We start from the raw sequence: 57,671 nt of genomic DNA, 5'->3' as shown, positions 1-57,671 counted from the left end.
ATTTATCGATTGTAAAAACACTTTTAACCAAAGCCAAAGAAGCAGGAATTACAGCAGTAATCGCATCTGATCAAGCGGTGATTATGACAGCTCGTACGATGGGAATGGAAGTACATATTTCTACCCAATTAAACGTTACAAATATCGAAACCGTAAAATTCTACGCGATGTTTGCCGATACGATTGTATTGTCTCGCGAGTTGAGTTTACGCCAAGTAAAGAAAATCACAGATGACATCGAAAAAGAGCAAATCAAAGGGCCAAGCGGCAATTTAGTAGAAATCGAAATTTTTGGTCACGGTGCTTTGTGCATGGCAGTTTCAGGAAAATGTTATTTGAGTTTACATTCGCATAATTCCTCAGCAAATCGTGGTGCGTGTAAACAAAATTGTCGTAAAAAATATACGGTTATAGACCAAGAAAGTGGTTTTGAAATCGAAATTGATAACGAATACATGATGTCTCCAAAAGATTTATGTACGTTAGATTTTCTTGACCAAGTAATCGATTCGGGAATCAAAGTGTTAAAAATTGAAGGACGAGGAAGAGCAGCAGATTATGTAGCAACCGTTATCAAAACGTATCGCGAAGCTATTGATTCATACTACGAAGGAACGTTTACCAAAGAAAAAATCAATATTTGGATGGAAGCTTTGGCAACCGTTTACAATCGTGGTTTTTGGAGTGGTTATTATTTAGGACAAAAATTAGGCGAATGGTCAGACAACCCAGGTTCTAATGCGACTCAAAAGAAAGTATATGTTGGAAAAGGAATGCATTATTTCCCAAAATCAAGCATAGCCGAATTCAAAATAGAAGCTTACGACATTAAAAAAGGAGATAAGATTTTAATTACAGGTCCGTCAACCGGTGCGCAAGAATTAATTTTAGAAGATTTCTTTGTAAATGATGTTAACTCAGAAAAAGCAACCAAAGGCGATAGTTGTACTTTAAAAGTGCCTTTCCGTATTCGTTTATCAGACAAAATGTATAAAATTGTAGAAAACTAAATGGTTATTGTTACGCTTCAAAGAGACAAATGCATTGGTTGCAATTATTGTGTAGAAATGGCACCTGCACAATTTCAAATGTCAAAAAAGGATGGCAAATCAGTACTGATAAAGTCAACCAACACAAAAGGATTTCACACACTAAAATCATCAGATTATGCTATTTTAGAAAATTGTGAATTAGCTGAAAAGGCTTGTCCTGTTCATATTATTACCGTGAAAGAAACATAATATTATGTTTTGCAATACTATAAATTTACCTATTTCGTTTTATAATGAGATAGGTTTTTTGATTTTGTGCAACTTCAAAAGATTCAATTTGAAAGTTTCCATAAAAAATCAATATCTTTACGCTCAAAAACGTTTTGAAACGTAGTCCGTTTTGGACAATCACTATATATCTAAATTATGGCATGTACAAACTGTTCAACCACTGATGGTGGTGCACCAAAAGGGTGTAATAATAATGGGACTTGTGGCACCGATAGCTGCAACAAACTTTCTGTTTTTGATTGGCTTTCAAATATGACACTGCCAGGAGGTCAAGCGCCTTTTGATGCTGTTGAGATTAGATTTAAAAATGGAAGAAAAGAATTTTTTAGAAATACCGAAAAACTAACGTTATCTATAGGAGATATTGTAGCTACAGAAGCTTCTCCTGGACACGATATCGGTATTATTACTTTGACAGGCGAATTGGTTAAAATTCAAATGAAAAAGAAAAATGAAAATCCAGATAAAGAATTAGCTAAAATATATCGAAAAGCGTCTCAAAAAGATATTGATATTTGGACAGAAGCTCGAAATAAAGAGGAAATTGTTAGAATGCGCGCCAGAGAAATCGCAATTAACTTAAAGTTAGAAATGAAAATTTCCGATGTGGAATTTCAAGGTGATGGTTCAAAAGCAACGTTTTATTATACAGCAAATGACAGAGTTGATTTTCGCCAATTAATCAAGGAATTTGCCCAAGAATTTAAAATCAGAATCGAAATGAAGCAAGTAGGTTTTCGTCAAGAAGCTGCTCGTTTAGGAGGAATAGGTTCTTGTGGTAGAGAATTATGTTGCTCAACTTGGTTAACCGATTTTAGAAGCGTGAATACTTCGGCGGCACGTTATCAACAGTTGTCGTTAAATCCACAAAAATTAGCAGGGCAATGCGGAAAGTTAAAATGCTGTTTAAACTATGAATTAGACACCTATTTAGACGTATTGAAAGATATGCCCGACATGGAAACCAAATTGTATACAGAAAAAGGTGATGCTTATTGTCAGAAAATTGATATTTTCAAAGAAATTATGTGGTTTTCTTATGCCAATGCTCCAGCACAATGGATGGTTTTACCTGCAGCAAAAGTAAAAGAAATTATTGAAGTTAATAAGAAAAAAGAACGTGTAGCAGCATTGGAAGATTATGTAGTGGAAACGGTTCAAGAAGTTGAGAAAAAATTTGAAAATGTTGTAGGTCAAGACAGTTTAACACGTTTTGATCAACCTAAGAAAAAGTCAAATAATAGAAATAAAAAGAAGAAACCTACAAACTTTAAAAATGCACCTAAAAAAGACTAATTTCATTGGTTTAATGCTGATTGCCGTGCTTTTTATCTCATGTGATAAAAAACAATTTTTCAGCGAGTATAAAGAATTGGATGGTACTTGGAAAAAGTCAGATACTTTGCGTTTTACATTTGAACAAAATGATACTGTAAATCCATATCATTTGTTTTTGAATGTGAGGAACAACAACGATTATCCGTTCAACAACATGTATTTGATTGTTTCAATGAAAGAACCTGGAAAAAAACCAACAATCAAAGTTGATACATTAGAATATCAAATGGCAAATCCGGATGGAACATTAATGGGAGAAGGATTTTCTGACGTTAAAGAAAGTAAATTGTGGTATTTAGAAAATTACGTTTTTAATAGAATAGGCAAATATAATGTTGAGGTAGTTCAAGCGGTGAGAGAAACAGGAAAAGTTGATGGTGTTGCCGATTTAAAAGGAATTACAGAACTAGGATTACGAATTGAAAAAACAAAATAACATGGCGACTAAAAAAACAGTTTCAAATGATTATTCTGAATATACTAGAAAGTTTTGGCAACTTTTTAAGTATGGATTTTTAGGAATTATTTTTTTATTCCTTTTTGCTTCATGGGGATTTTTTGGAAAAATGCCTTCGTTCGATGATTTAGAAAATCCGGATTCAAATGTAGCAACTGAAATTATTTCTGCAGATGGAGTAGTTATAGGAAAGTTTTATAAAGAAAACAGAACTCCTGTTAAATACCATGAATTACCACAATATCTTGTAAAAGCTTTGGTAGCAACTGAAGATGAACGTTTTTATGAGCATTCTGGAATTGATGCAAAAGGAACTTTGCGTGCTGTAGTAAAACTAGGAAGAGATGGTGGAGCAAGTACATTGACGCAACAATTAGCAAAAAATTTATTCCACGGCGAAGGTTCAAAATTTATTTTGTTTCGTGTAATTCAAAAAGTAAAAGAATGGATTATTGCCATTCGTTTGGAAAGACAATATACTAAACAAGAGATTATTGCATTGTACTTAAATCAGGTAGATTTTGTAAATGGAGCTGTTGGAATTCGATCTGCGGCAAAAATCTATATGAATAAAGAGCCTAAAGATTTAACTATTGAAGAATCAGCTTTATTTGTAGGGATGTTAAAAAACCCATCTTTGTATAATCCAAACAGAAAGAAAAGAGCAAAATTGGTTCTAGATAGAAGAAATACTGTGCTACAGCAGATGGCTAAAAATAATGTAATTACAGAATCTCAAAGAGAACAATTAAGAAAAATTCCAATAAAATTAGATTTTAGACCTGAAAGCCATTCAGAGGGTAGCGCAACGTATTTTAGAGAATACCTAAGAGATTACATGAGAAAATGGGTAAAAGACCATTTAAAACCTGATGGGACAGAATATGATTTGTATAGAGATGGTTTAAAAATTTACACGACTATTGATTCTAAAATGCAGCAATATGCTGAAGAAGCAGTACAAGAGCATTTAAAAAATTTGCAAAAGGAATTTTTTAAGGGAATGAAAGACAAAGAAAACGCACCCTTTGTTGACATTACTCCTGAGCAAACCAATCAAATTATGATGCAAGCCATGAAAAACTCTGAACGATGGAGAAAAATGGACTTGAATGGTAAATCAGAAGAAGAAATTATTAAATCTTTTGATGTCGCTGCAAAAATGAAAATCTTTACTTATGAAGGTGAAAAAGACACCATCATGAAACCAAAAGACTCGATCATTTACTACAAACACATGCTGCAAACAGGTATGATGGCTATGGAGCCAAGAAGTGGTCATATCAAAGCTTGGGTTGGAGGTGTTAATTATAAATATTTTCAATACGATCACGTTGGGCAGGGTGCAAGACAAGTTGGTTCTACTTTTAAACCTTTTGTTTATGCAACTGCAATTGAGCAATTAGCTATGTCGCCTTGTGATTCAATTATTGACAGTTATTTCACTATGCCAAAAGGCAAATGGGGAATAGATGCTGATTGGTCACCAAAAAATTCTGATGGAAATTATAGAGGAACTATTACTTTACAAAAAGCATTAGCAAACTCTATCAACACAGTTTCAGCTAAATTGATAGATAGAGTTGGCCCACAAGCCGTAGTGGATATGGCAAAAGAATTAGGGGTAACTTCAAAAATTCCTGTTCAGCCATCAATTGCATTAGGAGCGGTTGATATTACTGTAGAGGAAATGGTAGGAGCAATGAGTACATTTGCAAATCAAGGAGTATATGTAAAACCCACTTTTATCATCAAAATTGAGGACAAAAATGGAGTTGTAATTGATCAACCAATTCCTTATCAAAAGGATGTAGTAAATAAAGATGTTGCTTATACCGTTATCAAATTAATGGAAGGTGTAAAAGAATCAGGAACTGGAGCGCGATTGAAATATGGTGGTGGTGGTTTTATTCAGTATGATTATAGTTTTGCTAATCCAGTTGCTGGGAAAACAGGAACTTCTCAAAATAATTCTGACGGTTGGTTTATTGGTATGGTGCCTAATTTAGCCACAGGAGTTTGGGTAGGAAATGAAGATAGAGCAGCACATTTTAGATCCACTCATATGGGTCAAGGTGCTACGACAGCATTACCTATTTGGGGAATTTTCATGAAAAAATGTTACGATGATAGTGATTTAGATATATCAAGAGAACCATTTGAAAGACCCGATAATTTAGCTATAAAAGTAGATTGCTGGACACCAAAAAAAGTCGTTGATACAACAGCAGTTCCTACAGATGAACCAAGTATGGATGAGTTCGAAGGATTATAAAAACAACAATAACGCTATATGATTTCAAGAAAAGTAAATAACGTAAAAGAAGCATTAGAAGGAATTCAAGATGGACAAACTATCATGTTGGGTGGTTTTGGTCTTTGTGGCATTCCTGAAAATAGTATTGCTGAATTAGTAAATAAAAATGTAACCAATTTAACTTGTATTTCAAATAATGCAGGTGTAGATGATTTCGGATTGGGATTATTATTACAAAAACGCCAAATCAAAAAAATGATTTCTTCTTACGTGGGAGAAAATGCAGAATTCGAACGCCAAATGCTTTCAGGAGAATTAGAAGTTGAGCTAACACCTCAAGGAACTTTAGCAGAAAAATGCCGTGCTGCACAAGCAGGAATTCCAGCATTTTTTACACCAGCAGGTTTTGGAACAGAAGTTGCTGAAGGAAAAGAAACGCGTGAATTCAACGGAAAAATGCACGTAATGGAATTGGCTTATAAAGCCGATTTTTCTATCGTAAAAGCATGGAAAGGTGACGAAGCTGGAAATCTTATTTTCAAAGGAACGGCTCGTAATTTCAACGCTTGTATGGCAGGTGCTGCAAAAATCACGATTGCTGAGGTTGAAGAATTAGTACCAGCAGGAACTTTAAATCCTAACGAAATTCACATTCCAGGAATTATGGTCAACCGTATTTTCCAAGGAGAGAAATTTGAGAAAAGAATTGAGCAAAGAACTGTTAGACAAAGAAGTTAATCATGGCATTAGATAAAAATCAAATCGCAAAAAGAATAGCACAAGAAGTAAAAGACGGTTACTATGTAAACTTAGGAATCGGAATTCCAACTTTAGTTGCCAATTATGTTCGCACAGATATTTCAGTAGAATTTCAATCAGAAAATGGAGTTTTAGGTATGGGACCTTTCCCTTTTGAAGGAGAAGAAGATGCGGATATCATCAACGCAGGAAAACAAACCATAACAACTTTACCAGGAGCAAGTTTTTTCGACTCAGCATTTAGTTTTGGAATGATTCGTGCTCAAAAAGTAGATTTAACTATTTTAGGAGCGATGGAAGTTTCTGAAAACGGAGATATTGCCAACTGGAAAATCCCAGGAAAGATGGTAAAAGGAATGGGCGGCGCCATGGATTTAGTAGCTTCTGCAGAAAATATTATCGTTGCTATGATGCACGTAAATAAAGCAGGAGAATCGAAAATCTTGAAAAAATGTACGCTTCCTTTAACTGGTGTTGGTTGTGTGAAAAAAGTCGTTACTGAATTAGCGGTTTTAGAAATCACTCCAAAAGGATTCAAATTGTTAGAACGCGCACCAGGTGTTTCAGTTGAAGATGTAATAAAAGCAACAGAAGCCGATTTAATCATTGAAGGAGATATTCCTGAAATGAAAATCGATTAATAAATGAGTTTATAATTTTAAACCTGACAGGTTTCCAAAACTTGTCAGGTTTTTATATATTTTAAAGAAAATGAGCTTACCAAAAGTAATTTTAAAATCAGGTAAAGAAAAATCAATTCAACGTCGTCATCCTTGGATTTTTAGTGGTGCGGTTTATGGCGTAAGTCGTGAAATAAACGATGGCGAAATGGTTGATGTAGTCGATTCGAAAAACAATCATTTAGGAACTGGATATTTTAGTGATAAAGGAAGTATCGTAGTTCGTATTTTGACTTTCGGAGAGGAAACTTTTTCTGAGAACTTTTGGAAGGACAAACTACAATCGGCTTGGTATTTACGTACGCAAATATTGGATTTTGAAGTTACCAATGCTTTTCGTGTGATTCATGGAGAAGGCGATGGAATTTCGGGATTAATTATTGATTATTACGATAAAAATTGGGTTATTCAAGCGCATTCTACTGGCGTTTTTCTTCAAATGGAGCAAATCGCGGAAGCCATAAAATCAAATTTTACAGACTATTGCGAAACCATTTATTGCAAAAGCTCAGGAACTTTACCAAATACAGGAACTGATTATTTCTTATTCGGAAACAAAGTTGAAGCAGTTGCAAAAGAGAACAACATTTTGTTTTCTGTAAATTGGGTAGAAGGACAAAAAACAGGTTTCTTTTTAGACCAACGCGAAAACCGAAAACTTTTAGGCGAATTCTCAAAAGGCAAAAAAGTATTAAATACGTTTTGTTATACTGGTGGATTTTCCATTTATGCCATGAGTGCTGGTGCAGAATTAGTAACTTCGGTCGATATTTCTCAAAAAGCTGTGGACTTAGCAGAGAGTAATATGGAATTAAATTTTCCAAACGCTAATCACAAAGCAGTAGCTGACGATGTGTTCAATTTCATGAAAGAGCACACACAACAATACGATGTTATTGTTTTAGACCCGCCCGCTTTCGCGAAAAGCATCAAAAGCAAACATACCGCAACGCAAGCCTACAAACGTTTAAACATTGCAGGTTTAAAAGCCTTAGCTCCTAACGGAATTTTATTCACTTTCTCTTGCTCACAAGTTATTGATGATGTTTTGTTTTACAACACCGTTGCAGCCGCCGCTATAGAAACCGGAAGAAACATCCGAGTTTTACACAAATTAGAACAAGGTCCAGATCACCCAACGAATATTTATCACCCAGAAGGTCATTATTTAAAAGGTTTGGTTTTGTTTGTGGAGTAGATTTGAAAGTGTTCAGTTTTTCTCGCATAGTTTGTCATTCCGGAGGAATCTCATAGAATCAGTTTAAAACTTTTACTTATGATTAGATTTTTTAGCATCTTCTTTTTTACTCTTTTTTTGTTTAGTTGTAAACAAAAAACAGAATTAGTGCAAGCTGAAATAAAGTCTTTTGGTTTGAAGATAGATTTCAGACTTTATAATGACAGCACATACATTATGAAAAGAATTTATGAATTTGATTCAATTAAAAATGAAACTTTAGAGGGAAACTTTAAGTTGCAGAATGACTCCCTTGTTTGTTATGGTGATTTTAATTTCAATGGTTTTATAAAAAATAATTTTATTGAATCTAACCAAGAGTATGAAAAATATGAAATCATAAAGTCAAAAATTAAGTCGAATTCAAAAATTGATTTTAAAAGATTTCCAACATATACAACTTTTACATTTGATAAATCAAAAGAGTATAATCGTTTTAACGAAACTGCTATTCCTTATGAATTAACAGAAAATGATTTACTTAAAATCGATTCTATTTTACCTATTTGTATGAATAAAACAGAAAATTTTGAAGGTAAACAAAATGCCGATGATTATTCAAAACAATGTATAGCAACAAAAAACAGGAAAGGTGAAATAGAAGTTTGGGTTAATTGTGCATGTGATGGTATGTCAAAAGATTCATTCAAATATTTTATAGGTACAGTTCATGATGGTGGACCTTGTTTTTTTAAATTGAAAATAAATTTAACCAAAATTGAATGTTTTGATGTTTTTGTCAACGGGTCTTAAATAAAAAACCTGTAAGTCTTTCAACTCACAGGTTTCTTTTTTCTTGCTTCTTTTCTCTTTTTCTAAAACTAAAGATTCATAAAGAAATCATTTCCTTTATCATCGGTAATAATAAACGCAGGGAAATCTTTTACTTCAATTTTTCTCACCGCTTCCATTCCTAATTCTGGAAAATCTACTACTTCAACCGATAAGATGTTTTCTTTGGCTAAAATCGCAGCAGGGCCACCAATCGAACCTAAATAGAATCCGCCATGTTTTTTACAAGCATTCATTACGTCTTTGCTTCGGTTTCCTTTGGCTAACATAATCATGCTTCCACCAGCGGCTTGGAATTCGTCTACATAAACATCCATTCTTCCTGCGGTAGTTGGTCCAAAACTTCCTGAAGGCATTCCGTCTGGAGTTTTTGCTGGACCTGCATAATATACTGGGTGATTTTTGAAATACTCTGGCATTGGTTTTCCAGCGTCTAGCAATTCTTTGATTTTGGCATGAGCGATATCACGAGCTACAATCAAAGTTCCGTTTAATTTCAAACGAGTTTTAATTGGATATTTCGATAATTCTGCTAAAATTTCAGCCATTGGTTTGTTCAAATCAATTTCTACTGCTGGCTCTAAATGAGGCGCTGTTTCAGGTAAAAATTGCGCTGGATTGGTTTCCAATTGCTCTAAGAAAATTCCGTCTTTTGTGATTTTTCCTTTGATATTTCTATCTGCCGAACAAGAAACTCCCATTCCCACCGGACAAGAAGCTGCGTGACGAGGTAAACGAATCACACGAACGTCATGTGTTAAATATTTTCCACCAAATTGTGCTCCAATTTGACTTTCTTGACAAATGATTTGCACTCTTTTTTCCCATTCTAAATCGCGAAACGCTTGACCTGACATATTTCCAGAAGTTGGTAAATGGTCATAATATCCAGCTGATGCTTTTTTAACTGCTGCTAAATTCGCTTCCGCAGAAGTTCCACCAATTACAATAGCCAAATGATAAGGAGGACAAGCTGCTGTTCCTAAATCCATAATGCGCTCACGAACAAATTCGTCTAACGATTTTTCATTCAACAACGATTTTGTTTTTTGATATAAAAACGTTTTGTTGGCCGAACCACCACCTTTTGTTAAAAATAAGAATTCATACGAATTTCCTTTTTTCGCATAAATGTCGATTTGTGCAGGTAAGTTAGAGCCCGAGTTTTTCTCTTCAAACATCGAAATCGGAACAATTTGCGAGTAACGAAGATTTTTATTTTGGTACGTATTGTAAATTCCTTTTGACAACCATTCGCCATCATCAACTCCTGTATAAACGTTTTCACCTTTTTTAGCAACTACGATCGCAGTTCCGGTATCTTGGCAAGAAGGCAATTGACCTTCTACAGCTACAGCAGCGTTTTGCAATAAATTATAAGCAACAAAACGATCGTTGTCTGTCGCTTCAGGATCTTCGATAATGTTTCTTAATTTTTGTAAATGTGCCGAACGCAACATAAACGAAACGTCGTCCATCGCTTCTTGAGCTAGTAATTCTAATCCTTTTGGGTCAACCACTAAGATTTCTCTATCGCCAAGTTGCTCAACTTTTACGTAATCGGAAGTTAATTTTTTGTAGTGTGTATCGTCTTTTAAAATAGGATACGGGTCTTGATATAAAAAGTCCATTATGTGTATGTTTTGAAAGGTAAAGTTACGTAATGTTAATAGAATTTCGAAATTAACTATTTCTATATTTTATTATTGTTTGTGAAATTCTTCAAAACTCTTTTTTTCGCGTTTATATACTTTTTCTTTTGGAGTGATTTGATTTACTTTCCAAGTATTGTTTTTTAATGAAAAAGTTAAAGAATCTAAATACTCCACTATACCCATATCTTCTTTAGTTGAATCATTTTCATCAGGTGAAAAGTTGGTTCTTCTTGAAGTTATATAGTTTTTATTTGTTGGAAAGAATTCAACATAAGAACCCCAACCACTATCACTAAATTCCATAAATTGATATAGTAATTGAACGTTATTATTATTGGTATAAAATAAAAATCCATTCTGCTGATAGGCACAAGCAGGATATCCAATGTGGATTGTTTTTAAAGAAGGATTTAAACTATCTAAGTAAATTCCAAAAAATTCTGAATTTTCATCAAAGCCATTAATTTGAATTGTTTCTGAACCAATTTTTGATTTATTATTCCAAAAATCTAATTTCATTTCAACATTACAAATACTATCTTCATTAAACTTCTTTTCTAAAAGATTGACAACAACAAAATCACTTTTGTTATTTTCAAAATCAAAGAAAATAGTATCTAAAACTTCTTTGTTAGTTTCTTTAATTATCTTGTTTTCTTTTGCGATATTGTTTTTTGTAGAAACAATTTCCTCATTTTTACATGAAATAAAAATAAAAAGGGTTAAAATTATTATTCTCATCTAGCTTCATTTTAAAAAAACCAACTCGCCACAAAAATCGCTGTAATCACACAAATCAAATCTACTAAAAGCATCATTCCTAATGTATAGCGTGTGTTTTTCACGTTGATACTTCCAAAATAAACCGCAATTACATAAAAAGTAGTTTCGGCACTGCATTGGAAAATACAACTTAATCTTCCGGTTAAGGAATCTGGACCAAATTGTTTCATCGCATCAATCATAAAACCACGAGAACCACCAGAACTAAAAGGACGCAACATCGCCACAGGAAGTGAATCGGTAATTTCTTTGGCTACTCCAAGATGAGCAAATAAAAAAGAAATTCCGTTGGCGATAATTTCAAATAAACCACTATTTCTAAACAACGAAATCGCAACTAACATTCCCATTACGTATGGGAAAATTGTAACTCCAGTTTTTAATCCGTTATTGGCTCCTGCTACAAACGTATCGAAAATCGTTGTTTTTTGTTCTACGAATTTCTTTTCTTGAACGAAAGAAAATATCAAAGTTCCGCCAATTATTAAGATTAACAATAAGCCCGAAAGGTTTGAAGTAAAGTAATTTTTTCCAATTAAATCTAAACTGTTAACGTAGAATAATAATCCCACAATTGCTCCGATAACTCCCATTAAAACTGCTAATAAAGAAGCGCTTTTAAAATTAACACGTTGTTTAATTCCAACTAAAATGAAAGCGGCAATAGTTCCAACAAAAGACGTAATAATACATGGTAACATTACATCAGCAGGATTTGCAGCGTGTTCGGCAGCTCGATAACCAATGATTGACGTTGGAATTAATGTTAAACCAGCAGCATGCAAACACATGAACATGATTTGGGCATCACTCGCTCGGTCTTTGTCTTCGTTGAGTTCTTGTAAACTTTGCATGGCTTTCAATCCGAAAGGCGTTGCAGCTGAATCCAATCCTAAGAAGTTAGCAGAAAAATTCAATGTCATGTATGAAATCGATTCGTGGTTTTTAGGAATCGAAGGAAAAACTTTTGCAAATAATGGACTTAATTTCTTAGCCAATCTTTCCGAAGCTCCTGAAATGATAAGTAATTCCATAATTCCACAAAAGAAAGCTAAGTAAGCAATCAATGGCAGAATCAAATCAAACAAACTGCTTTTGGTCATAGGAAGTAGACCATCTGCTTTTTGTTTTCCGCTGTAGATTTTTACAGTTTGATTGTTGTAAACATAGGTAGTGTCTGCATCCTTTTCATTTTTGTTGATAATGAATGTTTTGTCTTCCGCTTTTTGGACACTATCTTGTACAAATTTTGGAACTTCTTTTAAATATTTTTCACCAATTAAAAAAGGTTCGCCTTGTTTACCATTCAGCACATAATCAATAGAATAATATTGCGATGAAAACAATCCGAATACAATAAAAAAGATAGATGATATAAATATTACCAGCCAAAATCTGCTTAAAACCATGTGTTATATTTTTTGTAAATGTAGTAAATCAAATTCAAGTACAATTTGAAAATTCGTGTTCAATTTATACATGAATAATTTCATCTTCAACCAGTAAATCTTCTCGTCTTAATCTTAAGAAAATTTGAGCTACTGCAATAACATCTTTTTCACAATAGGTGATAATTCGGTCGATGTCGTTTTCCACATAAAAAACGTGAGCTACTTCGCTACCGTCGATATCGTCTTTTGGAGAAGGAATTCCGAGCACTTTTGTAAGTAATTTTAAAGAAGTAAAATGTTTATAATCGCCAAATTTCCATAATTCTAAGGTGTCTAAATGCGGTACTTCCCAAGGTTTTTTACCGAATAAATTTAGTTTGTTAGGTAAAGCAATTCCGTTGATAATCATGCGTCGGGCTATGAATGGAATATCAAATTCTTTGGCATTATGACCGCATAAAACGTGTTGTGCTCCGTTGAAATGAGTATTTAATAGATTGGAAAAATCATTCAAAATTTTCTTCTCTTCACCCCAGAAACTAGTTACTCTAAAATTTCTAATATCGCCTTTATTGACAAAATAACCCACAGAAATAGTAATGATTTTCCCAAACTCTGCCCAAATTCCAGCACGTTCATAAAAATCTTCTGCCGAAACTTCGTCTTTGCGTTGGTATTGTGTTTTGTGTTCCCATAAATAACGTGTTTCTTCGTCTAAAATGCCATAATTTTGGTGTTCAGGAACGGTTTCAATATCTAAAAACAGAATGTTGTTTAAGTTAATTTTTTCAATCATTTTTGTATGGTTTATAGTTAATTTAGTTTCAAGTTAATCTATTTTCTTTTTTCTTGCATCTTTTTTCTTTTTCCCAACATTTCATAGGCTTCTTCAACATAAACATATAAATCTTCACTATGTGGATCATATGAAGTTTGTACACCTTTTAAATGTCCTAAACGCACAATTATTAAGCTGTCTTCTGGAATTACAATTACAAATTGCCCCAAATGACCACGCATGTAATATAAGTGTTTGCCTAAAAAGTTGTGCATCCACCAACCATAGCCATAATGAGGCGCTGCTTCAAAGCGAGGAGTGATGCATTTTTTCACAAAAGCACTATCTAATAATTGTTGACCATTCCATTTTCCGTTATTCAAATATAGCTTTCCAAAGCGGGCAAAATCTCTTGCATTACTAGCGATACAACAATAGGCTTTTTCAATTCCGTCAGGTGCTTCATCTAATTGCCAGAGCGCTTCATTTTCGGCACCCATAGGTTGCCAAAAGTTTTTTGAAACATAATCTGATAAATATTCTCCTGTTGCTTTTTCAATACACATGGCCAATAACTGAGTAGCACCACTTAGATATTTGAACGATTGCCCAGGTTTTTCGTTGATGTTCAATCCAAGGATTACTTTGTCTAAATCATTGTCAAAATAAGCACGGGTTACAATTGAAAATGGGCTATAATATTTTTCGTCCCAATTTAATCCTGAAGCCATTGAAGATAAATCGCCTACGGTTACTTCTTTTGCAAATTTTCCTTTTAATTCGGGAAAAAAGTCAATTACTTTTTGGTCTAAACTTTTTATTTTTCCTTCCATAATGGCTTTTCCTAATGCCATTGTAACCACGCTTTTTGCCATCGAAAAAGAATTGGTTTTAGAGTTTTTATCAAAACCATCAAAATAGCTTTCATGCCAAATACTATCATTTTTAATAATTAAATAGGCAATAGTTTTGAGCTCTTTGTGTGCTTTTTGTAAATTTTGTGTAGCAGGAACAGAGTTGTAATCGGAAGCAATTGCCCAAGGTTGCGCAGTACCTTTTTTGATTTCGCGATTGGGAAATTCTTTATAATCTTCTAAAAAAGCTGTGGTATAACCTTTGAAATAAATTGTTTTTACGGCACGAAGCAAATAATCTACATCAAAAATATACATCAAAACAATAATAGCAGCAAAAACAATTGCGAACCATTTTAGGAATTTTAGCAGGAATTTCATTTACTAATTTTATAAGATAGTTTTTATAAAAGTAGGAAAAAGTTAGAATGAATTTAAAAAAACTAAAACAAACTTTCTTGTTTCACCGGATTTTCATGTTCCAACAACCATTTTTTGCGCCACAAGCCTCCAGCATATCCAGTTAAAGAACCATCAGAACCAATAACACGATGGCACGGAACTACAATCCAAAGCGGATTTTTTCCATTAGCCGAAGCCACTGCTCGAATTGCTTTTACATCACCTAATTTTTTCGAAAGATCTAAATATGAACAAGTTTTACCGAAAGGAATGTTCAACAATTCTTGCCAAACTTTTTGCTGAAAATCAGTTCCAGAAGGATTAAGTTTAAAAGAAAAATCAGTTCTTTTTCCTTCAAAATATTCTTGTAGTTGTGTAACAGCTTCTTTTAATGCTTTAGGCGTTTTAGATGAAATTTCGATTTCTTCATTCATCACATGAATTTTTGAAATGCCGTTTTGATCACCACAAATTTCAGCAAATCCTAAAGGGGTATTTATAATTACTGTTTCCATAGAGTAAATATAAAAAAAACCACCTGAAATACAGATGGTTTTTTTAAGATGTAAAAAAGTTGAATTATAATTATGATTTAATTTCTACTTTCTTATCAGTTGCTGGTGCAGCAGTGTCAATTACTTTTCCTTTAAAAGATAAAGTTTTAACGTTTTCAACACCACCTTCATTTGTCATTACAGTAACTGATTTTTGAAAAGGCGCTACAGAAGCAGCGTTAAATGTTGCAGCAACCATACCTTTTTCTCCTGGTTTAATAGGTGTTTTAGTATAGTTTGCAGCTGTACAACCACAAGCTGGTTTTACATTTGTAATTAAGATTGTTTCTTTTGTATTGTTTGTGAAAGTAAATTCATAAGTTGCAGGAACTCCTTTTGGAATATCTCCAAAATCATGAATTTCTTTATCCCATTTAATTGCAGATTGTTTTGGTGCAGCCGCAGGTGTTACAGTTGCAGCAACTGGAGCTTGAGTAGCTTTTGCTGTTTCGATTTTAGCATCTTTAACTTGAGCAAATGAAGCACTTGCAAGAAATAATGCAACGATTGATAATTTAATTGATTTCATACCTTATTATATTTTAGTTATTTTAATTTTGTGTTACAAAGCTATGCAAACAAAAAAAAGTAGTTGTTAATCAGATTCAAATGATTGTTAACAAGTTGTTAATGGTTGTTTTTTGCCATTCAATTTTTGTAATATCGGGGTCAATATGAAATTTAATAGACTAAATACAGTAATCTTTATTGGGTTTTTAGCCATTGTAGGTGTTATTATCATGCAGTTGTTTTTACTCAATCAAGCGTATATTTTTGAAAAAAGAGATACAGAAGACAAAATCCATTTTGCGTTGCAAGATGTGGTGGAAAAAATCTATCGAGATAATAAATCGGAATTACCAGTTGCTAATCCTATAAAAAAGGTAAGTGAAAACTATTTTATTGTAAATGTAAATGATGTTTTTGAAAACAGAATTTTAGAACATTATTTAAAAACAGAATTTGATAAAGTAAAGTTAGAATTAGATTTTGAATATGCTATTTATGATTGTAGTTCAGAATCTATGGTATATGGAAATTATATTTCGATAGACGGAACTCCGTCAAAGGTTTGTGAAGATTGTTTTTCTAAAAACACAGATTTAACCTATTATTTTGCTATTCGTTTCCCACATTTAAAACAAAGTTATTTTACAAGTTTGAGCCAATATTGGGTGTTTACAGCGGTTTTATTTTTAGTGCTTATTATTTATGTGTATTCTGTTTTTTTAATGTTACAACAAAAAAGATATACAGAATTGCAAAAGGATTTCATCAACAATATGACGCATGAATTTAAAACACCTTTAGCATCAATATTAATTGCATCAAATTATGCCAACACTCAAAATGAAATAAAAGACAATCCAAAGTTGTCAAAATACATGCAAATTATTATCAATCAAAGTAATAAACTAAATCAGCATATAGAAAAGATTTTATATGTGGCTAAAACAGATAGTAATCAAATTGTGCTTGAAAAAACTAAGGTTGATGTTAATTCAGTTTTAGAATTAGTTAAAGAAAATATTTTACTAAAGCATCAAAAAAGCATCCAAATAGATATTTTATTAGAAAAAAAATATTTTGTTATGGCCGATGAATTTCATTTTTATAATCTAATTTATAATGTGATAGATAATTCGGTTAAATATGCTGAAAACGAAGCAAGCATTCAAATTAAATCGAACGAAACAAATAAAGGTTTGTTTTTAAATTTTTCAGATGATGGCGTTGGTATTCCAGAAAAAGATTTGCCGTTTGTTTTTGATAAATTTTATAGAGTTGCACGTCAAGACAATAAAGATATTGAAGGGTTTGGAATAGGGTTGTCTTATGTTAAACGTGTTTGTGAATGGCACAAATGGAATGTTTCAGTTAAAAACAATGACGACAAAGGAATTACAGTTTCAATTCAAATAAACAAAAACGATTATGAGTAAAAAACGAATTTTATATGTAGAAGACGATGAAACTTTAGCGTTTTTAACAGCTGATAATTTAGAGCAACATTTTGAAGTTTCACATTGTAATAATGGCAAGGAAGCTTTTCAATTATTTTGTAGTACACCATTTGATTTGTGTGTTTTAGACATTATGTTGCCCGACATGGATGGTTTTGAAATTGCAACAGAAATTAGAAAACGTAATCAAGAAATACCAATTATTTTTCTATCAGCAAAAACCATGAAAGAAGACAGAATAAAAGGTTTAAAACTTGGTGCTGATGACTATTTAGTAAAACCATATTCTATAGAAGAATTGATTTTAAAAATAGAAATATTCCTTAATCGAAGCCAAAAATCAACAGATAAACCGGCTTTAAAAAATTATACATTTGGTAGTTTTCATTTTGAACCAGAAAATTATTTATTAAAAAATGACACTCAAAAAATAACACTGACGGAGCGTGAAGCCTCGTTATTGCAATTGTTTTTAGATAATCCTAATACGGTTTTAAAAAGAGAAAAAATTTTAATAGCACTTTGGGGAAGTGACGATTATTTTTTAGGCAGAAGTTTAGATGTTTTTATCTCAAGATTACGAAAAATTATAAAAGAAGAAACCCACGTAAGAATTGAAAACATTCCTCGCGTGGGCTTTAAGTTAGTGGTAGAATAAAAATTATTCTATACTCATCATATACGTTTCAAGAGCTTTTCGATCTTCTTCTGACATGGCTTTTGTAATTACAAAATTAGCTTTCATAATCTCATATTGAGAAGGATCAACTAATGGTTCTCCTTCGCCATTAATAAAAGAAGCAATACTAGCATTTTTTTCTTTATAGGTTTTTGCAATGTCTTTAATTGCAGGACCTACAGTTTTTGCATCAGCTTTATGGCAGGTTGCACAAGTTCCTTTTCCTTCAAAAAGTTCTTGTCCTTTTGCTAATAATGGGTCACTAGCAGTTTCAGGTTGAGCCGCTGTAGTTTCAGTTGTTTCATCAACAGTGTTGCCCATTGCGTCAGTTTCTTTTTTGTCTCCACAATTAGACACCGAAATTGCTAAAGCAAAAGCAGCTAAGGATTTTAGTACGAGTTTCATTTTGATAAAATTTAGAAATATCGATAAAATTACAATATCACAAGCATATAGAATGTGATAAATGTCACACAAGAAAAATGTCTATTTTAACAATTTAACAATATCCTTTGCAAAATAGCTAGCGATAATATCTGCGCCTGCTCTTTTAATAGCAGTGGTTTGTTCTAACATTACTGCATCGTGGTCTAGCCAACCTCTTTCAGAAGCGGCTTTTATCATCGCATATTCACCAGAAACTTGATAAACAGCCACCGGAACTTCTGACATGTTTTTTACTTCGCGAACAATGTCTAGGTAAGAAATTCCAGGTTTAACCATTACAATATCTGCTCCTTCTTCAATATCCATTCGGGTTTCTCTTATAGCTTCCAAACGGTTGTGGTAATCCATTTGGTATGTTTTTTTATCTTTCGGAATATCAATTAAATCTACTGGAGCACTATCTAAAGCATCTCGAAATGGACCATAATGCGCCGAAGCATATTTCGCACTGTAGCTCATAATTCCTGTATTTATGAACCCATTATTTTCTAATAACTCGCGCATTTCTAAAATTCTTCCATCCATCATATCACTTGGCGCTACAAAATCGGCTCCTGCTTGTGCGTGCGATAATGCCATTTGAGCCAGAAATCCAGAAGTTTCGTCATTTAAAATCATTCCGTTTCCTACAATTCCATCGTGACCATACACAGAATAAGGATCAAGAGCCACATCTGTCATTACAATCATTTCTGGAACAGCGTTTTTTATCACTTTGATAGCGCGTTGCATTAATCCGTTTGGATTTAATGCTTCTACACCTTTATTGTCTTTTAAATTATCGGGCACTTTTACAAACACTAAAACTGATTTTAAACCCATTGCCCAAAGTTCTTTTACTTCTTTTTCTAACAAGTCAAGGCTATATCTGTAATAATTAGGCATAGAAGGAATTTCATCCTTTACACCTTTTCCTTCCACTACAAAAAGAGGTACTAGAAAATCATTTGGTGATAATATGGTTTCACGAACTAATGAACGAATACTTTCATTGGTTCTTAATCTGCGGTTTCTTCTAAGTGGGAACATTATGGTTTGAAATTTGATGTATAAATATAAATGTAATTTTGGAGTGGTAAAGTTAACTATTTTTACCGAATTCTTTCCTTTTAAAAACAGTGTATGTGTTAATTAAATCTTATTTTTGCAACATGAAGAACATGATTTTTCTTATTATTTGTCTTTTACTAACGGGTTGTTTTGAAGTAACAGAAAAAATCAAACACAACAATAATCAAAGTGGTGATTATAGTTTAGTGGTAGATTTTTCAAGTTCGTGGTTAAAAACCAAATCTGCAATTCTATTAGAAGAAGTAGATGGAGTAAGTATTCCTAGCGAAGAAGAAATTAAAACAAAGTTGGCTCAATTTAGAGCAGATGCTTCTAAAATTAAAGGCGCTTCTAAAATTTCTACTTCGTATGACTTTAGCAATTATGTTTTTAAGATCAACTTTTCTTATAATTCTTTAGAAACATTAAATGCAGTTTTAAATACCATTGACAAGAAAAATAATTTTGTTCATTTTAAAAATAATAATGGAAAATTTGAACGAATCGCATCGTATCCTTTACCAAAAAATTTAATCAAAAACGACGATAAAAAAGAAGATTTACTTAAAGCAAATATTACTGCAGTATATACTTTTGATAAAGATGTGGCTACAGTTCAAAACCCAAATAGTAAACTTTCAAAATCAAAAAAAACAGTCTTTTTAAAACAAAACATTTGGAATGTTTTAAACAATAATAACCTAATGAATAATGCCATTAGTTTCAATCCTTAATTTATATGAAAAAGTTTTTTTATTTATTTCTAGTTCTTCCAACAGTACTTTTTAGTCAAAAAAATCAAGAAAAACACGATTATTTTGTGCAGTTCAATACGCCTCAATTTGCTAAAAAAGTAAATATTGATGAATTATTTAATCATAAAGCGTTTAAAAGTTTTAATCGAGAAAGTTCAGACTTTAAACTGAATGATTTTATTTCGTTTATAGATAAAACAAAACCAGTTGTTATTCATGGTAATTTTACAGATAGTATTGCGTATTATCAAATAACATTCCCTTTGAAAGATGCAAAAGGCTTGAAAAATTTTATTCAAAAAAGAATTGATAATAACAATCTTGATACTTCAGATTCAATTCCAAGTACAATACAAACACATTCAAAATATGCTGTTTATTCGCCAAAAAATGAAGACTATTCATTGGCTTGGAATAATAACAATTTCATTATTTATGGACTTGTAGAAAGCAATTACACGCCAGTTTATGATTATGGTTTAGCAGCAGATAGTACTGCTGTTGCTTACGATGAAGAATATTATGAAGAAGGAGTAGAAGATGCGCCTATAGAAGTAGTTGAGATTGAAGAAGCAACGGATGATGCGCCACCTGCAATTGAAGAAGTGGTTCTAGAGAAAAGATTAGCAGATGATACAGCTGTTAAAGTTTATGGAGATGTACAAGAAGACGAGGAACAAGAATATGAAGAGGCACCAGTTGCAGTTGAGGCATATGATAATTCATATTATAACAAATGGTTAGAAGAGAGTAGAAGAGAACAAGAACAAGCGCGAAGAGAAAAACAAGAAAAACAAGAAGAACAAATTGCACTTTTGTTTGAAAATGAATTTCAATTTCCAACTTCAAATAAGATTAATGCAAAAGCAGATATTTCTTCATGGGTTGATTACCAGTCAGTTTACGGAAAAATGAGTTCGATTAATTATTTATTCAGAACATTTTCGCCAAACGCTAATGCTACCTCATATGAAAACACCGTAAAGGGAATGAATGTTGATTTTTATTTTGAAAATGATAAAGCGAGAGTTGAACAAACGGTAGAATACTCGCCATCTTTAGCAAAAGTTATGCAGAAAATTATTGCTAGAAAACCAAATAAAAATATTTATAATTATTTCCCAAAAGAAACGCCTTTGGCTTATATGACATATCATTCAAGCACAGAAGAAGTTTTGAAAAGCTATCCAGAAATTACAGAACAAATTTTAGCAAACTTGCCATTTGACAAACAAGACACCGAAATCATCACCGATTTAGTAAGCACAATTGTTGATGAAGAAGCAACGGCAACACTTTTTGACGGAGATATTTCTATGTTTTTGCATAGTATGGAACCGTATGAATATAAGTATACAGGATATTCTTATGATGAAGATTACAACCAAGTTAAGGAAGAAAAAACCATTACTAAAACAAGACCTGTTTTCACAATGATTATGACATCAACTCATCCAACAATGGGTGATAAACTGTTGAATTTGGGTGTAAGAAAGAATGTTTTAGTAAAAGAAAACAATTATTATGTAATTAAGGAATTTACAGAAGTTGGAAAAATAGCATTACTAAAAGACGGAGATGTTTTTGTAATTACAAATGGATTAAATTACTTGAACAATGGAGCAAAATCAAATTTTTCTAAACAAGTAAAAAAAGATTTAGGCAAAAATTATATGTACGGAAATTTTGATGTACAACGTTTTATGAAAAGCTTATTGTTGAGCGAAGATTTTGGAAGAGAAACCGAAAAAATGTTAAAAGTGAGCAATCAATTTAAGAATATTGAATTCAAATCTTCAAACAAAATAAATGATAATAAAATGAAAGTTGAAATGGAAATGAATTCAAACTTTTCAGATAAAAACATTATTTTACAAACTTTAGATTTAGTAGATTATTTAAACTAAACGCAAATTTGTAATAAAATTAAAAGCACTAATTCTAAATGGAGTTAGTGCTTTTTTTTAATTTCATTTTCTTATTTACTTTTTCGTAAAGTTTTTTTACTTTTTTTGGCGGATTAAATCGATATCCAAGTGTAAATTTGAACGTTGAGAAATTATCATTCAATCTAATTTTCGCATCTGTATCTTGAACAAAATCAGTAAAATTCAAATTAATAAAGCTAAAAAATGAATCCACATTATACCCAATTTTAAAACTTCCCGTTACTTCATATAAAGATGAAAAATCGCCATCCACATCGTTAAATCCAAAACCAGGTGAAAGTCCAGCTGAAACCAAAAATTTTTCTTTAATAACTAAATTATAAAAGTAAGAAGCTGAAAGCGTTGCTAAATAAACATCACTATGTTCGCCACCACTTCCGTTGTTAAGGTCAAAATTGGTATAATAAAAACTAAAATTCGGAATAAAACTTCCTGCGCTTTTGGTTTGCCATTCTTTTTGATTGGCAATGGTTTTAAACGAAAATTTATCATTAAAAACATAAGAAGTTGTTCCGCCAATTTTTGTAGTTCTTAATCGAGGTAGAAAAACGGTTACATCATCTTCTACATAAAATCCTTTTTGATTAATGAATATAATGGACTGCATCCATTTTTTATGATAAAAACGAGTGCTAATGGTAAATAATTTTGAACCCGAATTATCTTTGTTTTCCTCAAAAAACTTTGGCGAAAATCCATAACTAACATCAATAAATTTATAACTAAGATTGGCGCCAATTTGTGCTTTTCGGTTGGGAATTAAGCTCAAGTGTTTGTTTTCGCCGCCAGAATCAAACAGAAATTAAAAACTGTTAGAAGTGTCTATAAAATATAAACTACTGGTTACTTTTTCGTCATAAGATTTAAAAAAAGGAGTGGACAAAGAATCATTTTGAGCCACTCCTAAAATAGTTCCTAAGCAAAAAAATATGTAGCTTAATTTTATATCCATTCAATTGGTTTTGCTAATACTTTTAGTAATTTTTCTTCCTCGCTTCCTGGTTCAGGATGATGGTCATACACCCATTGTACATGTGGTGGTAAACTCATTAGAATACTTTCAATTCTGCCGTTGGTTTTTAGGCCAAAAAGTGTGCCTTTATCGTGAACTAAATTAAATTCCACATAACGACCACGACGAATTTCTTGCCACGTGCGTTGTGCATTCGTATAAGGCAAATCTTTCCTTCTTTCTACAATTGGAACATACGCTTGTAAGAAAGAATTCCCAACTTCTGACACGAAATTGTACCAATCTTCCATAGACATTTGCTCAGTTGCTTTTAAATAATCGAAAAACAAACCGCCAATTCCACGAGCTTCAAATCGATGTGCGTTCCAAAAGTATTCGTCACATTTCTTTTTATAGTTCGGATAAAATTCAGGGTCATGTTTGTCACAAGCGGTTTTACAAGTTTGATGAAAATGTTTGGCATCTTCTTCAAACAAATAATATGGTGTTAAATCTTGTCCGCCACCAAACCATTGGTTGATGATATTACCGTTTTCATCATACATTTCAAAATAACGCCAGTTTGCGTGAACGGTTGGCACCATCGGATTTTTCGGATGAATTACTAAACTTAATCCGCAAGCAAAGAAATCCGCTTCTCCAACACCAAACATTTTTTGCATGGTATCTGGCAATTTGCCATGAACGGCTGATATGTTTACACCGCCTTTTTCAAAAACGTTACCGTTTTCAATTACACGTGTGCGACCGCCACCACCTTCTGGTCGTTCCCAAATGTCTTCTCTAAATTTAGTACCACCATCAATGTCTTCTAATCCTTTACAGATTCGATCTTGAAGGTTTTGTATGTATTGGTAGAATTTATTTTTCAATTTGAAAGTGTTTTTTTCGAAGTTTTATTATCACAATAATTCCAACAATAACTAATGTAATGATTAATCCTATGATTAGTTTGTTAGATATTTTATCTTCGTTTTTAGTAATTCTATTTGGATTATTTTGAGTAACATTATTTTTATTTATTGAATTAGTCTTTGCATAAAAATTTTGTGCGAATTCAACATCTAAATCTTTGTTTTCAATAACCCAATTTGTTTCTTTCTTTTCAATTTCAGCATATCTTTTTTCTCCAATTTCAATACCTTTTTTAACTTCTTTAAGTAATTCTTCATAAGTGTTTTTGTCACGTTCCTGCATACTTAAAAACATTTGAATGTTTTCTTTGGTTTTGAGAGAAACTGAACCAGCATTGTATAAATCAGAAGCCATAAATGCCATAGCTGCTAATCTTTTAGCACTAGGTGTATCATATGACTCATTAAGTAAAACATCTCCAAGAGCATTTAAAAGAACAGGTGAATTATAATTGCCAAAACGCATCATACCTAAAATTCCTTTTACAGCTTTTTTAATTTCATCTTCAGGGAGAAAATCTTTCGTTAAATTATTTTTGGTTTTGTATTTTTCTAATAAAAAGATGTAAAAATTATTAGATTCAGACTTCTTTTTTTGGGTTGATAGAATAAATTCAACAAGATATTTTTGATATATTTCTCTACCAAAGTGTGCCTCAGGATTTATTTTGATAGCTTTATTAATAAATTTTAATCCTTCTTCAAATTGTCCGTCATGGATATAAAAAGTACCAAGGTTAGCGAATGTTTCATATAAATTTGGAGCAAATTTTTCCTTAAGCTTCATAAGTTCAATAGCTTTTTTATCATTTCCTAATTTTGAATATGCTACTGCTAAATCATCAAAAAGCAAAGGATCTTTACTTCCTTTGTCAATTTGAGGTTGAATTCTCGCAATTCGCCATTGGTAATATGAATTGGAATGCCTATCAAAATTTCCAGTCATTAATTCAAAAGCATCCGGAAATTTTTGTTTTTCCATTGCATAAGTGTCTCTATCCCAAAGACATGCATTAATAAAGTTTGAAAAGAATAAAACAAATACAGTTAAAATTACTCTCATTATAAAACATTTTTATTTTTGATACTCCTTCACCGCCTCAACAAAAGCCTTAGCATGGTCTACAGGAATGTTTGGTAAAATACCATGACCTAAGTTGACGATGTATTTGTCTTTTCCGAATTCGTCGATCATTTCATGAACCATTTTTTTGATGGTTGGGATTGGCGATAACAAACGACTTGGGTCGAAATTCCCTTGTAAGGTAATGTCACCACCAGTTAAATAGCGTGCATTTCTTGGCGAACACGTCCAATCTACTCCTAAAGCTGATGCTTTTGATTTTGACATTTCATTTAAAGCAAACCAACACCCTTTTCCAAATACGATGACTTCCGTTTCTTCAGCTAAAGCTTCCACAATTTGGTTGATGTATTGCCATGAAAATTCTTGATAATCTACTGGAGAAAGCATTCCGCCCCAAGAATCAAAAATTTGAATGGCATTACAACCTGCTTTTACTTTTTCTTTCAAATATAAAATCGTGGTATCGGTAATTTTTTGTAATAATAAGTGAGCTGCTACTGGATTTGAAAAACAAAATCCTTTAGCCGTATCAAAACTTTTAGAACCTTTTCCTTCTACTGCATAACAAAAAATCGTCCATGGTGAACCAGCGAAACCAATTAATGGCACTTCGTTGTTCAACATTTCTTTGGTTAGTTTTACTGCATCCATTACGTAACCTAACGTTTCGTGAATATTCGGCACAAAAACTTGATTTACTTGTTCAGCAGTACGAATCGGATTTGGAATTATCGGACCTAAATTGTCTTTTAATTCTACATGAATTCCCATAGCTCTTGGCACTACCAAAATATCTGAGAATAAAATAGCTGCATCCGGTTTTACAATACGAATGGGTTGCACGGTAATTTCAGCTGCTAATTCTGGCGTTTCGCAACGGGTGAAGAAATCATATTTATCGCGTAATGCTCTAAATTCTGGCAAATATCTTCCGGCTTGACGCATCATCCAAACAGGTGGGCGCTCAACAGTTTCTCCTTTTAATGCTCTTAAAAATAAATCGTTTTTAATCATTTTTGATTGCTTTAGGCTTTAAGCAATAAGCTATAAGCGTTTATAATAATGTATTACTTCGTTAATTACATTTTCAACAGTGGGTTGTGATGCAATTACAATGTTTTTTGTTCTATTTTCTAATGCTTTTGCCGTGGTTGTACCGATACAAAAGCAAATTTCGTTTGTTATTTTATTACTTTCTAAATAGCTATTTACAGCTGATGGGCTAAAAAATAATAATGCGTCTATTTTCTGTTCGATTTTATATGGTTTTAATATGGTTTCATAAACAACTATTTCATTAAATGTGATATTGTTTTTGATTAGCATATTTGGCAACTCGTCTCTTCTAATATTGCCGCAAAAAAACGTGAAACTTTCTGCACAATAAATCGATGTAATAATTTCAGCTAAATCTGTACTATATTCTTTGTAAACTAAAACTTTAAATCCATTTTTCTCTAAAAGTGCTTTTGTTTTTAATCCCACACAAAAAGCATTTTTTTTCTGAAGTTCCGGAATTAATTCAGGATATTTTAATACACTTTCAACAGTATTTTGACTACTAAAAATTAAATTATCGTTAATTAGTTTTGCTTCAAAATCTTTGCTTTTTATTTGAATAAAATCTTTTTCAGCGAAGCAAAACTTTTTATCTAAAAATAGTTGCTTCTGATTTTGTAAAAGCGTTTTAGTAGATAGTATATTGATGGAGTTTGGCACGAACTATTTTTTTAAGACGGTTCTAATTTTTTCCATTAACTGAGTCCCACCGTTATCTAAAATCTCTTGCGCTGAATTAAATCCTAGTTTTTTCCATTCTGAAACCGCAACTTTTGTTTCAATTGCTAATTTTTCTTTTCCATCAATTGAGAGTAACACACCTTTAAAATCAATGATATCTTCATCTTCATTATAATTTGCAATAGCTCCAATAGGTGCTGTGCAACCGCCTTCAAGTGTTTTTAAAAACTGTCTTTCAATATAAGTACAAATTTCAGTTTCTATGTGGTTTAATTGAGAAACTGCATCAATGGTATAATTATCGTTTGCCATAGCAACAACTACCATTGCGCCTTGTGCAGGAGCTGGAATCATCCAATCTAAATTGATAAAACTATCTGGTTTTAAGTTTATTCTTTCTAAACCAGCAGCAGCAAAAACAGCACCGTTCCAATCGCTTTCATTTAACTTTTGCATACGTGTATTTACATTGCCACGTAAATCTACTACATTGTGATTTGAATATTTATTTAACCATTGTGCTTGTCTGCGTAAGCTTCCAGTAGCGATAGTTCCTTCCGAATTTAAAAAATCTAAATTGCCTTTGTGAACTAAAATATCAAGAGTATTAGCTCTTTCTAAAACGGCTGCTTGAATAATTCCGATAGGTAATGCTGTAGGAACGTCCTTCATTGAATGAACTGCAATATCCACTTGACCATTTAACATAGCTATGTCTAATGTTTTGGTGAAAATTCCTGTAATACCAAGTTCATATAGCGGCTTGTCTAGAATAATATCTCCTTGTGATTTTACAGCTACTATTTCTGTTTTGTAGCCTAAATCATTTAGTTTTTTTTGAACAGTGTGTGCTTGCCAAAGTGCTAGCTCGCTATCACGAGTTCCTATTCGAATTGTTTTATTCATTATTTTGCAAGCGTTTCAATTTGGAAAATTTTTTCAATCCATTCAATACTTTCATCTACCATTGTTTCGTCATCTTTTAGATGATTTGCAAAATGGTTCGTAATTTTTTGAATAATGCGAGCGCTAATTAATTCAGCTTGTTCTTCGTCAAAATTAGCTATTTTTTTTCGTTGAAAATTTAATTCTCCGTCTTTAATTGAATTTAATTTTGCTTTTAATGCGTGAATTGTTGGAGCAAACTTACGTTGCTTTGTCCAAGCAATAAATTCATCTTTTATTTCTTCAATAATAGCTTCTGCGGCAGGAATATGTTTTTTTCTGTTTTCTAATGTTTCATCTGTCATTTGCGCTAGTTGGTCCATGTGGACTAAAGTTACACCTTCCAAATCTTTTACGTTTTCATGTACGTTTTTTGGAATAGACAAATCAAGAATCAAAAGTGGTTTCTTTAGATTTAAAATGGCTTTATCTACAGTTGGGTTTTGTGCTCCAGTGGCAACAACAACAACGTCAGCTTTTTGAAGTTCTAATTGCAAATCAGCATAATCTTTTACAATTACATTTAATTTTTTTGCAATTTTCTCAGCTTTATCTTTGGTTCTATTAATTAATGTAATTTGTTCGTGTTTGGTATGTTTTACCAAGTTTTCACAAGTATTTCTTCCTATTTTTCCTGTACCAAAAAGTAAAATGTTTTTTGAGGCAATGTCTTCTACATTTTTAAAAATATATTGTACAGATGCAAAAGAAACAGAAGTTGCACCAGAAGAAATTTCGGTTTCGGTTTTAATTTTTTTGCTGGCTTGAATCACAGCATTTACTAGACGCTCTAAAAACGAATTTACTAAATGTAGTTCTTTACTTTGTACAAATGCATTTTTAAGTTGGCTGATAATCTCAAAATCGCCTAGAATTTGACTATCTAACCCAGTTCCTACGCGAAACATGTGTGAAATAGCCTCATGATTTTTATATACAAATGCTACTCTTTGAAAATCTTCAACGGTTCCTTGACTGTTTTCGCAAAGCAATTTGATTAATTGAAAGGGATGTTGCGCAAAACCATATATTTCGGTACGATTACATGTTGAGGTAACCACTAAACTCTCTAAGCCTTCTTTTTTTGCTTGATGTAATAAGTTAATTTTAGACTTTTCATCTAAACTAAACTTACCTCTCATTTCTGCATCGGCTTTTTTATAACTTAAGCCAACAGCATAGAAAGTAGGATGCTTTGCAAATGTGTTGTTTTCCATATTTTATACTCTTCCCTAAAAGTTAAACAAAATTATTAGTAAACAATTTATAAAAGTAACGCTTAAAGTACTTTTTATGTCGCTCAAAGATATTTTGTATAATAATTGTCTTTTTAGCGTTATTTCTTTTAAATTTGTAGCAAAATCAAGTGTTTCGAATTTTATTATATAGAATAATTCTAAATAACAATTTGATTTTGTTTTGAAATTATATACGTAAAAATATCGCTATGGGTTCTCAAGAAGAAATAAAAATTGAAAATGACTTTATCTTATTGCGTTTTCAAAATGATGGAACTTCGGTTTATAAAGTTGAACGACCTGTAAGTCAGGGGCTTATTCAGTTCCATTTTGGCATTAAAGGAAAGGGAAAATTTATCTTTAATCAAGGAAATTATGCTTTAGATTTAAAAGAAGAAAAGGCGCTTTTATTTTATAATCCACAAAAAGAATTGCCGTTACATTTAGAATTAGCACCAAATACTTGGGTAATTTCGGTTATTATTTCCATCAAAAAATTCCATGGTTTGTTTTCTTCTGAAGCAGAAAATATTCCGTTTTTAAGTGATGATAATAAAGATAAAAAATATTATAAAGAAACAGATATTAGTCCATCAATGGCTATTGTTTTGAGTCAATTGTTTCATTATAATTTGAATCCGTCGATAAAAAATTTATACTATAAAGGCAAAGGCTATGAATTATTGAGCTTATATTTCAATCGTTCTGAAGACCCGAATGCAGAACAATGTCCGTTTTTAATTGATGAAGAAAATGTGTTAAAAATCAAAAAGGCCAAAGAAATTATCATTCAAAACATGGCAGAACCCCCTGGATTAGAAGAGCTTTCGGAACAAGTAGGGTTAAGTCTTAAAAAGTTAAAAATGGGTTTCAAACAAATTTATGGAGACACAGTCTATGGCTTTTTGTTTGATTACAAAATGGATTATGCGCGTCAATTACTTGATAGTGGTTCATATAATGTAAATGAAGTAGGATTAAAAATTGGTTATAGTACTGGAAGTCATTTTATTGCAGCTTTTAAGAAAAAATTTGGGACGACTCCAAAGAAATACTTGATGAATTTGAATACTAATGTGTAAAACCAATTCGTATCAATTTCGTATATCATACCATCAATAAAAAATAACAATATTAAAAAGTAAAAAAAGTAGATTGTATACTTTTATAAAAAAATAAATTGCCATATGAAAGGAGTATTATTAGTAAATTTAGGTTCGCCAGAAAGCCCAACAGCAAAAGATGTAAAACCGTATTTAGATGAATTTTTAATGGATAAATATGTCATAGACGTTCCATTTTTACTACGTGCTTTGTTAGTTAGAGGAATTATTTTACAAACACGTCCAAAAAAATCAGCTGAAGCCTATGCAAGAATCTGGACCAGCGAAGGTTCTCCTTTAATTGTGATTTCTAAAAAAATGCACCAAAAAGTGCAACAGTTAGTTGATGTTCCAGTTGCTTTAGCCATGCGTTATGGAACTATGACCATTCAAAAAGGATTACAAGAATTAAAAGATCAAGGTGTGACCGAAGTGATGCTTTTACCTTTATATCCACAACACGCAATGGCTTCAACCACCACAATTGTTGTGTTAGCGGAAGAATTACGTCAGAAACATTTTCCAGAAATGACATTTACAAATGTTCCAGCGTTTTATAATAAACCTGATTTTATTCAGGCACTAGCAAATTCAATTAAGAAACATTTAGAAGGATTTGATTATGACCATTTATTATTTTCATATCACGGAATCCCAAAACGACATATTCGTAAAACGGATGTAACGAAATTACATTGTACAATTGATGGCTCGTGTTGCAACACGCCTTCGCCAGCACACGAATTTTGCTACCGTCATCAATGTTATGAAACCACTAAACAAGTTGTAAAATTATTAGGAATTCCAGAAGGGAAATACAGTCAAACCTTTCAATCTCGCTTGGCAGGTGATAAATGGTTAACACCTTATACTGATGTTGAAATCAATAAAATGCCAGCACAAGGCATTAAAAAATTAGCGGTTGTAACACCTGCTTTCGTGGCGGATTGTTTAGAAACGTTAGAAGAAATTGCAATGGAGGCTAACGAACAATTTTTGCATCATGGTGGTGAAGAGTTTATGGCAATTCCATGTTTAAATGATGAAGACGAATGGTGCGGTGTGGTTGCTAATTGGATTGAGGATTTTAAAAGAAAATAGAATATAAATGAAAGAAAATAGACTATTAAAAATATCCGCTTTGTTTTTTGTGAGTTTAATTGTTTTTGGTTGTAGTTCAATTAGAATCAATGAAGTACAAAGAAGATTTATTCTCGAAAATAAAGGGGAAAAGAAATATTTTTTGATAGAATATATTAATAAAAATAGAAATTTAATTGGAGAAGTGCCAACTTTAATAATTAATAAAAAAGATGGACAAGAAATTATTCGTTCAGATGAAAAATTTGATTCAAGACTTAATTTAAAAAGAAATGACATAGTAAGAATTGATATTCTTTCAATTGAAAAAAGCATACCGTTATATGGTTCGGCAGGAAAAAACGGAGTTATAACTATTTATTGTTATGGAAAATCAAACTTATAGATAATGGAACTTTACAACTACATAAAATCACTTCATTTAATCTTTGTAATCACTTGGTTTGCAGGATTATTTTATATTGTTCGTTTATTTGTATATCATGCAGAGGCCAAACAAAAACCACAACCTGAGCAAGATATTTTAATCAAGCAATACCAATTAATGCAATATCGATTGTGGTATATTATTACATGGCCAAGTGCTGTTTTGGCAAGTTTTTTTGCTTTTTGGATGTTGTTTTTTACGCCATTAGGTCAATCTTGGTTGCAAATGCCTTGGATGCATGTAAAATTGGTTTTTGTGTTCTTGTTGTATCTGTATCATTTAAAATGCCATCAAATTTTTAAACAATTACAAAATAATGAAGTAAAACATTCGGGTAATTTTTTTAGAATTTGGAACGAAGGCGCCACGATAATATTATTTGCAGTTGTTTTTTTAGTAATTTTAAAAAATGCAATCAACTGGGTTTTTGGAGTTATCGGAATTTTTGTTTTTTCGATTTTAATTATGATGGGATTCAAATTGTATAAAAAAATTAGAGAAAAGAATCAAAACAGTTAATGGATAGAATTTTTAATATAAAAAACCTTTCACTTCGAGTAAGAATATTTCTATCCATGATATTCTTAACGCTAATTGCGTCTGTGTTGATTGCAACTGTATCTATTTATCAATTTCGAAAAGAGGCTAGAGAATATCATCAAGACCGACTAGAGCGCAAAGAAACAGCAATTGCTGAGCATATAAATTATGTTTTACAGACCACAACTTATCCCTTAACCACAGAGAATGTTCCGTTAATTTTTAAAGAAAAAATCTTTGAATTAGCAGATATTCACAGCATGGAAATAAATATTTTTGATTTAAAAGGGAAACTACTAATTTCATCAAAAGCAATTTTTAAAATTGATAAAGACAAACCTAAAATTAATGAAGCTACGCTTAAAATTTTGCAAGCCTCATTAGAAAAAAGATATATCGAATTTTCAACTATTGACGGACAACCTTTTCGCTCATCATATACTTATTTAAAAGACACTAAATTTAAACCTCTTGGGATTTTAAATTTACCTTATGAAGAAGATACTGCTTTTTATGATAATGAAGTGCAAAATTTCTTAATTCGTTTTGGACAAGTTTATGCATTTATGTTTTTGATTTCTATTGTTTTATCTTATTTTTTATCGAGCTATATTACTAAATCGCTTAAAATTATTAGTGATAAAATGCAAGAAACACAATTAGATCAACGCAATGAAAAAATTGTTATTGAAGATGGAAGTAGAGAAATAAACCTTTTGATTAAATCTTACAATAGCATGGTGGATAAGTTAGAAGAAAGCGCCACTATTTTAGCACAAAGTGAAAGAGAACAAGCTTGGCGAGAAATGGCAAAACAAGTAGCACACGAAATTAAAAATCCACTTACGCCAATGCGTTTGACAGTACAAAGTTTCCAGCGAAAATTTGATGCTAACGATGAAAATATCACTAAAAAACTTGATGATTATACCAAAACTATTTTACAACAAATAGACACTATGAGTTCGGTTGCAAATGCGTTCTCCAATTTTGCAAGTATGCCAGCTCAACAAAATGAAACACTTAACGTGGTGAATGTAGTGCAAATGGCATTAGAAATTTTTAATGAAGATTACATTCAGTTTTCTGCTTTGGAGGATGAAATTATTGCCAAATTAGATAAAACACAATTAATTCGAGTGATTACAAATTTGGTAAAAAATGCCATTCAAGCAATTCCCGAAGAGCAAGAAAAGAAATCGGTATTTGTCACTGTTTTTAGAGAAGATAATCAAGTAAAAATCGCAGTAAAAGATAACGGAAAAGGAATTTCAGAGGAAAACGCCATTCGGATTTTTGAGCCAAAATTTACCACAAAATCTAGCGGAATGGGGCTAGGGTTGGCAATTATTAAAAACATTATCGAGAATTATAACGGAACAATTACATTTGAATCAGAATTAAATATAGGAACTGAATTTTTAGTTTCATTCCCAATAAATAAACAATAAAACAATACCATAATGGAAAACATTTTAATTGAAAAACAAGACAATATTGCGGTTATTACCATTAATAGACCCACAAAATTAAACGCATTAAATAAAGCTACAATTCAAGAGTTACACGATGGATTTAAAACTTTGAATGACGACAAATCAGTAAAAGCAATTATTATTACTGGAAGTGGAGAAAAAGCATTTGTTGCTGGAGCCGATATTTCAGAATTTGCTAATTTTTCAGTAGAAGAGGGTGGAAAATTAGCAGCTCAAGGACAAGAATTGTTGTTTGATTTTGTACAAAATTTGAGCACACCAGTCATTGCAGCGGTTAACGGATTTGCATTAGGTGGTGGTTTGGAATTGGCAATGTCGTGTCATTTTAGAGTGGCTTCTACAAACGCAAAAATGGGATTACCAGAAGTTACGTTAGGTGTAATTCCTGGATATGGAGGCACTCAACGCCTAGCACAATTAGTAGGAAAAGGTCGTGCCATGGAATTAATTATGACAGCAAGTATGATTGATGCTGAAACGGCTAAAAATTATGGGTTAGTAAATCATGTTGTTCTACAAGAAGAATTGTTAGATTTTACAAAAGGTATTGCCTCAAAAATTGCAAATAATTCAAGTGTTGCAATTGCAAAAGCCATTCAAGCCATTAATGCTAATTTTGAAGATGGAATAAATGGATTTGCTGTTGAAATTGAAAATTTTGGCGCTTGTTTTGGTACCGAAGATTTTAAAGAAGGAACTACTGCATTTTTAGAAAAAAGGAAAGCAAATTTCCCAGGAAAATAAATTTAAAACCAGAATCCAATTCTGGTTTTTTTGTTTTTAAATCAGAATTTAGTAACGAATAAAGTTACAAAATTGACAAATAGAATTAATTTAATTGCGTAATTTTGAGAGATAGTTATCTGTTAATGATAATTTTACAATAAATCAACACAAAACTAGTTTCCAAGATGTCACAACAAATTCATGATTTTGTAGCTGCTGTAGCAGATAGAAATCCAAACGAACCAGAATTTTTGCAAGCTGTTAAAGAAGTTGCAGAAACAGTAATCCCTTTTATTGAAAACAACAAAAAGTATCAAGATAAGATGCTTTTAGAACGAATGGTCGAGCCAGAAAGGGTTGTAATGTTTAGAGTAGCATGGTTAGATGATGCAAGAAAAACCAGATTAAACAAAGGATATCGCATTCAAATGAATTCAGCAATTGGACCCTATAAAGGTGGATTGCGATTTCACCCATCGGTAAACTTAAGTATTTTAAAATTTTTAGCTTTTGAACAAGTTTTTAAAAATAGTTTAACAACACTTCCAATGGGTGGAGGAAAAGGAGGTTCTGATTTTGACCCTAAAGGGAAATCGGATACTGAAATCATGAGTTTTTGCCAAGCATTTATGGCTGAATTATTTAGACATATTGGCTCAGATACGGATGTTCCTGCGGGAGATATAGGCGTTGGAGGTAGAGAAGTAGGTTATTTATTTGGGCAATACAAAAAATTAAGAAATGAGTTTACTGGGGTTTTAACGGGTAAAGGAATCTCATTTGGAGGATCACTAATTCGTCCTGAAGCTACCGGATATGGAACGGTTTATTTTGCACAAAACATGTTAGCTACTAAAAATGAATCTATAGCTGGAAAAACTGTTTTGGTTTCTGGTTCGGGAAATGTGGCTCAGTATGCAATTGAAAAAGCTACACAACTGGGAGCAAAAGTAGTTACTGCTTCAGATTCTTCAGGATATATTTATGATGCCGATGGAATTGACGCTGAGAAATTAGCTTACATCATGGAAATCAAGAATGTAAATTATGGTAGAATTTCCGAATATTTGAAAAAATATCCAAAAGCACAATTTTTCGTAGGGAAAGACCCATGGGAAGTAAAATGTGATATAGCTTTGCCTTGTGCCACTCAAAATGAATTAAATGGTGAAGAAGCTCAAAAATTGATTGGAAACGGATGTATTTGTGTTGCCGAAGGTGCTAACATGCCTTCTACTCCAGAAGCAATTGAAGTATTTCAAAAAGCAAAAATTTTATTTGCTCCAGGGAAAGCATCGAACGCAGGAGGTGTTGCCACGTCTGGTTTAGAAATGTCGCAAAACTCACTACGATTAAGTTGGACTACAGAAGAGGTTGATGAGCGTTTACATAAAATCATGAGTAATATTCACGAATCATGTGTAAAATATGGTAAAAATTCCGATGGATACATTGATTATGTAAAAGGTGCTAATATTGCTGGATTTGTAAAAGTAGCAGACGCTATGTTGTCTCAAGGAGTTGTATAGTTAAATTATATATGTTTTTTACGGCTTTTAAAATGTTTTAAAAGCCGTTTTTTGTTTTTTCAAATTGCAATTTCGTATAAAATATCAGCAATTTCGTGTAAAAAAAGCCAAATTTTACACCATCATTTTTCTGTATAGTATTTTTGCATGAAATACATATACTATGAAAAAAATTCTCTCTACAACTCTTTTTCTATGTGTTTTAACTTTAAGTAATGTTGTTTTTTCTCAAGTAGCTATTGGAACAACCACTATTGAAAATGGTGTACAATTTAAAGTTGAAAGCACTAATTCTGGAGTATTAATACCTAGAATTGCACTAACGGCTAGGAATGTCGTGGCTCCTGTTTCTGCAACTCCACCAATAGGAACCTTAGTTTTTAACACAAGTACTTCTGGAACTTTTCCTTATAATGTTGTTCCAGGGTTTTATTATTGGGATGGTATCGAATGGCGAGCAATTGCTGATACCAAAATTAACAAAACGGTTAAGTTTCGAAACAATTCAACTACGACAAATTTTTCTACTTCAGGAGGAGTTTATGTTGATATTTTTAACACAGTTGATTGGAATGAAGAAACAACATTGTTTCAAAAAATTAACAATACCGATTTAAGAATCACAGAAACGGGTTTGTATGAAGTAACATGTAATTTGTCTTTGGATTGTTCTTCAATTGAGCGTTATTTAAACTTACGATTAAACATTAATGGGGTCGATACTGGAGAAAATATTCGAGGATTAGCTCCTGAAGATTCTGGAAGTAATGGTACTTTTTCAGTACATTTTACTCAATATATGGTAATAAATGCAAATGATGTTTTACGATTACGCTCCTATAGAGATGGAAGTAGCGCAACGATAACTTTTGATGCATTAGGCACATCTAGTATTGTAATAAAACGAATAAGATAAGTTTTATATAGTTAAAATAGTAGAAAGTTTGAAGTCATTTCCAACTTTCTACTATTTTTGTATTTATAAAAATTAATTAATGAAAACTTCTGTTGAATTTTCTTATCGAAAGCCTGTTTTAACTTCGTTAATTATATTTACAATTACTTTTGTTTTATTGCACTTTGAAGCTTTTGGAAACCCAGTTAGAACCATAGCTTGGAAACATCATTTTATTTTAGCCTATTCATTAATTGCTGGCTTTTCTTTTTTTATTTACTACGCGCTATTTTCTACAATTATTAATAGCAAAAATTGGAATTTATGGAAAGATATTTCAGCGTTTTTACTAATCTTAGTTTTAGTAACAATATTCATACTTCTATTTAACATATTCTACATAGAAACAATTGATAGTAATTATAACGACAACTTTGTTCATGACGGAAGATTGTACTATTATATGTGTTTTGTGGGAATTGTAAATTTTTTAATTATCAAGTTTTTAGATTTTTATCAATATCATAAGCAAAAAGCAATAAAAAGCAATGTTGAAAAATCGCAAAAAATTATTTTAGAAGGAAAGAACAAGTACGAAAAAATTATTTTAGATATTGATGATTTAGTATTAATAGAAGCTTTTGGTAATTATGTTCTTGTTCATTACTTAAATCATGAAAACCATATTGAAAAGAATATTATTAGAAATAGTTTTTCAGTAATTGGAGAACAATTAGAAACGATTGAAAAAATGAAAAGAATTCATCGCTCATATATCGTTAATATTGATAAAGTAATAAATCTTGAAATGCGAAATAGAAAAGCAACTGTAAAGATTAAATTTATTGATGAAATGATTCCAGTTTCTAAAGCATCATTAATAGAAATACAAACTTTTTTGAATAGTAAAAAATAATTTTTCTTTTCATTCCAACCTTTCATTCCAAAATTCACTCTATAGTATAAACGACAAAATTTATAGAGATGAAAAAAACAATTTTAATATTCCTTTTGTTAAACTCAATAGCATCATTTTCACAAGAAGAAACAAAAGAGCGTTTCTTATTTGAAAAAAAACTAAATCAGGTTACTATAAATGATTCTATTTTAAAACACACAAAAATTATTAATGAAATTTTGATTCCTGCAAAAATTGATTCCATATCCCCTGACTCAAAATGGGAGCTTTTATATTTGCACGAAACAGGATGGCAAGAATCAATGCCAAATAATCCTTATAAAATAAATAATTTGTACATCGGAAAACAAAATAACATCGTTACTGGTAAAGATTTAAAAGACTTTTTTCAAACAATTGGTCAAAAAGAAATTCTATTTAATGAAATCCCACCTGAATTGTCTTATATGAATAGAGGCGCACCTTTAAACGGCAAATTCACAATTATATTTCTAAAAAAAAATCACATTACTTTACAATACATTCACAGTTATCCAAACGGAAATCAATCGAGTTGGTTTAGAAAAACCAATTATTATTTAAAAAGAATTAACTAAAAACTATATCAAATGAAAAAAATATTTTCACTATTAATCGTTCTGGTTTCTGCAATCACATTTGCCCAAAAACCTATTTTCACTTCCGCTAAAATTAAAAGCGCCACAATTTATAGTAATTCGGCTGAATTAAATCATACCGCCTCAGCTACAATTCCTTCTGGGACTAGCGAAATTGTAATTAAAAATGTGGCAGATTATGTAAATGAAAACACCATACAAATTGGTGCGCCAGCAAGTGTTACCGTGCTTTCGGTTCAATTTACCCGAAATTTTATTTCAGAATATGAAATCGATGAAAGTAATCCAATGATTAAAAAAGTACGTGATAGTATTGTATTGCTCCAAAAAGAAATGGGAAAAATTGCAAATGAGAAAACATCCTATTCAAAAACCATTGATTTATTAGACAAAAATCAAAATGTTGCGGGTCAAGACACAGGTTTAAGTGTGGCAGAGTTGATGAAACTCGTAGATTATTATAGTGCAAAAAGAAATCAATTGAGCAATTTAGTAAACGCACTATATGAGAAAGAAACACAACTCAATGAAAAGCTAGCCAAACTAAATGCTAAACTAGAATTGAATACACAAAAAGAAGAAAAAACATCACAAGGTAAATTGGTTTTACAAGTAATGACCGATGTGGCGAGCTCAATAAATTTAGATATTAACTACATTACAGCTAATGCTTCTTGGTCACCTTTTTATGATCTACGTGCCGAAAATGTAAACGCACCAATCAACTTAATGTACAAAGCAAAAGTGATACAAAACACAGGAATCGATTGGAAAAAAGTGAAACTAACACTTTCAAGTGGTAACCCAAATCAAAATAACGCGGCTCCAATTTTACAAGCTTGGTTTTTGAGATATGGTTATCCACAGGTTTATAACAATAGTAATGTTCCATTTAATTCAATTCAAGGTAGAGTATCTGGATTAGAATTGAAAAAAGATAAAGCATATGCTGATGATGAATCTTCCATCTCAAATTACACTACCATCAACGAAAATCAATTAAATGTTTCGTTTGACATTGATATTCCATATGATATTTTATCGAATGGAAAAGCACATAGTGTAGCCTTGAAAGATTTGAAGTTACCAGCAACTTACAAATATTATGCGGTTCCAAAAGCAGAAAAAGAAGCGTTCTTATTAGCAGAAATTAGCGATTATTCTAAATTCAATTTGTTGCCTGGTGAAGCAAATATTATTTTTGAAGGCATGTATGTTGGCAAAACGATGATTAACCCAAATCAAACTTCAGACACATTGAATTTGAGTATGGGAAGAGATAAAAAAATCGCTATTAAACGTGAAAAAATAGCAGATAAATCAGGAACTAAATTCTTATCGGGTTATAAAGAACAAACGTTTACGTATGATATCACCGTAAAAAACAACAAAAAAGAAGCAATTGAAATGTTATTGAAAGATCAATATCCAATTAGCACGGATAAAGAAATCACAATAGAATTGTTAGAAAACGGAAAAGCAAAAGTAAATGTAGAAACAGGAATTCTAACTTGGGATGTAAGACTGAACGCTGGAGAAACCAAAAAATTCAGAATCAGTTATAAGGTGAAATATCCAAAGGATAAGTTTATAGATAACTTGTAAATAGTTGCAGTTGACAGTCTCAGTTAGCAGTATTTTACTGAAAACTGAGACTGAAAACTGTACACTATTAAGGTGCTGGATTCGGAATTAATTCCTGAATTTTTTCAATTTCAGCTACAATTTCATCAGATAAAATAGTCTCAAAAGCAGCAATATTTTCTTGTAATTGTTCCATTGTAGTAGCGCCAATAATCGTTGAAGTCACAAATTGTTGACGATTTACAAAAGCAATTGCCATTTGCGTTAACGTTAATCCGTTTGCTTCGGCTAATTCTTTGTATAGTTTGGTTGCTTTGAAACAATTCTCATTGGTATAACGAACGAAATTTGGAAACAATTTCATACGTGAATTTTCGGGATAACCATTCAAATATTTTCCAGATAAAAATCCGAAACCTAATGGCGAATAGGCTAATAATCCAACATTTTCACGCATTCCAATTTCTGATAAACCAACTTCATACAAGCGATTTAGTAGAGAAAAAGGATTTTGTATCGTTGCAATTCTTGGCAAACCATGTTTTTCGCTTTCCATTAAAAAACGCATCACACCCCATGGATTTTCATTTGAAAGACCAATGTGCTTGATTTTTCCTTCCTTGATTAATCCGTCATAAATTGTTAGCACATCAAAAATATTGTCTTGCCATTTGGTATCAATTTCTTGAACACCGCGCTTTTGAAACATGTTCATCACACGTTCTGGCCAATGCATTTGGTATAAATCGATATAATCTGTTTGAAGATTTTTTAAACTCAATTCTACCGCTTCGTGAATGCTTTTCTTCGAAAAATCTAATGGCTGACGAATATATTCCATTCCTCTATTTGGACCTGCAATTTTTGTCGCTAAAACCAATTTATCACGTTCCGATGCACCGATTTTCTTAATCCAAGTTCCGATATGACGTTCTGTACTTCCAAAGATTTGAGCGTTGCCACCAATTGGGTACATTTCGGCAGTATCAATAAAATTGATTCCTTTCTCAATAGCGTAATCCAACTGACTGTGCGATTCACTTTCGGTATTTTGATTTCCAAAAGTCATGGTTCCTAAACAGATTTTGCTGACTTTTAGTTCGGTATTTGGTAGTGTTGTGTAGTTCATTGTTATATTTGAAAGTAGCAAAGATACAAAGTAGTAAAGTTTATTAAAAAGAAAAAAGTCCAAAGAAATTCTCTGAACTTTTAAACTTTTAAACCATAACCTTTTAAACTTTTTATAGTTCATTCAACATTTTAGAAATCTCATCTAACTTAGGTGTTAAGATGATTTCAATTCTTCTGTTTTTTGCTTTGCCTTCAGCCGTTTCGTTACTCATTAATGGTGCATATTCACCACGACCTGCTGCTGTTAAATTTTCTTTTTTCACTTTAGCATTAGTAGTTAAAATATTTACGATAGCTGTTGCGCGTTTTGTAGATAAATCCCAGTTGTTTTCAACGCCACCACCAATTGTTCCTGTGATTTTATCATTATCTGTATGACCTTCAATTAAAACAGAAATTTCTGGGTTATCACCTAAAACTTTACCTACTAAATCTACTGCTTTTTTACCTTCTGCACCAACGGTCCAACTTCCAGATTCGAAAAGTAATTTATTCTCCATTGAAACATATACTTTTCCATCTTTTTCTGTAACCGTTAATCCTTTTCCTTCAAATGCTTTTAATGATTTTGATAAAGTTTCTTTTAATTTTTTCATCGCAGCATCTTTGTCAGCCATCATTTTTTCTAATTCAGCTAAACGGGTAGAAGACGCTTCTAAATCTTTTTTCAATTTATTTAAACGATCTTGTTCTGCTGCTAAAGCTTTTTGTTTCGCTTCTAACTCCGCTAACAATTGTCTGTTTTTATTGATATTAGCTTCTAATGCATCGTTGCTGTCTTTTTCAAGTGCTGCGTAAGACGCTTTCAAATTATCCAAACTCTTTTTTGTAGCTGCGTAATCTGCTGCTAATTTATCACGCTCAGCTTTTGTTTTATCTAATTCTGATTGTAATTTATTCTTATCTAACTCTAATTGATTTTTATCTGTTTTTAACAAACCGTTTTCGTCAGATAGAGCGTTGTGTTCTTTTTTTAAATCAGCATACTTGTTTTCTAAATCTTGGTAGATTTTTTTTGAAACGCATGAAGTAGTTAGGCTTAAAACTACGCAGGCAAGGGCAATTTTTCTAATCATTACTTTTTATTTTTTGATTAATTGATTCTTATTTTATTTCTACTAAAACAGGGCAATGGTCTGAATGTTTTGCTTCAGGCAATATTAAAGCTCTTTGAATTTTATTTTTCAAAGGCTCAGTGGCTAAACAATAATCGATTCTCCAACCTTTATTATTATTTCGAGCATTAGCTCTGTAACTCCACCAACTGTAATTATGTGGTTCTTTGTTTAAATGGCGAAATGTATCTATAAATCCACTCTTCATAAAATTATCTAACCACGCACGTTCTTCTGGTAAAAATCCGGAAATTTTCGCATTTCTGATTGGGTCATGTATGTCAATAGCTTCATGACAAATATTATAATCACCACAAATCACCAAATTTGGAATTTCTTTCTTTAAATTATTAACATAATTCTGAAAGTCGTCCATATACATAAATTTATGTTCTAGTCTATCAATATTCGTACCAGAAGGTAAATATAAGCTCATAACAGAAAGTTCGTCAAAATCTAAACGTAAATTTCGTCCTTCAAAATCCATATGAGGAATTCCAGTTCCGAAAACTATATTTTTAGGTTCTATTTTGGACAGAACAGCAACGCCACTATATCCTTTTTTTTCTGCTGGAAAATAATATTGGTACGGATAACCTGCTGCTTCAATTTCAATTTTTGGAATTTGGTCTTCAGTTGCTTTTATTTCTTGTAAACAAATTACATCTGGATTGGCTTGTTGTAACCATTCTAAAAAACCTTTAGTAATGGCGGCTCTAATACCATTAACATTGTAGGAAATAATTTTCATGAATTTCTTAGCTTTTGACCAAATGTACTAAAAATGAATTTAAAAATAAAGCTAAAAAAACCAGATTTTATAAGTTGTTAATTTTCAGTTGAATAAAAAATATAACAAATTTGATGTTTTTATTATAAAATGAAATAGCACTCAATTCAACAGAATTGTTATCTTTGTTTCTTGCTCAAAAAACAATTAATAAATGGGTTTAGTTACTGCTAAAGAAGTTGCAAAAGCGATTAATGCTGATAAATACGGAGTTTTCGGAACTTTTTCTGGCTGGCTATTGATGAAAGTGCTACGAATTTCGAGTTTAAATAAGATTTATGACCGAAATAAGCATTTGAGCGAGTTAGAATTTTTGAATGCCATTTTAGACGAGTTTCAGATTAAATTTGAAATTCCGGAAGAAGATTTAAAACGTTTACCAAAAGATGGTGCTTATATAACTATTTCAAATCATCCTTTGGGGGGAATTGATGGTATTTTACTTTTGAAATTAATGCTTGAAAGAGAGCCTAATTTCAAAATCATTGCCAATTTCTTATTGCACAGAATTGCACCCATGAAACCTTATATCATGCCGGTTAATCCTTTTGAAAACCACAAAGACGCTAAATCAAGTGTGGTTGGAATTAAGGAAACACTTCGTCATTTGAGCGATGGAAAACCATTAGGAATGTTTCCTGCAGGGGAAGTTTCTACTTATAAAGACGGAAAATTAGTAGTAGATAAACCTTGGGAAGAAGGAGCAATTAAAGTAATTAGAAAAGCACAAGTTCCTGTTGTCCCAATATATTTTCATGCAAAAAACAGTAAGTTGTTTTACTTTTTGTCAAAAATAAATGACACATTAAGAACGGCTAAATTGCCAAGCGAATTACATACTCAAAAAGACAGGGTAATTAAAGTTAGAATTGGTAAACCAATTTCGGTGGCTGAACAAAACGAACACCAAGATATTGAAGCATATGGTGAATTTTTGCGTAGAAAAACATATATGCTTTCCAACGCATTTGAAGATGATGACAACAAACTAAACTTACCAAAGCTATCAGGAACGAAACCTCCAAAGCAAATTGCAAAACCTGCAAATCACGGTCAAATTTTAGAAGAAATTGCATTTCTTAAAGAAGGAGATTATCGATTGTTACAAAGTAAAAATTATGAAGTCTTTTTTGTTACGGCAGATAAAATCCCGAATATTTTACATGAAATTGGTCGTTTAAGAGAAATTACTTTTAGAGCAGTTGGTGAAGGAACTAATGAATCATTAGATTTAGACGCATACGATAAATATTATCATCATATGTTTTTATGGGATGATGAAACACAATCAATTGCAGGTGCCTATAGAATGGGATTAGGGGCGCAAATCTATCCAAAACATGGAATCGACGGATTTTATTTACATGAATTATTCCGTTTTGAGCCCGAATTGTATGATATGATGAGCAAATCTATCGAAATGGGTAGAGCTTTCATTATTAAAGAATATCAAATGAAACCTATGCCGTTGTTTTTACTTTGGAAAGGAATTGTTCATACTACATTGCGTTTTCCTGAACATAAATATTTGATAGGTGGCGTGAGTATTAGTAATCAATTTTCCGATTTTTCTAAATCGTTGATGATTGAATTTATGAAATCACATTATTACGATCCTTATATTGCACAATATGTTCACCCGAAAAAAGAATATAAAGTAAAATTAAAAGACGCTGATAAAGATTTTGTATTCAACGAAACTGAAGCCGATTTAAATAAGTTTGATAAAATTATTGATGAAGTAGAACCAGGAAATTTACGTTTACCGGTTTTAATTAAAAAATACATCAAACAAAACGCAAGAGTGGTTGCTTTTAATGTTGACCCATTATTTAATAATTCGGTTGACGGATTAATGTACATCAAAATTGCTGATTTACCAGAAAGCACTGTTAAACCCGTAATGGAAGAATTTCAAGCGGAATTGGAAAGAAAAGAAAAAGGCTAATTTATTTAAAACTAAACTATAATCAAATTAACTAACTAAATTTTTATTATGAAGTATTATTTAAGTGTTTTACAGAACTATGTAAATTTTGAAGGAAGAGCCAGAAGAAAAGAGTATTGGATGTTTTTTTTGTTTAATCTTATTTTTAGTTATTCATTAACTTTTTTAGATTTATTTGTTTTAAAAACAGGATTTATTAATTTGCTGTATTCTTTAGCTGTTTTATTACCTTCAATTGCAGTTGGAGTCAGAAGAATGCACGATGTAGGAAAAAGCGGTTGGTATATATTAATTCCAATTTATAATTTTATTTTGGCAGTAACAGATGGAGAACAAGGAGCAAATGAGTATGGTCCAGATCCAAAAAATCCAACAAATGAAATCAATGAGATTGGAACTCCTCAAGAATAATAAAAATAAAAAAGGCTTACAATTGTAAGCCTTTTTTCATTTCCAAATACTTTGCTGAACTATTTCATCCCAAGTATTTTCTTGTACAAAAAGAATCAACCTAATAATGTGGTATACAATTAAAAAAACAGCTAAATAATATGCTAATTTTCTATTGAAAAACCATTTTCTATAATAAACTTTCTTGGTTTTTAGTTCTACAGCAAAAAGCACTATAATAAATAAGCAAAACCCTACAACTAAAGGCCCAAAAAGATGATAGCTTAAGCTTTTGAATATATTTCCATCATAAAAATAAACTATTGATTTTGTAATACCACAAGATGGGCAAGGAAAACCCGTTGTTGCTTTTAACGGACAAAAAGATTGTTCGTTATCTAGTTTATGATTGGTGTTGTTTAACCATAAAATAAAAGGTATTACAAGTGTTGTTAAAGCACCTGCAATACCTAGAATTCTATTTAGTGTAAAGTTTTTTATTTGTACAATCTGTTAATATCGCCTTGAACAATCATTGCTGCTGCAAAAGGAAAAAATAAACCTAAAATAATTAATAAAGTAGATTGATCTTTGCTTAATTCTCCTGTCATTTTATAAACATTTGGTAAACCGTCTTTTCCTAAAACATAGTAAAAATAAAGATTTACAGGTAAACAACAGCCAGAAAATACAGCAATTGGAGTTGAAATTACTTCTCTGTTTGAAACTGCATTTATAACTTCGGCGATTTTAATGTTCCAATAAATTAAATACAATCCACAAGTAATAAAGCTTAATAATAATACCATAATTGGGTCAACTTTAAACACAGGAATATTGTTGTTTGGTTGATTCCAAGTTTCTTGTTGGTTAGTTACTTCCATTTGATTTTGAATTTTAGTTAGTTTTTACGAATGTAAGAAATTATTTTCTATAAGTCTAACTTGTGGGTTTTTGTTACATTTTATTTTGAATATAATGTTATTATTTTATCTACAATAGTTTGTGCTAGTTTTTCATGACTTTCAAAAGTCCAACCAGCAATATGAGGTGTTAATATAACATTTTCTGCATGTAATAGATATTCAAAAGCGGCAGGTTTTTCTCCTTCAAACAAAGTTTCAAAAGATAATTTTTCATATTCTAAAACATCTAAACCAGCACCAAGAATTTTACCTGATTGTAAAGCTGTTACTAAATCATCAGTTACAACCGAATTTCCTCGAGCAGTATTAATGAACCAAAATGGTTTTTTAAAATTTTTGATAAAATTTGAATTTATCATTTTATCAGTTTCAGGCGTCCAAGGTGTGTGTAAGCTTAAAACATCGGCTTTTTCTTGAAGCTCGGATAGTGAAACTTGAGTTGCATTTGCATCACCCATATTCGGTAAAATATCATGACATAAAACGGTTACATCAAATCCTCGTAATTTTTTTGCGAATGATTTTCCCATATTTCCATAACCTATAATTCCAATCGTTTTGCCTTCCAATTCATGTCCGCGATTGGCTTCGCGTTTCCATTGCCCCGATTTCACTTCATTAGTAGCCTTGTTTAGATTGTTAAATAGTGATAATAACATCCCAAGCGCGTGTTCTCCAACCGCATTCGCATTTCCTTCTGGAGCTGCTATTAAGTGGATTCCTTTTGTTGAAGCGTAATCACAATCAATACTTTCTAAACCAGCGCCAACGCGAGCGATGAATTGCAAATTTGTGGCTTTATCTAAAAATGTTTTATCAATTTTAAATCGGCTTCTAATGACAATGCCATGATAATTTTCAATTTTAGTTTCTACTTCTTGTTTACTAGAAGTAAAATCAGCTTCGTTAGAAAAACCGGCTTGTTCTAGTTGTTCCCATAGCAAAGGATGATTACTGTCTATATGAAGTATTTTAATGTTTGAAAAATTCATATTATTCAATTATTTAATAAAAATACAAGAAAATAGTTTTCAAAAAAAATGAGGCCGTTTGACCTCATTCTATTTTACATGTTTAACCAAGATTCTGGATTCAAAGTAGTTGTGTTTTGTAGAACCAAAAATTTAATAACTGCTTTACCTGAAGCATCGGTATGAATTTTACCAATATTTTGTTTGATGGTTACTTTTTGTCCTTTACTTACACTAACAGAAGACAAATTCAAATATACTGTGATAAAGTCTCCATGTTGGATATAAACAGCTTTATTATTTGCTGAAATCACTTGAACTTGTAATACTTCTCCACCAAAAACAGCTCTTGCAGACGAACCAGCTGTTGTTGAAATTTCTACGCCACTATTATGAATGGTTAAGTTTTTGTGAACAGGGTGTGGTTGATCGCCATACTTTTGTGAAATATTTCCATTTACAACAGGCCAAGGAAGCTTTCCTTTGTTTGCTTTAAAATTATCTGAATTCACTTTTCCTTCTGCTGATAGAACAAATTTTGATGCTTCTTTTGTTCCTGCTTTTGGAGCGGTAGTACCAGATTTTGCAGCATTTCTTTTGTTAGCCGCTGCAATTTCATCAGCAATTATTTTCTTAATTTGCTTATCAATTTGTTTTGCTTCTTTTTGTTTTTTATCAATTTCAGCTGCAATTTTCTTTTTATCTTTTTGAATTAGCTTAACTAAGCGTTCTTGCTCTTTCTTTTCTTTTTCTAATTCTTGTTTTTCTTTTTCTGTTTGTTCTAAAACCTTAACTTTTTCCTTTTTACTATTTTGTAAATTGATTTCTGCTTCTTTTAGTTTTTGTTGTTTAATTCTAATTTCTTCACCTTGCATTTTTCTGAAACCTGCATATTGTTTCATGTATTGTATGCGTTTATAGGCTTGAAGAAAATTTTCAGAAGAAAGAATAAACATAATTCTACTTTGCTCGTTACGACTTTTATATGACTTTACAATCATTTTTTCGTAATCTTCTTTTAACACTTTTAACTCTCGGTTTAATTTGTTCATTTCGAGTTGTGTTAAATAAATATCATCGCTTAATAAACGTGTTTGTTTAGCGGTAGTATTAAGTAATTTTTGTCTAAGACCAATTAAGTTTTTTTGTTGATCAATTTGTTTTAAAACTGATTTTTCTTTTTTCTTTTCAGATTCTAAACGAGATTTATTTTCGGAAATTTCTTTTAAAATTTGTGCTTTTTTCTCTTCTAATTTTTGCTGTTCAGAAGGCTGAGCAAAAGCTAGTGAAGTAATGAAAAAGAAAAGAAGTGTTTTTATAAATTGATTCATGCACTTTGGTTTTTTACAAAGGTAGTTTTTGTTTTACGAAAATAAAAAAAATTAATCTATTTCAATGGCCTTATAATCACTAGGAACTGAATAGGAATAACTCAAATTTTCATTAAATGTTGTGCTCTTGTATTCTATATCTATCGAAATATTATCTTTTTGAGTTGCCTTGATGTTGATTTCGTTTGGCAAAAACATTTTATCCACTTCATTGTGTGATGGATATTTTATTTCTAACATTCGGTTTTGGCTTGCTTGAGTAATAGTTTCTTTTTTTAATAGATAATTAGCGGCTTCAAAGTAAAAATCTTTAGTAATATCTGAATTAGCTGGTTTTGATAATTTGAATAATTTTTCATTTATTTCACTTATCCATTTATCTTTTGTTAAGTCGTCAATTGCTTTTCCTAAAAATAAGTTTTGCACTTTTTGAAAGTCTAAATCGGTTCCAATCCAATTGCTTAATATGGTAAAATCGCCTTCAAAGTAAGTATTGTTTATTTTTTCGTAATAGCTCACTTTTGTAGGTGTAATCAATGCTTTTGCCACAGGAAAACCAATCATTTTTATATTTATCCAAATAATTTCATCTTTCTTAATTCGAATATCGGCACTTAAAGAATGGGATTGCTTATCATCTTCATATTTAGCGTTAGCACGAATATTTAAAGTTTTGAAATTAAATTCATTAGCATAATGACCGTTGATAATTTTTGTAACTTCTGTATTGTCATCAGCAACAGCTGTTGCTACAGATTGTTTGGATTTACATCCTATTAAAAAGAGGACTAAAAAGGCCGTTATGATTGATTTCATTATTTGATTTGTTTTAATTTATTTGAATACAATTGCTTTTTGGCAGTGTCATTCAAATTTTCGCAACTAATTATCAATTGCTTATAAAAATTAGTTTCTAAGGTTTTGTTTTCTACTACAAAATCTAAGCCGTTTTCTAAAATTTCCTTTGCTTTTTTAAAGTTTTTCAATTGATTGTAACCCGAACCAGCATAAAAGTAATAGCTTGCTTGCGTAGGATATAATTCTGAAAAACCTTCAGCTTTTTTAACTAACAATTGAAAATCTTGTTTTTGAGTGAGCACTTCTAAATAATAGTCGATGCTTTCAATATCTTCAGCGTCTTTTTTAATCGCTTTTTCAAAATAATATGCCGTTTTGTCTAAGTCATTTTTTTTCCAAAAGAATTTGGCTACTTCTTTGGCAACATTAATTTGTTTGTCATTGTCAAAATATGGAATAGCATTATCAATAGCTGTAAAATATTCAGGATTTTTTACGGCAAAAATTAAAAATTCATTAAAAATCCGATGTTTGATTTTTAAATCAATTTTGTCGTTTCCTAACACTTTGAACATCGATTTTGAACCATTTGTTCCATCATTATTGTTCAAATGAAATTTTACTAAACTAACGTGTGCCCAATCTGAATTTGGAATTTCTTTTTCCAATTGTTTAGCCACTTCAAATGCTTTGTCTTCTTGGTTTAAGCTTGAATATAAAACGATTAAATCAATATAATTTTGTTCAACTTTTGGATTTTTTTTAATGGCTTCTTCTAAAGTTTCTTTTTGTGGTTTTGCAAAACCATTCGCTTCTTGAATTTTTAATTTATAATATTCCATTGTGCTTGTTAAGCGAGAAGTTGCTTCCATATTTTTAAGCAATTCCAACGCTTTGTCATGCTGATTGGTATTCATATAAAGAGACACTAAATCTTCTTTCATATTAGGATCAAACTCAATTAGCTTTTGAACAACAGGAATAGATTTTTGATAATCTTTGGTTTGATAATAAATGTCATATAAGCCATTCCAATACCAACGCTGTTTAGCGTCTACTTCTATTGCTTTTTTGAATGAAATTTCGGCATCAACATAGTTCTTTAAATCCAATTGATTTTTGCCTAATTCATATAAAAAGGCAGCATTTTTTGGTTCTTTTTCTAAACATTTTTGAATGGCCACAATAGCTTTATCATAATTTTCAATATTGCGTTGTTTTAAAGCTTCGTAGAAATCATCTTCAACTTTGTTGTCAACAAGAGCAATCTCATCCGGATTTTCTTGCGCATGAATAAAGTTACCCCAGCTGAAAAACAGGAATGCAAATAAAATTATATGTTTTCTTTTTATCATTTATTCTAAAACGGAATAATCTCCAATACTTATACTTGTAAAATTGCCATCAAAATTCACGTGATTTCCTATCATTGCATTGTCTAGATTAGCATTTTTAATATGTGCATGAGTTTGAATCAAGCTGTTTTTTATGGTAGAATCAATTACATGACATCCTTTTCCTAATGAAACATTTGGTCCAACCGTAGCATTAATCAACACCACATCTTCAGCAATAGAACAAGGTGGAATAATCGTTGCATTTTCTAATTTTACATCTGTTGAAACCAAATTTTCTCCATCGTTATGTAAAAATCCTAACATTCTAGTGTTGGTTTCAACAGTTACATTCTTGTTTCCACAATCCATCCATTCGTCTACTTTTCCTGGTACAAATTTCATGCCCTTTGCCATCATTTGTTTAATACCATCGTTAATTTGGTATTCACCACCGTGGATAATATTGTTATCTAAAACCGATTGCAATTCGTTTTTCAACACGGCAATATCTTTGAAATAGTAAATTCCGATAACCGCTAAATCCGATACGAATTCTTTAGGTTTCTCTACCAATTCAATGATTTCTCCATTTGCATTTAAGTTCACTACACCAAAAGCTTCTGGTTGGTCGACTTGTTTTACCCAAATAACGCTATCCGCAGTTGTATCTAAATCAAAATCGGCACGAATTAGTGTATCCGCATAAGCAATAACCGCTGGTCCACTTAAAGAATCCTTAGCACACATAATCGCGTGACCCGTTCCCAATGCTTCGTTTTGATAATAAATCGTTCCTCTTGCGCCTAATTTTTGAGCAATCGCAATTAAATCTTCTTCTACTTTTTTACCAAAACTTTCATGGATAATAAACGCCACTTCGTCTATTTTCTGATTTAAAACACTTGCAATATCTTCAACTAATCGGTGAACGATTGGTTTTCCAGCTACTGGAATTAAAGGTTTTGGAACTGTTAAAGTATGTGGGCGAAGGCGCGAACCACGACCTGCCATAGGTACTATTATTTTCATGTTAGGTTTTATTAAAACTTCAAAATTAGTTGTTCAATATTTTTTTAATTATCTTTTATCAAATCAATATAGTAATACTCTTGCAAAAGACTTTTTCTTACAATGTATTTATTTAATTCTTTATTTTCAATTGGTTTTTCCCAGTTATTATTCTGAGGAAAATAAATTGTTTTCCCATTAACTTCAATAAAATTTATTTTCCAATTTAAATTATCCGAATACTGTTTGACCTTAATATCAGTTTTAATAGAAATTCCAAAATCAATATTTCTCAAATAAAAATTACCTATAAACAGGTACATACATAAGCTTGTAATAATTATTAACAAAGGAAAATATACATATTTTATCTTTTTGAACTGATTAATTAGAATAAATAATAATGTTGAAAAAATTGAACTAATAAATAATATTATTCTCCAATACTCTAATTTTTCATTTGTAGGAGTTAAAATATGATTTCCTTTTAACATCCTAAAAATAACAAATATGATAAAGAGTATGAATGTTATTAAACTAATTTTTTTCAAGTTACTTTTTTATTATAAACGCAAAGTTCGCTATGATTATATTTTGATATTTTTTCTAAAAACTTTATACTGAAGACTTCGACTACACTCAGTCTGACAAACTGCTAACTGCGACTGAACACTTACTTCACCCCCGTACTACCAAAACCGCCTTCTCCTCTTGAAGTTTCTGATAATTCGGTTACTTCAATCCATTCTGCTCTTTCGTGTTTAGCGATGATTAATTGGGCGATGCGTTCTCCGTTTTCGATTACAAAATCTTCATTGGATAAATTTACTAAAATCACACCAATTTCTCCACGATAATCCGCATCCACTGTTCCGGGCGAATTTAACACCGTGATTCCTTTTTTGGCTGCCAAACCACTTCTTGGACGCACTTGCGCTTCGTAACCAATTGGTAATTCAATGAAAAGACCTGTTTTTACAATGGTTCTTTCTAATGATTTTAATGTGATAGGTTCTGTAATATTCGCACGTAAATCCATTCCTGCCGAAGCGATGGTTTCGTAATTTGGTAACTCGTGATTGGATTTATTGATGATTTTGATTTGCATATTATTTTCTTCTGATAATCGTTAAAATGGTTTCTTTTTCGTTTCGGTACACAAAGTAAGCAAAAAACAAGATAGCTGCAATTCCGAAGATATAAGTTTCTCTAAAAAGCGGAATATAAAAAGACAATCCAGATAACAATATAGACAATGTTAAATAACCAAAAATCTTCTTTTTGTCATAGGGAATTGGATATTTTTTTTGTCCCAGTTGGTAGGAAATTAACATCATGGAACCATAAGCAATAATTGTAGCAATCGCAGAACCCATGTAACCAAATTTTGGAATTAAGGCTAAATTTAAAACCAAAGTTAAAACTGCACCAACTATTGAAATGTAGGCTCCAATTTTTGTTTTATCGATTAACTTATACCACACGGATAGATTTGTATAAATTCCTAAAAAGAAATTTGCTAATACAATTAATGGCACCACATCCATCGCAGACCAGTAACTTTCTTTTGGAACTAAAATAAATTTTAAAATATCTGCAAAAACAATGACACCTAAACTGATGAACGAACCTAAAATGACAAAATATTTGGTAATGGTAGCATAAGTTTGTGGTGCATTCTCGTTTTTTGCGTGACTAAAGAAAAACGGTTCAATTCCTAATGTATAAGCCGTTCGAAATAAAACCATAAACATCCCAATTTTGTAACAAGCAGAATAGGCTCCAATTTTTGCCATATCAACATTCATCCAGTCCAACAAAATTTTATCAAAATGTTCGTTGATGGCAAAAGCAATTCCAGCTATTAGAATTGGTAAACCATATTTCATCATTTTTTTCCATAGCTCAAAATCAAAATTCCATTTAATTTTTATGTAGTCGGGCAACACCATTATTAGTGTAGCGAAACTAGCAATTAAATTAGCAACAAAAATATATCCGATTTGAAAATCAGCATCGTAGATAGTTTGAATTATTGTACTGTTTGTATTTGCCGCTAATTTTGGTAAAAAAGCCAAGAAAAAAATATTCAGCAACAAGTTGATTAATACATTTGAAATCTTAATTACTGCATATTTTATAGGACGACTTTCGGCTCTTATTTTTGAAAATGGAATAATCGCCAACGCATCTAAAGCTAAAATCCAAATGGTGAAAATGATGTATTTGACATTGATTTCTGACCAAAGTGATAAATTTTCTCTGAAGAGTAGAAATAAAATCAAAAAACCAATAGTTGACCAAAATAATGAAATAGTAGCCGTTGAAATTACTTTGTCTTTTTGTTCTTCAGTATTGTAAAATCTAAAGAAAGCTGTTTCCATTCCGTAAGATAAGACTACGTTGAAAAAAACGAGATAGGAAAAAATTACGGAAACTTCACCATATTCTCTATTAGGTAAATAGTCTGTATATAATCTAACCAAAAGAAAACTCAACATTCTAGGCAAAACAGTAGCTATGCCATAAATAAAGGTTTGTTTAAAAAGACTCTTACCTGAACTCAAATTATTTGTTTTTTAGAATAACAAATGTAATTAATTCTTTGGTTTTGCAGAAGGATAAAGCAACATTGGTTTTTCTTTCACGTTTTTGATTACTTGTTGAAATTCTTTCCCATTTTTTAGAAAAATCAATATTGCTTCGTTTTCGGCTAATTTGGTGTTGTTTTTTGGGCTTGAAGTTACAGTAGTTTTATCTCCATCAAATTTTTCTTGATTGGCTTCGGTTTTTATTCTTGCAATGAAATGTAATGTATCTTGTTTTTCAAAAGGCACTTCGTAACCTCTGAAAATTACTTTTTTTAACTCAATATCTTCGCTTAATTCGGTTTTTAAATCTACATAAAAATTAATACCACTTCCGCCACCACGAACACCAGCTACCCAACTTTCGTATGATGCCGACAAGTTGTTTTCTTGAACAATTGTTTGCGTAGCATTGCAAGATAGTAATGTAGCACTAATAAATAGTGTTAAAATATAATGAATCATGATAATTTCCGTTTTGATAAAGTTACTGAAATTATTTGAACAAAAAACAAGCCAAAAACGTAGTTTCGAATATTATTTTAATACTTTCGTAAGACTATTTTTATGATTATGACACGATTTTTATTTCCCCTTTTTTTATTTGCTAATGCTGTTTTTTCTCAGCAAAAAATTGATACCAAAAAAATCTCAACAACTGCTTCTAAGCACGGAATATCTATTCAAGATGATTATGTATGGTTAGAAAATACTTCTGATAAATCAGTTATTGACTGGGTAGATTTGCAAAATAGTGTTTGTGAGCAAAAGCTTGATGAATTGGTAAAAAATTATAACTTTTCTTTTAAAATTAAAGATTATGATTATTTATCTACTTATTCCATGCCTTCAAAAAACGGTAAATATTTTTATCTTTCCTATAGAGTTGATAAAAACAAACCTAGCGTTTTATACTATAAAGAAAACTTAAACGATCTTGGAAAGCCTTTAGTTGACCCGTATGATGTTTATAAGGATCCTAACGTGGTTTTATCCGGTTATTATCCATCTAAGAATTCTAAATATTTAGCTTTTAAAATTAGTCCAAATGGAAGTGATCGACAAGAAATTAAATTTAGAGATTTTGTAAACAAAAAATATTTGGATGATGTTTTAACAGATATTAAGTTTTCAAATGTTGCTTGGAATGCTGATAAAGGAATTTTTTATAAGAAAAACTCAAATAAAGAGTTCTTTGCAAAAGATTCTACATATCAGTTATTTTATCATAAAATTGGAGATATTCAGAGCAAAGATCAATTGGTTTTTGATGCTACACAGCATAAATCTAACATTAGTTTTTTTACTAAGAAAAATAAATTATTTGTCTTGGAAGAAAGTGAAGACGAAACAACTAGAAATTTTTATTATGCTGAATTAGACAAAGAAGAATTTCAGCTTGTTAATTTTATCAAAGATGATACTTCAAATTTTGATTTTTTGAATATAGCTAATGATAAATTTTATTTTTCTGATGAAAAGTATCCTTGGGGTAATGTTTGTTATTTTGACATTAATAATCGTGCAGAAAGTAAGGTTTTGATACCTCAGGTGTATTCTCACTTACTTATAGATGCAGTCTTTTTGGAAAATTATATTATTTGCAAGTATAAAAATTTAGGAAAATATTACATGTCTATTTATGATTATACAGGTAATTTTATAAGAAAATTTGAGGCGCCTCATAGCATGGATTTTCAAATTAAATTTTATGATGAAAAAACAAGCGAACTTTTTGTTACTTTTTATTCGTACACTATTTCTGCATTGAATTACAAATTAAATATTACAACTGGTGCGAATGATATTTATTTTAATGATTTTATTCAACCAAAACCAACACTATTTCCGTTTAATTATTTTGAGACAAAAACAATTACGTATAAAAGCAGAGACAATAAAGATATTCCGATAGTTATTATTCATAAAAAAGGAATAGAACTTAACGGAAACAATCCAACGTTGTTGCGTGCTTATGGAGGTTTTGGCAGTGTTAGTGGACCAAATTATGATACTGGACTGTTGAGCTTTTTAGAAAAAGGAGGAGTTTATGCTTTTGCGCAAGTTAGAGGAGGAGGAGAAAAAGGTAAAAATTGGCATAAAGAAGGGAAAGGGTTCAAGAAAATCAATTCTATTAATGATTTTGTTGATGCTGCAGAATTTTTAATTTCTGAAAAGTACACAAACCCAACTAAATTAGCTATTAATGGTGGTTCTCATGGTGGTTTAGTAGTTGGTGCGGCTATGACTCAACGTCCTGACTTATTTAAAGTTGTGGTTTCAGAAATGGGCAGATTAGACATGTCAACACTTGATAAATATACTTCAGGAATTCATCACTTTGATGAGTATGGCAATCCTAATATTAAGGAAGAGTTTCAATCTTTGATTTCATATTCTCCTTATCATACAATAAAAGAGGATGTTAATTACCCAACTTGTTTGATAATAACTTCAGAGAATGATGATAGAGTTCCACCTTTTCAGTCTTATAAATTTGTTGCAAGATTACAAAATAGATTAGCTCAAAAAAATCCTATTTATTTAAAAGTAAATAAAATAGCAGGGCATCATGGAAATATTTCAAATTATGAGAAGAAAGTAAAACAAGAAAGTGAGTTTTATAGTTTTATTTGGGAATATTTGAATAAGTAGTGTATTTAAAATTAAAAAGTCCTGAAATTTCAGGACTTTTTAATTGGTATAAATTTTATTAAAATTAATTATTTAAAGCTTCAGCTCCACCAACGATTTCTAAAATTTCGTTTGTAATAGCTGCTTGACGAGCTTTGTTATAAGTTAATTTTAATTGATCTCTTAATTCTGTAGCATTATCGGTAGCTTTGTGCATTGCTGTCATACGTGCTCCGTGTTCTGCTGCAAATGAATCTCTAATCGATTTGTATAACTGTGTTTTTAATGATTTTGGAATCAAGGTTAACACAATTTCTTCTTTAGAAGGTTCAAAAATATAATCTGATGCCACAACTTCGCCACCAACAATAGGAGCTAGAGGTAAAAATTGTTGTGTTCTTACAATTTGAGTAGCAGCATTTTTAAATTCGTTGTAAACAATTTCGATTTTATCGTAATCTCCAGCAACAAATTTATTCATTAATTCTTGTGCAATGTCAGAAGCATTTTCAAATGTTAATTGATCAAAAATGGTGTTTTGTACATCAATTACATTGTATGTTTTGCGTAAAACATCGTTTCCTTTTTTACCGATTGCAAAAATATCTACTTGTTTACCTTCATATGCTTCAGCAACAACTTTTACTTGTTTGATTACGTTTGTATTAAACGCACCACACAAACCTCTGTTTGAAGTAACAGCGACGATAAGCACTTTTTTTACTTCTCTTTGAGCTGTAAAAGCACCACCAACTTCTCCTTCAAGAGTTGCACTTAAGTTTTGTAATAGTTCAGTAAGTTTTTCT

The 57,671-nt window shown here is 31.4% G+C and carries 58 protein-coding genes (2 of these 58 only partly in view); 27 read left to right on the top strand and 31 right to left on the bottom strand.

What is annotated here, in order from left to right; translation table 11 throughout:
• From G4L40_RS01600 to G4L40_RS01560, 9 genes are all read left to right on the top strand, one after another.
• On the top strand, positions 1-1,010 hold the 3' portion of the coding sequence (locus G4L40_RS01600) for a peptidase U32 family protein (protein ID WP_166235346.1). It extends 232 nt beyond the left edge of the window; the window shows 1,010 of its 1,242 coding nt (coding positions 233-1,242); its start codon lies beyond the left edge, outside the window; it ends in the stop codon at positions 1,008-1,010.
• Positions 1,011-1,241, top strand: a complete 231-nt coding sequence (locus tag G4L40_RS01595) for a ferredoxin (protein ID WP_166235344.1) — start codon at positions 1,011-1,013, stop codon at positions 1,239-1,241.
• Positions 1,242-1,418: 177 nt separating this feature from the next.
• Positions 1,419-2,579, top strand: a complete 1,161-nt coding sequence (locus G4L40_RS01590; RefSeq protein ID WP_166235343.1) for a PSP1 domain-containing protein — start codon at positions 1,419-1,421, stop codon at positions 2,577-2,579.
• The gene (locus G4L40_RS01585) at positions 2,560-3,057 is read left to right on the top strand and encodes a gliding motility lipoprotein GldH (RefSeq protein ID WP_166235341.1); all 498 of its coding nucleotides are present in this window, start codon (positions 2,560-2,562) and stop codon (positions 3,055-3,057) included. Before G4L40_RS01590 ends, G4L40_RS01585 begins: the two co-directional genes overlap by 20 nt.
• A gap of 1 nt (position 3,058) precedes the next feature.
• The gene (locus G4L40_RS01580; protein WP_166235339.1) at positions 3,059-5,353 is read left to right on the top strand and encodes a penicillin-binding protein 1A; all 2,295 of its coding nucleotides are present in this window, start codon (positions 3,059-3,061) and stop codon (positions 5,351-5,353) included.
• An 18-nt stretch (positions 5,354-5,371) separates the two neighbouring features.
• Positions 5,372-6,073, top strand: coding sequence for a CoA transferase subunit A (locus G4L40_RS01575; protein ID WP_166235337.1), 702 nt, complete (start codon positions 5,372-5,374; stop codon positions 6,071-6,073).
• A gap of 2 nt (positions 6,074-6,075) precedes the next feature.
• Entirely contained in the window at positions 6,076-6,735 is a 660-nt protein-coding gene (locus G4L40_RS01570; protein WP_166235335.1) for a CoA transferase subunit B, read from the top strand.
• Positions 6,736-6,805: 70 nt separating this feature from the next.
• Positions 6,806-7,972, top strand: a complete 1,167-nt coding sequence (locus G4L40_RS01565; RefSeq protein WP_166235333.1) for a class I SAM-dependent rRNA methyltransferase — start codon at positions 6,806-6,808, stop codon at positions 7,970-7,972.
• A gap of 216 nt (positions 7,973-8,188) precedes the next feature.
• Positions 8,189-8,764, top strand: coding sequence for a hypothetical protein (locus G4L40_RS01560; protein WP_166235331.1), 576 nt, complete (start codon positions 8,189-8,191; stop codon positions 8,762-8,764).
• 68 nt (positions 8,765-8,832) lie between these two features.
• On the opposite strand, the gene G4L40_RS01555 is transcribed toward G4L40_RS01560, so the two are convergent.
• From G4L40_RS01555 to G4L40_RS01525, 7 genes are all read right to left on the bottom strand, one after another.
• Positions 8,833-10,434: a fumarate hydratase gene (locus G4L40_RS01555; protein WP_166235330.1), complete on the bottom strand. Its 1,602-nt coding sequence runs from the start codon at positions 10,432-10,434 to the stop codon at positions 8,833-8,835.
• 72 nt (positions 10,435-10,506) lie between these two features.
• On the bottom strand, positions 10,507-11,199 hold the full coding sequence (locus G4L40_RS01550; protein WP_166235328.1) for a hypothetical protein: 693 nt from the start codon (positions 11,197-11,199) through the stop codon (positions 10,507-10,509).
• An 11-nt stretch (positions 11,200-11,210) separates the two neighbouring features.
• A complete protein-coding gene (locus G4L40_RS01545; RefSeq protein WP_166235326.1) occupies positions 11,211-12,650 on the bottom strand; it encodes a nucleoside recognition domain-containing protein in 1,440 nt (479 codons plus the stop codon).
• Between the two features lie 64 nt (positions 12,651-12,714).
• Complete coding sequence (locus G4L40_RS01540) at positions 12,715-13,428, bottom strand: 3'-5' exonuclease (protein ID WP_166235324.1); 714 nt, start codon at positions 13,426-13,428, stop codon at positions 12,715-12,717.
• A 38-nt stretch (positions 13,429-13,466) separates the two neighbouring features.
• Positions 13,467-14,645: a serine hydrolase domain-containing protein gene (locus tag G4L40_RS01535; protein ID WP_166235322.1), complete on the bottom strand. Its 1,179-nt coding sequence runs from the start codon at positions 14,643-14,645 to the stop codon at positions 13,467-13,469.
• A 62-nt stretch (positions 14,646-14,707) separates the two neighbouring features.
• Positions 14,708-15,181, bottom strand: a complete 474-nt coding sequence (locus G4L40_RS01530; RefSeq protein ID WP_166235320.1) for a methylated-DNA--[protein]-cysteine S-methyltransferase — start codon at positions 15,179-15,181, stop codon at positions 14,708-14,710.
• A 70-nt stretch (positions 15,182-15,251) separates the two neighbouring features.
• Entirely contained in the window at positions 15,252-15,749 is a 498-nt protein-coding gene (locus tag G4L40_RS01525; RefSeq protein WP_166235319.1) for a DUF1573 domain-containing protein, read from the bottom strand.
• A 145-nt stretch (positions 15,750-15,894) separates the two neighbouring features.
• On the opposite strand from G4L40_RS01525, the gene G4L40_RS01520 reads away from it, so the two are divergent.
• Complete coding sequence (locus G4L40_RS01520; RefSeq protein ID WP_166235317.1) at positions 15,895-17,163, top strand: sensor histidine kinase; 1,269 nt, start codon at positions 15,895-15,897, stop codon at positions 17,161-17,163.
• Positions 17,156-17,842, top strand: coding sequence for a response regulator transcription factor (locus G4L40_RS01515; RefSeq protein ID WP_166235315.1), 687 nt, complete (start codon positions 17,156-17,158; stop codon positions 17,840-17,842). The genes G4L40_RS01520 and G4L40_RS01515 overlap by 8 nt, the downstream gene beginning before the upstream one ends.
• Before the next feature lie 3 nt (positions 17,843-17,845).
• Here the strand turns inward: G4L40_RS01515 and G4L40_RS01510 are convergent, their stop codons facing one another.
• Positions 17,846-18,268, bottom strand: a complete 423-nt coding sequence (locus G4L40_RS01510; RefSeq protein WP_166235314.1) for a c-type cytochrome — start codon at positions 18,266-18,268, stop codon at positions 17,846-17,848.
• A gap of 81 nt (positions 18,269-18,349) precedes the next feature.
• Positions 18,350-19,339, bottom strand: a complete 990-nt coding sequence (gene hemB / locus G4L40_RS01505) for a porphobilinogen synthase (RefSeq protein WP_166235312.1) — start codon at positions 19,337-19,339, stop codon at positions 18,350-18,352.
• 131 nt (positions 19,340-19,470) lie between these two features.
• Here hemB and G4L40_RS01500 point away from each other — a divergent pair, with 131 nt between their 5' ends.
• Both G4L40_RS01500 and G4L40_RS01495 read left to right on the top strand, forming a co-directional pair.
• Positions 19,471-20,094: a hypothetical protein gene (locus G4L40_RS01500; protein WP_235922563.1), complete on the top strand. Its 624-nt coding sequence runs from the start codon at positions 19,471-19,473 to the stop codon at positions 20,092-20,094.
• A gap of 5 nt (positions 20,095-20,099) precedes the next feature.
• Positions 20,100-22,022 carry a DUF4836 family protein gene (locus G4L40_RS01495; protein ID WP_166235308.1) on the top strand — a complete coding sequence of 641 codons (1,923 nt, stop codon included), beginning with the start codon at positions 20,100-20,102 and terminating at the stop codon, positions 22,020-22,022.
• A gap of 34 nt (positions 22,023-22,056) precedes the next feature.
• On the opposite strand, the gene G4L40_RS01490 is transcribed toward G4L40_RS01495, so the two are convergent.
• The 7 genes from G4L40_RS01490 to hemA all read right to left on the bottom strand — a co-directional run bounded on the left by G4L40_RS01490 (position 22,057) and on the right by hemA (position 28,940).
• Entirely contained in the window at positions 22,057-22,863 is an 807-nt protein-coding gene (locus G4L40_RS01490) for a DUF4421 domain-containing protein (RefSeq protein ID WP_262886052.1), read from the bottom strand.
• Between the two features lie 143 nt (positions 22,864-23,006).
• A complete protein-coding gene (gene hemF, locus G4L40_RS01485; protein WP_166235306.1) occupies positions 23,007-23,909 on the bottom strand; it encodes an oxygen-dependent coproporphyrinogen oxidase in 903 nt (300 codons plus the stop codon).
• On the bottom strand, positions 23,899-25,014 hold the full coding sequence (locus G4L40_RS01480) for a tetratricopeptide repeat protein (RefSeq protein WP_166235305.1): 1,116 nt from the start codon (positions 25,012-25,014) through the stop codon (positions 23,899-23,901). Before G4L40_RS01480 ends, hemF begins: the two co-directional genes overlap by 11 nt.
• A 12-nt stretch (positions 25,015-25,026) precedes the next feature.
• The gene (gene hemE / locus G4L40_RS01475; protein WP_166235303.1) at positions 25,027-26,052 is read right to left on the bottom strand and encodes a uroporphyrinogen decarboxylase; all 1,026 of its coding nucleotides are present in this window, start codon (positions 26,050-26,052) and stop codon (positions 25,027-25,029) included.
• 30 nt (positions 26,053-26,082) lie between these two features.
• On the bottom strand, positions 26,083-26,757 hold the full coding sequence (locus tag G4L40_RS01470) for a uroporphyrinogen-III synthase (RefSeq protein WP_166235301.1): 675 nt from the start codon (positions 26,755-26,757) through the stop codon (positions 26,083-26,085).
• Between the two features lie 3 nt (positions 26,758-26,760).
• A complete protein-coding gene (gene hemC, locus G4L40_RS01465; RefSeq protein WP_166235299.1) occupies positions 26,761-27,684 on the bottom strand; it encodes a hydroxymethylbilane synthase in 924 nt (307 codons plus the stop codon).
• Positions 27,684-28,940, bottom strand: coding sequence for a glutamyl-tRNA reductase (gene hemA, locus G4L40_RS01460; RefSeq protein WP_166235298.1), 1,257 nt, complete (start codon positions 28,938-28,940; stop codon positions 27,684-27,686). Before hemA ends, hemC begins: the two co-directional genes overlap by 1 nt.
• A gap of 230 nt (positions 28,941-29,170) precedes the next feature.
• Between hemA and G4L40_RS01455 the strand changes: the two genes are divergently transcribed.
• From G4L40_RS01455 to G4L40_RS01405, 11 genes are all read left to right on the top strand, one after another.
• Positions 29,171-30,043 (top strand): helix-turn-helix domain-containing protein, encoded by an 873-nt coding sequence (locus G4L40_RS01455; protein ID WP_166235296.1) that lies wholly within the window; start codon positions 29,171-29,173, stop codon positions 30,041-30,043.
• 105 nt (positions 30,044-30,148) lie between these two features.
• Positions 30,149-31,165 carry a ferrochelatase gene (gene hemH / locus G4L40_RS01450; protein WP_166235294.1) on the top strand — a complete coding sequence of 339 codons (1,017 nt, stop codon included), beginning with the start codon at positions 30,149-30,151 and terminating at the stop codon, positions 31,163-31,165.
• 7 nt (positions 31,166-31,172) lie between these two features.
• Positions 31,173-31,550, top strand: coding sequence for a hypothetical protein (locus G4L40_RS01445; protein ID WP_166235292.1), 378 nt, complete (start codon positions 31,173-31,175; stop codon positions 31,548-31,550).
• A 3-nt stretch (positions 31,551-31,553) separates the two neighbouring features.
• Positions 31,554-32,111, top strand: a complete 558-nt coding sequence (locus G4L40_RS01440) for a CopD family protein (RefSeq protein ID WP_166235290.1) — start codon at positions 31,554-31,556, stop codon at positions 32,109-32,111.
• Positions 32,112-32,167: 56 nt separating this feature from the next.
• Entirely contained in the window at positions 32,168-33,583 is a 1,416-nt protein-coding gene (locus G4L40_RS01435) for a sensor histidine kinase (protein WP_166235612.1), read from the top strand.
• Between the two features lie 12 nt (positions 33,584-33,595).
• Complete coding sequence (locus G4L40_RS01430; RefSeq protein ID WP_166235288.1) at positions 33,596-34,372, top strand: enoyl-CoA hydratase/isomerase family protein; 777 nt, start codon at positions 33,596-33,598, stop codon at positions 34,370-34,372.
• Between the two features lie 167 nt (positions 34,373-34,539).
• On the top strand, positions 34,540-35,883 hold the full coding sequence (gdhA, locus tag G4L40_RS01425; RefSeq protein WP_166235287.1) for an NADP-specific glutamate dehydrogenase: 1,344 nt from the start codon (positions 34,540-34,542) through the stop codon (positions 35,881-35,883).
• 163 nt (positions 35,884-36,046) lie between these two features.
• Positions 36,047-36,799 carry a hypothetical protein gene (locus G4L40_RS01420; RefSeq protein ID WP_166235285.1) on the top strand — a complete coding sequence of 251 codons (753 nt, stop codon included), beginning with the start codon at positions 36,047-36,049 and terminating at the stop codon, positions 36,797-36,799.
• 79 nt (positions 36,800-36,878) lie between these two features.
• Positions 36,879-37,694 (top strand): LytTR family DNA-binding domain-containing protein, encoded by an 816-nt coding sequence (locus tag G4L40_RS01415; RefSeq protein ID WP_166235283.1) that lies wholly within the window; start codon positions 36,879-36,881, stop codon positions 37,692-37,694.
• Between the two features lie 68 nt (positions 37,695-37,762).
• Positions 37,763-38,293 carry a hypothetical protein gene (locus G4L40_RS01410; RefSeq protein WP_166235281.1) on the top strand — a complete coding sequence of 177 codons (531 nt, stop codon included), beginning with the start codon at positions 37,763-37,765 and terminating at the stop codon, positions 38,291-38,293.
• Positions 38,294-38,305: 12 nt separating this feature from the next.
• On the top strand, positions 38,306-39,919 hold the full coding sequence (locus tag G4L40_RS01405; RefSeq protein WP_166235279.1) for a DUF4139 domain-containing protein: 1,614 nt from the start codon (positions 38,306-38,308) through the stop codon (positions 39,917-39,919).
• Positions 39,920-39,986: 67 nt separating this feature from the next.
• On the opposite strand, the gene G4L40_RS01400 is transcribed toward G4L40_RS01405, so the two are convergent.
• The 3 genes from G4L40_RS01400 to G4L40_RS01390 form a co-directional block, all read right to left on the bottom strand.
• On the bottom strand, positions 39,987-41,027 hold the full coding sequence (locus tag G4L40_RS01400) for an aldo/keto reductase (protein ID WP_166235277.1): 1,041 nt from the start codon (positions 41,025-41,027) through the stop codon (positions 39,987-39,989).
• Positions 41,028-41,139: 112 nt separating this feature from the next.
• Complete coding sequence (locus G4L40_RS01395; protein ID WP_166235275.1) at positions 41,140-42,105, bottom strand: OmpA family protein; 966 nt, start codon at positions 42,103-42,105, stop codon at positions 41,140-41,142.
• A 28-nt stretch (positions 42,106-42,133) separates the two neighbouring features.
• Complete coding sequence (locus G4L40_RS01390; RefSeq protein WP_166235273.1) at positions 42,134-42,895, bottom strand: exodeoxyribonuclease III; 762 nt, start codon at positions 42,893-42,895, stop codon at positions 42,134-42,136.
• 193 nt (positions 42,896-43,088) lie between these two features.
• Here G4L40_RS01390 and G4L40_RS01385 point away from each other — a divergent pair, with 193 nt between their 5' ends.
• Together G4L40_RS01385 and G4L40_RS01380 are read left to right on the top strand one after the other, a co-directional pair.
• Positions 43,089-44,882 (top strand): GNAT family N-acyltransferase, encoded by a 1,794-nt coding sequence (locus G4L40_RS01385; protein WP_166235272.1) that lies wholly within the window; start codon positions 43,089-43,091, stop codon positions 44,880-44,882.
• Positions 44,883-44,930: 48 nt separating this feature from the next.
• On the top strand, positions 44,931-45,293 hold the full coding sequence (locus G4L40_RS01380) for a DUF805 domain-containing protein (protein WP_166235270.1): 363 nt from the start codon (positions 44,931-44,933) through the stop codon (positions 45,291-45,293).
• A gap of 36 nt (positions 45,294-45,329) precedes the next feature.
• Here G4L40_RS01380 and G4L40_RS12990 read toward each other — a convergent pair whose 3' ends face one another.
• The 11 genes from G4L40_RS12990 to G4L40_RS01325 all read right to left on the bottom strand — a co-directional run bounded on the left by G4L40_RS12990 (position 45,330) and on the right by G4L40_RS01325 (position 54,696).
• Positions 45,330-45,596: a hypothetical protein gene (locus tag G4L40_RS12990; RefSeq protein ID WP_394367760.1), complete on the bottom strand. Its 267-nt coding sequence runs from the start codon at positions 45,594-45,596 to the stop codon at positions 45,330-45,332.
• A 173-nt stretch (positions 45,597-45,769) separates the two neighbouring features.
• The gene (locus G4L40_RS01370; protein WP_166235268.1) at positions 45,770-46,156 is read right to left on the bottom strand and encodes a DUF4234 domain-containing protein; all 387 of its coding nucleotides are present in this window, start codon (positions 46,154-46,156) and stop codon (positions 45,770-45,772) included.
• An 80-nt stretch (positions 46,157-46,236) separates the two neighbouring features.
• The gene (locus tag G4L40_RS01365; protein WP_166235266.1) at positions 46,237-47,190 is read right to left on the bottom strand and encodes a 2-hydroxyacid dehydrogenase; all 954 of its coding nucleotides are present in this window, start codon (positions 47,188-47,190) and stop codon (positions 46,237-46,239) included.
• A 74-nt stretch (positions 47,191-47,264) separates the two neighbouring features.
• Positions 47,265-48,500: a murein hydrolase activator EnvC family protein gene (locus tag G4L40_RS01360; RefSeq protein WP_166235264.1), complete on the bottom strand. Its 1,236-nt coding sequence runs from the start codon at positions 48,498-48,500 to the stop codon at positions 47,265-47,267.
• 51 nt (positions 48,501-48,551) lie between these two features.
• Positions 48,552-49,316, bottom strand: coding sequence for a DUF4292 domain-containing protein (locus G4L40_RS01355; RefSeq protein WP_166235262.1), 765 nt, complete (start codon positions 49,314-49,316; stop codon positions 48,552-48,554).
• Positions 49,316-50,653, bottom strand: coding sequence for a tetratricopeptide repeat protein (locus tag G4L40_RS01350; protein WP_235922560.1), 1,338 nt, complete (start codon positions 50,651-50,653; stop codon positions 49,316-49,318). Before G4L40_RS01350 ends, G4L40_RS01355 begins: the two co-directional genes overlap by 1 nt.
• Positions 50,654-51,664 (bottom strand): sugar phosphate nucleotidyltransferase, encoded by a 1,011-nt coding sequence (locus tag G4L40_RS01345; RefSeq protein WP_166235260.1) that lies wholly within the window; start codon positions 51,662-51,664, stop codon positions 50,654-50,656.
• Positions 51,665-51,708: 44 nt separating this feature from the next.
• Positions 51,709-52,194, bottom strand: coding sequence for a hypothetical protein (locus tag G4L40_RS01340; protein WP_166235258.1), 486 nt, complete (start codon positions 52,192-52,194; stop codon positions 51,709-51,711).
• A gap of 122 nt (positions 52,195-52,316) precedes the next feature.
• Complete coding sequence (gene dut / locus G4L40_RS01335) at positions 52,317-52,751, bottom strand: dUTP diphosphatase (protein ID WP_166235256.1); 435 nt, start codon at positions 52,749-52,751, stop codon at positions 52,317-52,319.
• A 1-nt stretch (position 52,752) separates the two neighbouring features.
• Positions 52,753-54,210, bottom strand: a complete 1,458-nt coding sequence (locus G4L40_RS01330; protein ID WP_166235254.1) for a lipopolysaccharide biosynthesis protein — start codon at positions 54,208-54,210, stop codon at positions 52,753-52,755.
• 30 nt (positions 54,211-54,240) lie between these two features.
• Positions 54,241-54,696 (bottom strand): hypothetical protein, encoded by a 456-nt coding sequence (locus G4L40_RS01325; protein ID WP_166235253.1) that lies wholly within the window; start codon positions 54,694-54,696, stop codon positions 54,241-54,243.
• A 108-nt stretch (positions 54,697-54,804) separates the two neighbouring features.
• On the opposite strand from G4L40_RS01325, the gene G4L40_RS01320 reads away from it, so the two are divergent.
• Positions 54,805-56,886, top strand: coding sequence for a prolyl oligopeptidase family serine peptidase (locus tag G4L40_RS01320; protein WP_166235251.1), 2,082 nt, complete (start codon positions 54,805-54,807; stop codon positions 56,884-56,886).
• A gap of 64 nt (positions 56,887-56,950) precedes the next feature.
• Here G4L40_RS01320 and atpG read toward each other — a convergent pair whose 3' ends face one another.
• On the bottom strand, positions 56,951-57,671 hold the 3' portion of the coding sequence (gene atpG / locus G4L40_RS01315) for an ATP synthase F1 subunit gamma (protein WP_166235249.1). Its footprint extends 137 nt past the window's final position; 721 of the gene's 858 nt are visible here — the last part of the coding sequence; the start codon falls outside the window, past its right edge; the stop codon is at positions 56,951-56,953.

Source organism: Flavobacterium celericrescens, from assembly GCF_011392075.1.
In the GTDB taxonomy this organism is placed as follows: Bacteria; Bacteroidota; Bacteroidia; order Flavobacteriales; family Flavobacteriaceae; genus Flavobacterium; species Flavobacterium celericrescens.
The sequence above is the reverse complement of the archived record's forward strand: the minus strand, read 5'-3'. Positions and strand labels throughout refer to the sequence as shown.

Excerpts from the sequence above, each read along its gene's own strand:
- G4L40_RS01495 (WP_166235308.1), top strand. The coding sequence starts at position 20,100 with ATGAAAAAGTTTTTTTATTTATTTCTAGTTCTTCCAACAGTACTTTTT.
- G4L40_RS01545 (WP_166235326.1), bottom strand. The coding sequence starts at position 12,650 with ATGGTTTTAAGCAGATTTTGGCTGGTAATATTTATATCATCTATCTTT.
- G4L40_RS01320 (WP_166235251.1), top strand. The coding sequence starts at position 54,805 with ATGACACGATTTTTATTTCCCCTTTTTTTATTTGCTAATGCTGTTTTT.
- G4L40_RS01365 (WP_166235266.1), bottom strand. The coding sequence starts at position 47,190 with ATGAATTTTTCAAACATTAAAATACTTCATATAGACAGTAATCATCCT.
- G4L40_RS01550 (WP_166235328.1), bottom strand. The coding sequence starts at position 11,199 with ATGAGAATAATAATTTTAACCCTTTTTATTTTTATTTCATGTAAAAAT.
- G4L40_RS01515 (WP_166235315.1), top strand. The coding sequence starts at position 17,156 with ATGAGTAAAAAACGAATTTTATATGTAGAAGACGATGAAACTTTAGCG.
- G4L40_RS01345 (WP_166235260.1), bottom strand. The coding sequence starts at position 51,664 with ATGAAAATAATAGTACCTATGGCAGGTCGTGGTTCGCGCCTTCGCCCA.
- G4L40_RS01415 (WP_166235283.1), top strand. The coding sequence starts at position 36,879 with ATGAAAACTTCTGTTGAATTTTCTTATCGAAAGCCTGTTTTAACTTCG.
- G4L40_RS01570 (WP_166235335.1), top strand. The coding sequence starts at position 6,076 with ATGGCATTAGATAAAAATCAAATCGCAAAAAGAATAGCACAAGAAGTA.
- G4L40_RS01585 (WP_166235341.1), top strand. The coding sequence starts at position 2,560 with ATGCACCTAAAAAAGACTAATTTCATTGGTTTAATGCTGATTGCCGTG.
- hemH (WP_166235294.1), top strand. The coding sequence starts at position 30,149 with ATGAAAGGAGTATTATTAGTAAATTTAGGTTCGCCAGAAAGCCCAACA.
- G4L40_RS01455 (WP_166235296.1), top strand. The coding sequence starts at position 29,171 with ATGGGTTCTCAAGAAGAAATAAAAATTGAAAATGACTTTATCTTATTG.
- dut (WP_166235256.1), bottom strand. The coding sequence starts at position 52,751 with ATGCAAATCAAAATCATCAATAAATCCAATCACGAGTTACCAAATTAC.
- G4L40_RS01480 (WP_166235305.1), bottom strand. The coding sequence starts at position 25,014 with ATGAGAGTAATTTTAACTGTATTTGTTTTATTCTTTTCAAACTTTATT.
- G4L40_RS01405 (WP_166235279.1), top strand. The coding sequence starts at position 38,306 with ATGAAAAAAATATTTTCACTATTAATCGTTCTGGTTTCTGCAATCACA.
- G4L40_RS01500 (WP_235922563.1), top strand. The coding sequence starts at position 19,471 with ATGATTTTTCTTATTATTTGTCTTTTACTAACGGGTTGTTTTGAAGTA.
- G4L40_RS01580 (WP_166235339.1), top strand. The coding sequence starts at position 3,059 with ATGGCGACTAAAAAAACAGTTTCAAATGATTATTCTGAATATACTAGA.
- G4L40_RS01575 (WP_166235337.1), top strand. The coding sequence starts at position 5,372 with ATGATTTCAAGAAAAGTAAATAACGTAAAAGAAGCATTAGAAGGAATT.
- G4L40_RS01420 (WP_166235285.1), top strand. The coding sequence starts at position 36,047 with ATGAAAAAAATTCTCTCTACAACTCTTTTTCTATGTGTTTTAACTTTA.
- G4L40_RS01540 (WP_166235324.1), bottom strand. The coding sequence starts at position 13,428 with ATGATTGAAAAAATTAACTTAAACAACATTCTGTTTTTAGATATTGAA.
- G4L40_RS01325 (WP_166235253.1), bottom strand. The coding sequence starts at position 54,696 with ATGATTCATTATATTTTAACACTATTTATTAGTGCTACATTACTATCT.
- gdhA (WP_166235287.1), top strand. The coding sequence starts at position 34,540 with ATGTCACAACAAATTCATGATTTTGTAGCTGCTGTAGCAGATAGAAAT.
- G4L40_RS01410 (WP_166235281.1), top strand. The coding sequence starts at position 37,763 with ATGAAAAAAACAATTTTAATATTCCTTTTGTTAAACTCAATAGCATCA.
- G4L40_RS01355 (WP_166235262.1), bottom strand. The coding sequence starts at position 49,316 with ATGAAATCAATCATAACGGCCTTTTTAGTCCTCTTTTTAATAGGATGT.
- G4L40_RS01530 (WP_166235320.1), bottom strand. The coding sequence starts at position 15,181 with ATGGAAACAGTAATTATAAATACCCCTTTAGGATTTGCTGAAATTTGT.
- G4L40_RS01430 (WP_166235288.1), top strand. The coding sequence starts at position 33,596 with ATGGAAAACATTTTAATTGAAAAACAAGACAATATTGCGGTTATTACC.
- G4L40_RS01595 (WP_166235344.1), top strand. The coding sequence starts at position 1,011 with ATGGTTATTGTTACGCTTCAAAGAGACAAATGCATTGGTTGCAATTAT.
- hemB (WP_166235312.1), bottom strand. The coding sequence starts at position 19,339 with ATGTTCCCACTTAGAAGAAACCGCAGATTAAGAACCAATGAAAGTATT.
- G4L40_RS01360 (WP_166235264.1), bottom strand. The coding sequence starts at position 48,500 with ATGAATCAATTTATAAAAACACTTCTTTTCTTTTTCATTACTTCACTA.
- G4L40_RS01390 (WP_166235273.1), bottom strand. The coding sequence starts at position 42,895 with ATGAAAATTATTTCCTACAATGTTAATGGTATTAGAGCCGCCATTACT.
- G4L40_RS01535 (WP_166235322.1), bottom strand. The coding sequence starts at position 14,645 with ATGAAATTCCTGCTAAAATTCCTAAAATGGTTCGCAATTGTTTTTGCT.
- G4L40_RS01520 (WP_166235317.1), top strand. The coding sequence starts at position 15,895 with ATGAAATTTAATAGACTAAATACAGTAATCTTTATTGGGTTTTTAGCC.
- G4L40_RS01565 (WP_166235333.1), top strand. The coding sequence starts at position 6,806 with ATGAGCTTACCAAAAGTAATTTTAAAATCAGGTAAAGAAAAATCAATT.
- G4L40_RS01380 (WP_166235270.1), top strand. The coding sequence starts at position 44,931 with ATGAAGTATTATTTAAGTGTTTTACAGAACTATGTAAATTTTGAAGGA.
- G4L40_RS01590 (WP_166235343.1), top strand. The coding sequence starts at position 1,419 with ATGGCATGTACAAACTGTTCAACCACTGATGGTGGTGCACCAAAAGGG.
- G4L40_RS01385 (WP_166235272.1), top strand. The coding sequence starts at position 43,089 with ATGGGTTTAGTTACTGCTAAAGAAGTTGCAAAAGCGATTAATGCTGAT.
- hemE (WP_166235303.1), bottom strand. The coding sequence starts at position 26,052 with ATGATTAAAAACGATTTATTTTTAAGAGCATTAAAAGGAGAAACTGTT.
- G4L40_RS01370 (WP_166235268.1), bottom strand. The coding sequence starts at position 46,156 with ATGGAAGTAACTAACCAACAAGAAACTTGGAATCAACCAAACAACAAT.
- G4L40_RS01445 (WP_166235292.1), top strand. The coding sequence starts at position 31,173 with ATGAAAGAAAATAGACTATTAAAAATATCCGCTTTGTTTTTTGTGAGT.
- G4L40_RS01350 (WP_235922560.1), bottom strand. The coding sequence starts at position 50,653 with ATGATAAAAAGAAAACATATAATTTTATTTGCATTCCTGTTTTTCAGC.
- G4L40_RS01510 (WP_166235314.1), bottom strand. The coding sequence starts at position 18,268 with ATGAAACTCGTACTAAAATCCTTAGCTGCTTTTGCTTTAGCAATTTCG.
- G4L40_RS01400 (WP_166235277.1), bottom strand. The coding sequence starts at position 41,027 with ATGAACTACACAACACTACCAAATACCGAACTAAAAGTCAGCAAAATC.
- G4L40_RS01560 (WP_166235331.1), top strand. The coding sequence starts at position 8,189 with ATGAAAAGAATTTATGAATTTGATTCAATTAAAAATGAAACTTTAGAG.
- G4L40_RS01435 (WP_166235612.1), top strand. The coding sequence starts at position 32,168 with ATGATATTCTTAACGCTAATTGCGTCTGTGTTGATTGCAACTGTATCT.
- hemA (WP_166235298.1), bottom strand. The coding sequence starts at position 28,940 with ATGGAAAACAACACATTTGCAAAGCATCCTACTTTCTATGCTGTTGGC.
- G4L40_RS01395 (WP_166235275.1), bottom strand. The coding sequence starts at position 42,105 with ATGATTAGAAAAATTGCCCTTGCCTGCGTAGTTTTAAGCCTAACTACT.
- G4L40_RS01440 (WP_166235290.1), top strand. The coding sequence starts at position 31,554 with ATGGAACTTTACAACTACATAAAATCACTTCATTTAATCTTTGTAATC.
- hemC (WP_166235299.1), bottom strand. The coding sequence starts at position 27,684 with ATGAATAAAACAATTCGAATAGGAACTCGTGATAGCGAGCTAGCACTT.
- G4L40_RS01525 (WP_166235319.1), bottom strand. The coding sequence starts at position 15,749 with ATGAAATCAATTAAATTATCAATCGTTGCATTATTTCTTGCAAGTGCT.
- G4L40_RS01555 (WP_166235330.1), bottom strand. The coding sequence starts at position 10,434 with ATGGACTTTTTATATCAAGACCCGTATCCTATTTTAAAAGACGATACA.